Raw genomic sequence first — 57,536 nt, forward strand, 5'->3', positions numbered from 1 at the left:
GATTCTGCCTGATCTGCAAGCTTTTGTACTTCTGCAATATGCGGGCGTCCTAATGCATCAATATAACCATTCTCAACATCAACATCTTCAACATCATTTAAGGCAAAAGATGTAATCTCGAAACCCATACCTTTAAGGTCTGCTTCCGCAATTTTCTTCACCTGTGTATTTACTTCTTTAAAATCGTTGTAAATTTTTTCAATCGAAAGTGAAGCAATAATTGCACGCAAATGCCCATTTAATACATCTCTTAATTCAGATTCACGTTCATCTTGCTTTTTACCAAGGAATTTTTCCGCAAAATTGGCCATAATTGCTAACTCACTTCCAATACTGATGACAGCAGTGCTGACCACTCTTACTGGAATACCTTCCTTAGTGTATGCTTTTTCGGAGTCAACCTTCAGCTGAAAGGATGTTAAATCAATTGGCGTAGCAGTTTGGAACATACGCAGACGATAGCCACCGCCACGTATAATCTTTACCGAACGTCCATTTTCATCCTGGAATACATTTGTATCCTGCTCAGGGTCTCCTAGCTTAGGACCTGTGACTATTAGTGCTTCATTAGAACTAGCTGTTTTATAGCGCAGTCTAAAAATGAAAAATGCTATTGCTCCTGCAATAATTGCTACAACACCAATAATTGCTAAAATCATTAAAAATAATGCATCTTGAAACATGTAAAAAATCCGCTCCCTTATAAAAATTTATGTTTCAACCACTGTTAAAAGTGGATATATTACAATACGATTACATCTGTATAAAGTTTCAATATTTGAATAATTTGTTCTTAAAGTATAAATTATTGTCCTTTTAGTAAGAATGCAGCTTGAATTTGCATTACACATTGGCTCCACAACGCGTAATTCTATTTATTTCTGATTCTTCCATCAGCGATGTAAAGAGTGTTATTGATTCTTGGCATATCCTTGACTAAATATGGTTTAACCTTTAACATAGCGGTCCGTAATAATTATTTAACAAAATTTGTGAGCAAAATTTATGACAATATAAGAATAAAATTATATAATGCTTTTATAATATAATACTCTTGGGAATAACTTTTAACAGCAAAGTCGTCATTACAGAGTTCGAGAATTTCGCGAGTTATGAGTACACGATCTCTATTCAAAATTCGTGAAATGGTCACTCTTTGTTGCCAACGAATCGTTGTTAGCAAGACCTTACCATATATGATGGTTAGGTCTATTTTTAGCAGTTAAGAAGTTCTCTTAAAAACCAAAATGTTAGGAGAGATGTTTGGTTATGAATAATTTCATGATGAATAATATGCCTGCCTTTATTGAAAAGGAAATACAGACAATTACCGATATAGTTAAGCCACAGTTGAAAAAAAGTTCAAGATACCTTTTAATTGCGATACCGTCACTGGCAATTTCATTTACAAATCTGATATTGTTATTAATCGTAGGCGGATGGAATATGGACAATATGCTTTATCTAGGGTTATACGCTTTAATGGGGGCAGTTGGTATTGCATTATATAAAGAATCGAAACATGTTAAAAAAGAAATGCAGCAGATAAGCATGGAACATATCATTGAGAGAATCAATAAAAGTGAGCATATGAATGATTATGCTAAGAATGAATACGTTAAGAACATTAAGGCTAAACCCAAATTCGGGTTCCACACCTTTTTAACCTTCTTAACTGAAGAAGATCAGCGTAAACAACGAATAATGGAAAATTAATTTTTCGAGGACCTTTAATTGCTAAAGGTTCTTTTTTTTCGGCAGTTAAGAAACTACCATGGCTGCTGAATGCGCAGCCACTATTTAATTTTTCATATAGCAAATTTGAGGTTAGCGGACACCAAGGACCTTAATTCACACAAATACAGTCAAATAACCATGATATTTGTAAAATAAGGGCTTCTGTGTCCGGCTAACTTAGAGAAAGTTACTTTTATATAGAAATAGCGTCTCCTGTGTCCGCTAAAATCATGTTATAGAGGTATTTTCATACAAAGTATAAATAAGTTTCTACTGCATAAGTGCAACAAAGCTTATCTATATTAAAGATGGAGATAAGCCAAGTTTTCTGATAAAATTATTGCATGTTATACCATGCCAAAGCACTTCTTTCTGTTTCCATGACAAACGCTGCTTTTCCATTTATGTAGGACTCCATATCATAGGGATGCTGTTCCATAAGTTTACGCTTTAAGGTCCCATACTCTTTCGCCACGTCTTGATGAGCACGTAGATAATCCCTAAATGCCAGATGTCGGTCAATGTGTGGACTCCCTGATTCAAAGACATGAATATGGTGTGTCCGATTATCTCCACCCTTCTGAAAATAACGTCGACCTGCTATTCCATACTCTCCCTTTGCCTCATATCCGATGCTTTCCATTGATCCGTTGCAGGAATCAATATCACTGATGTTTTTAACAACTGGCATGATATCAATTACTGGTTTTGCTTCAAGTCCCTGTATTGACGTGCTGCCAATATGATGAATTTCTAAAACCTCTTTGCCAAAAATTACCCTTAATTTTTCCGCTTCTTCATTAAACATTAATGGCCACTTATCATTATGTGGCGTGACTTCTACCTTTCTCATTAAGATACACGTGTTCCATTCTCGACAGGCTCGTCTGGTCTTAAAAGCACTACATCATCTTTACCCGGAACACCGCCTATCACCAGGACCTCAGACTTAAAGCCCGCCACGCGCATAGGAGGAAAGTTCACTACTCCTGCTACTTGACGTCCAACTAGCTGTTCAGGTTCATAGCGATGCGTGATTTGAGCAGAAGATTGCTTTATGCCTATTTCGCCAAAATCAACCTCCAACTTAATTGCCGGTTTTCGTGCTTCTGGGAAGGGCGATGCTTTCACTACAGTTCCAATGCGAATATCCAGTTCCATAAAATCTTCAATTGTTGCCAAAGTCATTACCTCCAATTATTTTTTATTTGCTTTAAGATTTATTTTATCCATAATTCAGCCAATAGAAGCAGATTAATTATCTTTGTCCTCGGAACCTCGATCATAATCTGATTTCCCCAGAAAATATTAGTAAACTTGGCTTATCGCCAAGCCTTAATGGCGAAAGCCTTAGTTGCACTTATGCAGTAAGAAAGGATTTATACTTTCTTAACTGCTAGAAAACCTGCTGATGATAGAATAGCTAAAACTGCTATTATAAAGCCCATTATCAGATCCTCCTAAAAAAATATATCTTCAAGCTGTTTTTTATTTGTAACAACGATTGTCTTATTACAATACATTCCATACTTTTCAAAGAAGTTGAGCTTTCCTTCTTCTTCAAATCGTCTGTTCCATTTAAACATTTTGAAAAATATTTTAAGCGTGGGCGTATAATTTGATTTTTCTAAGCCAATTTTCTGTAAGATAAACCGCTTCAAAATTCTATAGTTCCTGATCGCATATTTTGTATCTAAAAAAATAATTGTATCTGCTTTTTGAAAACTTTTCGATACCCACTCTTCGTTATGAACACCTTCAATTATCCAAGCATCAGAATCGATTAAAGTATTTAAATATTCTTCTCTTTCTTTTTCAGATCGTCTTATGTCTCCAGCTTTGTGTCTTTTCCATACAACATTATCCAATTCGTAAAAAGGAACTTCTAATTTAGCTGCTAATTTTTTTGCTAATGTCGTCTTTCCACTTCCAACTGAGCCTATAATGTGTATTTTATTAGAGAGGTTTTTGGTTACCATATTTTTTTGCACCTGCTTATTGTTTTAGGTACAATACCCGATACTCTTCATCATAATAATTATCATTGATAATGAGTGCGTGTTTTTCCGTGCCGAAGACTTTGAAGCCTAATTTACTATATAGCCTCTTTGCACTTTCGTTCTTTGTTACGACCGTTAAATTAAGATTTTCTATTGTTTTTATTGATTTTGCGTGGTTGATTGCTTCTAATAAAATTTCATTACCAACACCTAACCCACGCATTCTGGGGCTCACATACATTGCTAATATGTTTGCTTTATGTTTTAGTTTTAACGGCGCTTCCTGCATTAATGTAACAACACCAATTAGTTCATTATTATGGAATGCTCCAAATGTGAAGCTTCCCTCTTTTGATAGGTTTTTTGCTACACCTTCGACTGGATTTTCTCTGCTCATAGCCTCTTCATAGCTTGTAGCAAACGCCTCTGGATTTTGTTCTAATGCTTCTAATCTTAAATCCCAATACTTTTTTGCATCTGATGCATCTAATAATCTAATATCCATAAGTTCTCCTTAGACGATTTTTAGTTACATAGCCCCTCCACCACCGAATGGGCGTCTCCCTCTTTCTTTTTCAACTGCAATTTCCGTTTCTTTTTCCTGTTCTGTCTTTTCACGATGTGGATTATTACTACGTCTTTTCTTTTTACGTTTGTCGAGAAAAATCATGAAAGAAATAAATATAACCAAGAATATTCCCCATAAAACATTTGAAAGCACTCTATCCCCCCCATAACTTTCACTAAAATTATCCCTCCACCATGGCTTGGTATACTAATTCTTCATCACTAATTTCTACTATTACTAATGAAGGGGGATATTCACCATAATCCTTACCATTGGACATAAAAATTTTAGTGCCTTTTGGAAGTTTGGTTGCAAAAAGGTTCCTAAACCACCAAGTAGCTGTAGTCTGCTTTTTGATTTCACCAATCTTTTCTCCTTTGGTATAACGATTATCATCAAGCCATTCCTTATCTGAAACATTTGAATAGATTAACCCATCTAACTTAAGGATATCCGCATCAGGGTTCCCTTTTAAAATATCCTTTGCGGTGGGGTTGCCTATACCACCAGAATTGAATGGAAATGTATTAGTTAAGGCTAAGGTTGCCATAATGCCTAACAAGAGGCACAATGCTATGTAGATGATTACTTTCAAGGCTCCCCCTCCTATCCTAAAGACTATCAACCTCTGAACTTTTTTTTCGTGAGAAAATCCATTTAAATGCCCTGCCTATCGAGTTAGACTACAATCTAACTGAATTTTATCACAATTCATTTGCCCTTGGAATGACTTAAGCGAAAAATCCTCTTTAACGACCATCCGGGGTGCCAATCATAGTGCGTCTTTTACTTTTTCACAGCCATATATATTCTGTATCCATCAGAAGGAAAACCCTTGTATGGCCCCCACCATTTAGGATATTTTATTGGTATAATCGTGAGAAGAAAATTTAACATGTTAAACAGTGAAATACCGGCAGCAAACTTCCCAATCTCTGGCTGCGTTATGTAAATGGAGAAAATATAAAACAGGATTGATAAAAAGAGTGACATTATTGGACCACCTGCCGCAATAATCCCTCTTTGGAAGTTCGTTTGCTTTACATCTCCTTTTGAAAAATTACAATAACCGAAAAAAGCTAAAGTAATATGGAAATGCATTCTACCAATCTTAAAGACTTCTTTATTACTCGTGTTAGCAGGTCCTAGGAAAACTCTTGCATTTTCGCATGTGAAAGCAATAATTCCAACTGCATGACCAACTTCATGAAGTAAGATAGATAATGGGATGGCCACTATATAAAAGATAATAAATAGCATCATTTCCATATCTTCACCTCATGCCATGTTCGATATTCTGATCCGTGTCGTGCAGGAACATTTCTAATATTTTCGTATATAATTCTGGCTGTTCGGAATGAACTAGGTGCGATGCAAACGGAATTATAGATACATGAACATCTTCTTTCATTATTTGGTATAATATAGCACTGTTTGTTTCACCCTTATTTCCTTCACCAACCATATACAGAACGGGTGATTCAATACCATTCAAATCTTTTGTCTGCTGAAATGGATACCAATCTTCATCCTTAGCCATATACAAAAACTGCTTCCAATCAGAACTATGTAGATTGTCAAAGTAATTTACCGTATCGTCATCTAATAATAATTGAGCCTGATGTTCTGCATCTTGTTTATGCATTTCGAGCCAGTTATCTGGTTTTTCCGCCAGAACACCAGAAATCGTCAAACTCCTCACCTTATTCGGATATTTTTTTGCAAAGAATAAACCAACTAAACCACCTAATGAGCAACCCACAATATGTGCAGATTTCACACCCAGATCGTTGAGTGTCTCAGCAACATCTGAAGCTGAATCACAGAAAAAATTGGAAAAGTCGTTTTCAATTGATTTGCCGTGACCCCTCAAATCAGGAAGAATGATTTTATATTTATCCTTAAAATATTCTTTCTGGTACTCAAAATCTATTAAACCTGTCTGCAAACCCGTATGAAGAAATACAATAGGTTCTCCATCACCAAAAACGTCAGTATGTAATATCATATCCATTCCCACTTTTCTATTTAATTATATAAAGTTCATTCTCCTAAGGAATATAGAGAAGTTAATCAACTATTGATAATTTACTAGGATTTCTATAAAAATCAAAAAGCATTTTTATCTGGTTTTCTGTATTTCTCCCAGTTGAAAGTTTAGGGAGATTGTTTTCAGAAAAAAATTGTACATCTTTCGTTTCTATTCCCGTTTCTGCTTGCCCTCCGATTAGTTCGCATTGAATAAATATTTTGTAATAATGATAAGGTTGAGGTGGATGAGAATGTTTATTCATATCTAACAGTGCAACTAATTTTTTGGCGATGACATTATAACCTGACTCCTCTTCCACCTCTTTAATAATATTTTCAGAAGGTGATAACCCAATATCACAAAACCCCCCCGGTAATGACCATTTATCATCAATCTTTTCCCGTACCATTAAAATTTTATCGTCATTAAAAACAGCCCCACGCACATCTGCTTTAGGGGTTTGATAACCTGTTTCATTTGTGAACAACCCAGCTATTTTTTCCATTTCCAAATTAGTATATTGCTCCATTATCTCAGCACTAATCTTTCTCAGTTCTTCATATCTTTCAATATCGTACATATCGTTTGAAAACGATAGCCCTGATTGGGAGATTGATTGAATTTTCTTTGCCCATTCTAGCCATTTATAACTCATTATGAACACCTTTCCTAAAAATTTTTTGATCATTAGCTTAATAGACTTAATTTCTTTATGATTTGGTTAACTTGGAACTGGGATAAGCAATAACATTATGGTTTATTTCAACACTTTACTGGCTAAATCGGATAAACTATTGTTATTTAATTCACGTATAATTAAAGGTATTTCCTCCAAATCATCAACCTTATAGTCCGCTTCAATATCAGACCCTCGATTATCTATTTTCCAAATACCTTTGATGCCTGCATTGCGGGCAGCTATTACATCTTTCTCTGGATGGTCACCAATAAATATAGCTTCAGTGGATGAAACATTAAGCTTATCCAGGGCTTTATTGAAAATTTTGGGATCAGGCTTTTTCGTGCCTTCCCATTCGGAAATAAGAATAGTTTCAAAGTAGTTTTCAATACCCAATGCCCTCATATTATCCATTTGAAATTGCCCTTTGCCATTTGTAATCATGCCGAGAGTAAGATAGCTGTTTCTCAATTTTTCTAACATATTAATGAGATTAGGGAAAGGGATACAGCTGTTTTTGAACTCGCTGATATAATCCTGGAGTAAGTCTTCCCACGTTATTCCTGTAATATTAAATTCATCAACTAACTGTTGATATACGGTATCTTTCCAAACGTATCCTTGATTATCAAGCTCTATAAATCTTGCTATGTATTTGTCTTTTGGTACATGGCTTAACCATTTATGTAACCGTTCGTATTGCTTATCAACAAACATTTTTACTGATTCATCTCGATTTAGCAGAGTCCCGTCTAAATCAAATAAGACAGCCTTAATCATTTTTCCCCACTCTCCAATAAGCGTCTTTGTTTGCAAAATTATTTAACCCTCTAGTATCTCGTTTTGAGGATAACGTAAAAATTCTCTTATCTCATTTAAACATTTTTCATCTGCCCAATGTAAGTAATGATGGCTGTCTATTTTGAATAGCTTTAGATTACTAGTTTGGTTAATTTTGTTAACTTCATTATCTGTCATACGTGCTCTTTCTTCATCAATATCTTTAAAGGATGCATATATTAAAAGACACGGTTGGCTAATTTTCTGGAGTATTTTGGGCAAATTTAGACGATAATAACCGAACATAAGACGTAGACCTTCACCATTAAAAGGTACTTGTTCCATCAAGGCTTTATTTATGTAGTCCGATTCTTCGAGTTTAAATCTTTCACAAAATTCCTTTAGTTGTTTTTCATTTGTTTTTGCTGATGAATTATTATCATCATCCGAAACAAAAAACTTCTTAATCCGTTTAATTAGTTTGTCTCCAAGTATTCTTTCCATTAGACTGATAACTGGAATTAAATAGCCGGAAAGGCCTAATTCACTTGTCGGAAATCTGGGTAATTTTAGGTGTCCTTGATCTAACAATACTATTCTGTTTACATACTCTGGATAAACAGCAGCAAAACACATTGCAATGCCGCCTCCCATTGAATGTCCGATAAGAGTAACATCCTCTAACTTGTTTTGGTCAGCGTACTGTTTTACCCAGGAAGCGATTTTTGGCATTGATATGTTGCCTTTTAACCCATCACTTTTACCTAATCCTGGTAGATCCAACAAATGGCATTCATAACTTTTAGCCAATGATTCCGCTATATTCAAACCCTCATTTCCCGAAAATCCTAATGCAGGAAGAAAAATTAAAGGTTTCCCATGGCCAATTATCACAGAATGAAATTTTCCCATTATAAAAACCACCTTCTTATTACTATCACAAATTCTAGGTATAGTTTAACACAAATATTCAGAATACCTTGTAAACTTAATATCTATTATTTAGGGAACATATCCGGTTGATTGGTTTTAATTATGGCTGTATTTTAAAAGATTGTGCTTTTTCCAAGCTCAGTTGATATAAAAGCGACGTAGTGAAGATTTTCTTTTGCACCACTCCGGTACCAATGCAACATCTGCTCAGAGCTAGAACTTTCGCAGTCTTACTAGACATGGGCTCACTCATCAAGGTTATGAGAGCGGTGAAAGCTGATTAAATTGTTTAAAACTTGTCTTCATCTGGGTTATGAGAACTCAAACGCTGTTCATATTGCGTGAAACGGTCACTCATCGGGGTTATGAGACCCGGTTGAGTATTTTTCGACAATACTTCGCAGTTCAATTGCGAAGATTAAAAGCAGTATAACTACGAAAAGAGACTAAATTATAAATAAACAAAAGTCCTGTCACTACCAACATAATAAATGCCCCAGCAATCACAACAACCTGAATCGAGATCAATTGCGCTGCAACACCCATTACTGAAGTCATCACGATAATTAATATTGCTTCGGCAAGCCCGTAAACACTGCCAATTCTACCCATGACTTCGACTGGAATATTGTCTTGATAAAATGTGTAGAAGCCTGTATTGGCAAATGCCAGTGAAAAGGAAAGGATAAAGAATCCTACAGCTGCTACGAGAAAACCACCGGAGAACGCATAGATAATATAACCAATGGAAACAAACAATGATCCTGCTCCAATTAACAACGCAACTGAAATTTTCTTTACAGAAATGGCGTTTATTATTGCTCCCACAACAATTCCTGCTCCCGCAATACTCACAAGAAATCCGTATTTTCCATCCGTTAAGCCCAGAACCTCTTTCGCAAATGCTGCCTCGAGTGAATCTATCGCCGTAGCCATCACCATCATGCTGCTAAACAGAAAGTAAATAATCATCACCGAGACATTCCGACGACTGAAGTGCAACACAGCACGCCAGTCTTTTTTTAGTACTTTCATAGAAAACTTCTCCTGATGAATCATTCTATTCTTTTCAAGGTCAGGCATGAGCAATGTGATAAGACCTGACAAGAATAACGCAATTGCATTGATAGAAATGGCGAAGTAGGGAGTTCCAATGATAAACAACAGACCGGCTATCGCTGGACCAATGAGGAAACCTCCTGAATCAATCAGGCTGCGCAGCGAATTGAACCGTTTCCGCTGTTCAATTGGAATCAATTTTGTTATATATGTCATTGATGTTGGCTCAAATATGGAACTAGCCATATTGATAAAAAACACACAAAAATAAATGAGCCAAATCGTTGAAAATGCAGGTAGTACGGCGATAACCACGGCCCGAAAGATATCCAAAAATATCATCAGGTTTCTTTTGTTAAGACGGTCTATTAAACTGCCAGACCAGCTATTTGTGCAGATTGTTGCCACTGGTTTTAGAATATATAGTGCAGCCACAGCTAACGGGGATCCTGTCATATCGAGTACTATTAAATTTAATGCGATTAAGAAAATCCATTCTCCTATATTGGATACACCTATACCGAATAATAGGATCGCGGTATATTTCCATTTCTCCAATTTCATCAGTCCTCACTCCTTTGCTTAGAAACTTGGCTTATCGCCAATCCTTAATATAGATAAGCCTTAGTTGCACATATGCAGTAAGAAAGGAATACTTTCTTAACTGCCAAATAAAAAACTCGCCCTCAAGAAATTAATCTTGAGGACGAGTTAACGCGCATCGCGGTGCCACCCCAGTTTATCAATATGTCACCATATCAAACTTATCAGGTACGGTATGAACATACGTATACCCTAGCCCTATAACAGGAGCACCTGTCACACTATCCCCTTTTGGTTCCAATGTAATACTCAGAGCCTTGCTTCAACATGGTCATTCCTGCTCCTTTTCAGCGACTGGAGCTCTCTTTAAAAAATGAAACATATCTACTCTTCTCATCAACGCGTTTTTCCGATTTAGTTAAAAAATAGATTATCAAAGTTGGGGTATATTGTAAAGTTATTTTTTTAATGATTGGGTTAACTTCATAATTGCTTCAGCATATGAATCCGCTGATTATCTCGTCTAAACGGAGTATATCCATTCGTTTTATATAAATTAATAGCGCTTGGCCATTCCTTGTTGGTTTCCATAACTATTTTTGAATAGCCCATTTTCTCAGCCTGTCTTTCCAGATGGAACAGCATTTTTCGGGCGATTCCTTGTCGTCGGTATTCCTTTTTTACGGACATTCGTTCAATTCTTGCTATCGACTTACTTTCTTTTGTTATTGCCCCAGTGCAAATAATCCAGTCCTCGATTTTTCCTACATAAAAGGCATTGCCGTTTTTGTTATAGTGTCTATAGATGCTGTTCAGATCAGGATTCATTGTGTGATCTATAAAACCAAAATGTTCCTTGAATCCTTCTAGAATTATGTCTTTGGCTGCAGTCTGTTGTTGTTCGGTAATTTTTGTGAAATTTACTCCGGCAATTGTTTTCATAATGCATCACCCTTAATGATAGTTGCTTAGCAATAATCTTGATCTCAATTAAGCCTCCCTCACCATCGTTATAAAGCTTGTCGTGTCAGTGTCAAATTCTGTTCGTTTTACAAATCCCAGCTTTTCATAAAGATGAATAGCTCGTTCGTTAAATGTTGCTACTGTTAACCGATAATGTGAATCGTTATAGTTATCCTGAATGTATGAAAAAATAAATGAGCAAAACTCAAAGCCGTTCCCTTGCCCAGTATGACTGGGCTTCATCCCAAACCCTACATCCAGCATATCTTCATCATATGCACCAAATTTCCTGCCTGGCGGTACTTGAGCTGATTCACCTATACAAAAATAACCAAATAATTCGTTACTCTGATCAACTATTGCGTGATATGATCCTCCCAAAAATTCCTGCAAAGTGTCATTAGTCAACTCATTGTTATAAAGATCATACGGTTCAGCATATCTCCAATTAAGTGCTGCGATTGCCCGTTCTTCGTTCATATTTTTTATAAATAATTGCATGTTGTGACCTCTTTCCTTTTGCTCTAATCAAAAAATTCCATGTGCGATTTTTCCTGTCTATAATAATCGATTCTGTCCTTCAAAGTTCCTGTATGAAACTCGAACTTGTGCCCATCTGGGTCGGTAAAATAAATAGACTTCTTGTCCCGCTCGTCTCTTGGACGGCCCGATAAAATATTTACGTTAAGCCGCTCCAGCTTTGCATACATTTTATCAAACTCATTTTCCTCAATCGAGAACGCTATATGTGTATAGGATTCATGTATTTCGTTACGCGGAATGTCTGCTTCAACATTCAATGCCAGCCATAATCCATCCAGATCAAAGTAGGCTGTATTTTCCCCTTTTACTAAGAGTTTTGCGTTGAAAACCTGTTCGTAAAATTTTATCGACCGATTCAAATCTGAAACAGAAAACAGTAGATGATTTATCTTCAATAGTGTCCAACTCCAATAACAAGACATAACATATATTCCATGTTATGTTATTGGCAGAATAATTGAAAGGAGAGTTATATGAAAAAATTAATTATTTCGCTAATCATGGTAACAACCTTAATACTTAGCGGATGTTCTTTTCTCCAGGAAGCAAATGATTCGTTGAACTATGCAACGGAAACAACCGAGTATATAAATGAGCTAAGCACTTTTGCAGAAGAAGCACCTAATCTTGAAGGGCAAGAACTTAAGTCCAGATTGGAATCATTAAAGGGGACGGTTAAGGACTTTATGGAAATAGAACCTCCATCAATGGCCGAAGATATTCATAAAGAATTAGAAAACAAGAGCCAAGTGCTGCTTGATGCTACGAACAAGATTTTACAGGACGGCGAGGTAACAATCGAACAGCTGAAGCAATCCGAAATTTATAAGACCATCGATAATATCACAAAGCTTAAGAAACAAATTGAGGATTTGGGATTATAACGGCTTCAGCATTCTGAAACAGCAGGAAGCGCTGATGATTGATTACACGGTTCCAGCAATTTCCCAAAATATATGAGTTCCTTTATAGTACTATCGAATACCAGCCATAAAGAGTGGCATTAATTTTTAAAATTGATGCCACTTTTTTGCTTTTGGAAACGATTATCATAGTAGAATATTGTTTGTTTTTTTAGCAAAATGTAATAAGACGTGTTCCTCTGCTGTTGATAAAGTACTAGTAGAGGTGAAAAACATGTATACAGAACTGCTGCAAAACAAAAATATTCGGTACTATCTAATTGGTGGCGGGGTATCTCGTTTGGGTGATGTGTTATCCGGTATGGCGTTTCTTTTTATCGCGTATGAGATTACTGAGTCAACGATTTTTACTACGGCAATGGCAATCGCAGAAACAGCACCATATCTTTTATTTGGCTTAATTGGAGGAGTGATTGCTGATTGGCTGCCGAAGAAAAAACTATTAATTACGCTTGACCTATTACGTATCCCACTTATCTTTTCGGTATTTCTATTACATCAATTCAATCTATTGGATTATTATTACTTACTCATTGTTAGCTTTGCCATTCAAACAATCGGCTGCTTTTTCAATCCGACACACCGGGCTATTTTGCCAATTATCACTGAGCCTGAGGAACGCTCGCTAACGAACAGTTTAAACGATACCCTGAGCCGTGGTGTTACGGTTCTAAGTCCAGTCATTTCAGTTTGGCTGTTAACATATGGTACTATTTATTTTTTCATTATCGATGCGCTAACCTATTTTATCAGTGTCATTTGCCTGCTCCACGTACATTTCACGGAAGTTAAAAAAGAAGTGAACAAGTCTGTCAAAGGTATTTTCCTTGCTATAGCGGAATTCTTCACTTGGGCTAAACGAAGCATCACAATTAGACAACTATTTACTATTACGTTTCTAATCGTATTCTTTAACACGTGGGTATGGGAAGTTGGGCTCTTGCTTGCACTATCAGAAATGAGTGGTAAAAGTGAGGAATTGTACGCTATTCTCCAAGGAGTATTTGGCGGAACTGTTATTTTAACAAACATTACAATTCCATACTTCATTAAAAAAATGACGATGAAAATCTATTTGACAGGAGCAGTTGTCTGGGGAGCTGGCATCACATATTACGGTGTATTTTATCAGATTGAACATTTCTTTATCGGTGCAATCCTCGTGGGCATTGGGTTGCCGATTTCCAGTCTTGCCAGAGTATACCTGATTCAGTCACTTGTTCCTGAAAATAAACTTGGGCGTGCATTCAGTTCTAATGCATTCCTGCTTTACCTGGCAAATACCATCTCACTCCTGTTTTATGGGGTACTTGTATCCTTTGTTTCGATTCAATGGCTAATGATTGGAAATGGCATGATAATCTTAATAGTAAGCATTGCAGTACTACATACTATTACGATAAAACATACGAAACTCAGTTGGCGTTCTCCCATAAACTTTCTTAAATAAATTATTATAGGAAGAGATATTTTTGAATCCGACTTTGAAAGCAATTGTCAGAATCGATTCTCCCGTTTGAATAAGAAGTTGCTGACTCTTAATCAGACGGTACAATTGGAGCCACGAATATGGCGATAAGCCTGTTTGGTTTTTAAACATATGTGCGAACTGATATTTATTTATCCCAGACAGCTTTGCCATTTCAGCAAGTGTCCAGTTCTCATCATAGCTTTCCTTTAAAGCATTGGTTACATTCTCTAGTTTACCAGACACTACCGGTAAATCATTAGAGTGTGAACCAGGACTATTTTGCATCATAAGTATGGCAAGTTGGGTAAGACTGTTTTCAATAAATAATTCATTGGATGAAACAGTTATGTATTCACGAATAAAGGATATCCAGTTTTCGATTTGCGGGTTTATAGAAGGTATTAATGCGAATTCTGGATCAGTTAGTTTAAAACCTAACTGTTCCGCGACTTCTTGTAACAAGGATTGCTCAACCTCTACCAGAAACTTCTCTTTGGTGACATGAAGCTGTTTATGCTGCTGGCCTGGGTTTAAAATTAAAGAATTACCAGCATCAATTGATATATCACGCTGACTTGTTTGGTACAGTCCTTTTCCATATGGTGAAAAAATCAGCTTATAGCATTCATCACTTCTCCAATTACGCTCCCCCAAACTATCATGACGCATGAGAAGCAAGCCTTTATCGTGTTCTAATATCATCTCTTAAACCCCTTACGTACAATAAATATGATTATTGGAACCATATTTAATCTATATTCTCTAAATTACAGAATAACATAGAGATTAACTTTCATTAAAAAAGCCGCCTCAATGGAAGGCAGCCCTTTGGATTTCAACGACTATAACTCTTATTTTTCCGCTTGTTCATAAATTTTTTAACCATTGGATAAATAATTGGCCCATATTTTATCAATCTTCTTATAAGTTTTCCCATTTTCAATTCCTCCATTAAGTTATCATTCACAGGTAGTATTCCTTTTAATAGAGGAAATCAAACAAACAAGTTTATCGAGTTAACTTAATATACTAAACGGAAAAAATAGCCAAGCATCGTCAACATAGACTACCATTATCACGCCGGTTACGAATCCAATGACAAGAAATGCAACATAGTGAAGACCACTTTTTACCAAGTTAAATGAATACGCCATAGCCAAAACGATAAATACGAATGTCAATCCGACTGTTAGCTGACCGATTGAAAAACCACCCAAAAAACTGAAAATATAAGTGCATAAGGCAGCAACCCAATACATTTTAGGCTCGCCTTTAATAGCCAAAACTATTGCTATCAATGTAATCAGGACAAACCCGTAGAAGATTAATGTAAACATTGTACTCGCTCCTTATTTATTTTTGCCGAACAAAAGGAAGACATTTCCATACTATTTCACATATTGTTCTAATGGTTCCGATATGACATCAATGATTTCCGTATCTTTATATACAAATCGATAACTATATGTATTCTGCTCATCAAGCATTTTCGGTAAAAAATATTTTATGTTTTCGATCACACCAAGATTTTCATCATGCAGTACCCATGAAAGTTTTTTCCAATCCAATGTTCCTTCGTCAGTGCTCTTCGGTGTGGTATAATTATATGATTCTGGAAGCTCTGCAATGAAGACATACATACCACCAAGATCCTTGCCATCTTTTTCCCAACAAACATTACCTTTGTACATAATATTTTTTGGTTCATTTATACCTGTTTCTTCGTTTATCTCGCGCAGGATGCCATCAAGGGCAGTTTCATTATCTTCTACCTTTCCACCTACTCCATTCCACATCCCCATCCACGCAGGAGACTCTCTGTTTAGTAATAGAATCTCGTCTCCTCTTTTTATGAAACAAATCGTATAGTCAAGCATTCCTTTGTCTCCTTCTCATATTTATTCTTCTTCATACTCATTAATGCCACTGCATTCCCAAAGCAAGCTATTATTTGTATGATTGTCATCATTTGTTCGAATACCTGTTGCAAACCTTACTCTATTTCATCCTCTTAGTAATCCATAGTTAAAATGTCCATATAAGGTGTAATGAAACTGCGGTATATATCAAGTAAATCATTTGGAAGATGGTGTAGTTGAAAAAACTGAACATCTACAGATTCTGTTCTATCTATTTTAATATCACCTTGAACCTCATCCGTTGTATAGACTGCAGTTACCGAGTAAAATTCATCGCCATTAGCAACTTTTAAATAGTATTCTTCACCAGAAAAAATACCTAATAGCTTTAGACTGCCAATAGTCAAATTGGTCTCTTCTTTAACCTCTCTTCGCGCAGTTTCTTCCATGCTTTCTCCCAATTCCATAAGGCCGCCTGGCAATCCCCAGCCACCATCTGATCTATGCTGCAATAATAATTCATTTTTCTCATTTAAAACTAATACAACTGCCCCTGGCAATATTAGTGGTCTATGCCCAACTAATTCTCTTAACTCTTTAACATAATCCATTATTTACGTTTTCACCCTTTTAATTTTCACAAACTCAATAAACCAGTACAATGCAATCCACGGTAAAATATACCTGGTAACCCATTCAAAAATCGGAAGTATACCTGTTAGATTGAAGCTCTCAGTAAAAATAAACATAAAGAACAAAATTCCCAAGACAATTGCGCCTCGAACATAAAACGGCATTGTAAAATCCTCCTATTTCTTCAAGCTAATCTCTAATCGGATCATATCCGTGCATCTAATCCCATTCTCGATAATTTCTTCATCATAATTTTTTGTAAAAAAATCCTTTTCAATTCCAGTAATCCTGAAACCGCATTTCTGATAAAGGGCCAACTGATTTATACTCGAGTTACCGGTCCCAACCTCAATATGGGTAAATCCTTGAAACCGTGCGTTTTCTATAGCGTGTGTTACTAATTGTTTGCCGACACCTTTCCCTTGTTCACTCTCTTCAACCGCAATATTTTTAATTTCAACTCTGTTCGAATTGATTGGCAGAAGTATATATACTCCTATCAATCTATTATCAATTTTTGCTACATAACACTGTCCCTGATCTAGATACACCTGGATAAGATCTTCAGATGGATCCGCTAAAAGAAGTAAATTCATAGGTGCCGTTTCACTAGATTTTAATTTTTGAATTTCCATGATGATCCGCTCCATCACGCATAGTTTAAATACCGTTCGTATTCATTAAAACAATTCGCCAACCGTCCGGGTCTTCAATCGTTACTCCTTTTTCCTTCCAATAATCATTTTCTGGAGGGACATCAGGATAACCCATACTATGTAATCGGTTCGCTACATGATCAATCTTACTTTTCTCCGGAATATAGAAGACTAACAAATTATCTTCTGTTGGTGCAGGACAAGGGCTTCCATCAGCATGTTTAGTGAATTCAAGATGATAACCTGCATTTGGCAATCCTAATATGACACCTGTATATCCGTCTGGATTCGCAAAGTCGGTTAATCGTTCTAAGCCAAGACCTTTCTCATAAAAATCAATTACTTCATCAAATTTGTCTGTTGGCCGTGCAATTCTAACTTGCGCTGCTGAAAAATCATTGAACTCCATCCTATCGCTCCTTTATTTGTCCCAATTCTATTCTGTTTCCATCCGGGTCCAGGAATACTGCAATAACTCCCCAATCAAATTCAAGACGCTTATTTAAGAAAACAACTCCATGCATTTCCAATGTCGAAACTGCTTCGTCCAAGTCGTTCACATCAAACCTTAGTACAACCGGATTTTGCTTTCTGCTTTTTTCATTTTCAGAACTGAATCCGCCTCTTTCGACCATGAGGTAACCATCAGAAACATTAAATGATACTAAGTTCTCTTTTTCGAAAATTACCTTTAGTTGAAGAACATTTTTATAAAAGTTGATACACGATTCGTATTGTTCGACAAATAATATCGTACCAAATTCCTTGAAATTCATTTTATCCCTCTTCACAAGTCGTCTGAGATCAGCCCACCCGTATGCTGTTTCTTTAAGTTTTTCTCCATCAATTTCTAATTCTGCATGTCCCAGTTTTTTGCCACCCAAGGCTTCATAAAAATATTTTGCACCATTGTCTTCTAAAACCCATACTAGCATGGTGCTCATACCCGCTTGCAGCAGTTCTTCTGCAACTGGCTGCACAAGCAATTTTCCAATACCTTTACCCTGGTATTCCTCAAAGATATAGATAGCATAGAGTTCCCCGTCATAGCCTTCGTATTTCCCTTCTCTCTCCTTACCACCAGTCGAAAACCCAACAATTTCGCCAACATTGTTTTCCGCTACGAACACACTGTTATAAGTCATGTTTCGTTCCCATAACTTAGTGCGATGATCATAATCCAATTTTTCCAAATAAGTATCAGGGACGATATTTCTGTATGTAGAACGCCAGCTATCAACATGTACCTTGGCTATATGTGGTGCGTCCTGTTGGGTTGCTTTTCTTATTTTCATAGAATTATAGCCTCCTGTTCGCGGTTTCTGATTAGTGCATTTTCTCCAAGATCTTATAGTCCTTTGTTTTGATAACTTTAACATCATTGTCTTTAGCATAACGAATTAGATCCTGATAAATGGTCTCAGGTTGAAAGCTAATTACTCTAATATTCAAACCTTTTATCACTTTTATAACTGCGCATTTCTTTGCCCAGCTAATGCGCTTTAGTTTGAGCTCAGTAATCCGTACTGGAGCTACCTCTTTTTTATAAATAGGTACAGCGAAGATATATGTTTTATATGTTATTTTTTCGTCATCAATAGTTAATTCAAAGCTCATAAAGATCAATAAAAATATCAAAATTAAGAAGAACAAATAATAAATATTGAATGCGGTAAAAGTAAGGGCCATCAAAAACAGAATAGTTCCTGATATATATTGTGTTTTAGCTTTATAAGTCATGCTACTCCTTATCCAGATCATTCTTCGGATAAAATTTCTCTTCCTGTATCCCGTGTTTTTCTTGTAGAGCTTTACCAACTTCTGAACTATCGATACCGTGCCTGACCGCTACGGTAATGACAAGGTATGCTATGTAAAGTGTTAGCGCATAAAGTATTATTGACATAATTATTCCCATCATCAGTCCTCCTTGTAAATTTTATCATAACACAAAATTTTCACAATTCACGTGATTGAAAAATAAACCACCTCCCCCCTCAGTTAGTTGCCCCTTTCCTAATTCTTTCCTCCTTTAGAATAATAGAAAAAACCACCAAACTACATATAAGTTGATGGTTTTCTTCATTACATTTTAATGTTTTAGATTATGCTTCTTTTTTCTCAGATTTCATAAAAATTCCAATAAATCCAAATAAAACAGCAAAGACACCAATCCACATATTACTCATAAATGCTGCGGCGGAAAAAGTTAAAAACATAAGAGCAAACATGGCATGCATATATCTTAATGCCGATTTTTTGTTTGCATTAATAGCATTAAACGACTCAACCAATATCATTAAAATATTCAACATTCCAATCCAGTGCACAAATTTACCTCCTAATAAAGACTGCCGGATTTCTTATTTTTAAACAGCGATTTGGTATTTGTTTCCTGAACCATTTCAATTTCAATTCCCTTATTAAATTTCCGGGCACTTGCAATTGTAAACATATAAGCAACGCCGATTGAAATAGCTAGTATCATTACAACACCAACTATCCCTACTAATAATGGACTTGAATCTTTCCAGGTTAATAATGTCAAAACAAGATTAGCTATTACACCAATAAATCCGTCTGTGTTCTGAATTACATCCTGTAAAAATCCAATTGCATCTACTGGGACAATCAATAAAACGTATGGTATTAATGCCAAGAACAGATAGACATACGAAGCGATAAACAAAATAAATGCTGTACCGAATTTAAGTCTGTTCTGTGGATTAGCTGGATTGTATTTTGCTCCAATTGTTCCAAGCCATAATCCAATTGCGCTGATACCAACAGTTATGGTGGCTTTTATTATAATTCCACTTACAAACTGCATCACGGTCCATCCGAGAAAAACTCCGACTGCAACTTCAATTATTGTTAGTAATACGAAAGGTATCAGCCAGCTGATCCAAAGTTTTCCAATTGCTATATTTTTCCCTGATAAAGGCAACACACGCAATATCCATAGTGATGAAGCCTCCCGTGCAATAGATGAAGCAGCAAGTTGGCCATTAAAAATTGCGAAAATAAAGAGGAAGGCAGCCTGAGCGATTGGCCATGAAATTTTGTTTGGTCCTCGTAAATCACTTAAACTTGCACCACCTGTCATAAATCCAGCAATTCCAAATATGAAAAAGAATATAAGCGGTAAAAATACTAGCCATTCACGCATATCACGTTTAATTGCGAACCACTCTTTTTTTCCAACGGCAATCACTGGATGATGCAATTTGGGCCCTGATTTTTTAATCGCTGACTTCTTCTTCTTTTTACCGCCACCTTCACTTAATCGAATCCAGCCCGTTCGGAATCCTTTTTCAACTAGAGACGAAGTTAGAACAACGCTAAAAACGGCAAGCAGCAGTAACATCGCAAATGGTAATAAGAAATCCATTGAACCATTTGCAACATTTATGACAGCAGCACTGGCCCAGCTGACCGGTACCCAATCTGGGAATAATGGTAATCCGGATAACAGCACCTCTGTTAACGGCCGATCATTTGCCAAATTGGGGATCATGAACATTAGGTACACAAAAATTCCTGACAACACACTCATTATTGTCATGAATTCATTAGCCTTGCTTGCTGGAACAACCTGAATTAGAACTAAATTAAATAAGTAGGCAAGTGAGAGCCCGATAATGTTTAACGAAATTATCACCAAAATCATAACTGGATAATACAGCAGACTTGCCCCGGTTAGAATACCGTAAATAAACATTGGCACAACAAAAAAGACGAAAGTCAATAGTGGAATTCCAATAAAACTTTGCAGATATTTCACCCAAAAAATATGTCTTGTTGGGATGGGTAATGTAAAAAGAAATCCCAAATCCGTTGCCGAATACAGGTGTTTAAAAACTTGTGGCAAGCCGAGCAGGATTATAATTCCAATAATCATTAAGAACCCATATGATAAAATTCCATTTAATACTGGCTCCGAGATGGACTCTCCTACAGCCCAAACCCCTTTGGATAAAAAATATAATAGTACTGTAAGAACAGCAAGTGTGAAAAAATAATTTATGTAATTTTTCTTAGGCTGTGTGCGGAACGTGTTGACGAGAATTTTCCGTTGATTATTTAAAAGGACTTTAATCATTTTGGATCACCTTGATCGGTAATTTCACTGATCAATGCTTGCTGATCCTCGCTGCCAGTTAATTCAAGAAAGATGTCCTCGAGGCTTTGATCTGAATTACCGCCACTGCTTCTTAGTTCATCCATCGTGCCGAGTGCAATAATTTTCCCATCCAAAATAATTCCCACACGATCACACATTTGCTCAGCAATTTCAAGGATATGAGTCGAGACAAAAGCCGTCATACCATTATCACACAGTTCACGAAGCAGGTTTTTCAGGCTGCGCGCACTCTTAGGATCCAGGCCCACTGTTGGCTCATCAAGAAACAGTACTTCTGGCTCATGAACTAGTGCCCCGCAAATCGCAATCTTTTGTTTCATCCCATGCGAGTAGCTTTCGATTAGATCATTCGCTTGCTCCGTTAAACTGAAAATTTGCAGCAGTTCTTTTGCTTTTGATTGAAACTTTTCCTGTGGAACCTGGAAGACAGACGCAATAAACTCAAGATAATCCCAGCCGGTCAATTTCGGATACAAGTTCGGCTGGTCCGGTACATAGGCAATTTTCTTCTTTGCCTCAATTGGATTTCTCCAAATATCAACGTCATTTATATGGGCGGAACCACTTGTTGGCTCCAAAAGTCCAGTAAGCATCTTTATTGTTGTCGTTTTCCCGGCACCGTTTGGACCTAGAAATCCGAACAACTCGCCTTGTTTTACGTCCACATTCAAATTATGCACAGCTTCCTGTCTTCTGTATGATTTAGCCAGATTAGTTAGTTTGATTGATGCATCTTCCATTATTCTCCTCCTCGTTAAATCCTTGATAAAACAAACGAAATCGCAAGTATAGAAATTACAACAGAAATAACCATTGCAGCCACGAATCCAATTAAGTTGAATTTCCATGTGTAGCCCTTAAAATCAGATGTGTTATTCGAATTATCAACTTTTGATGTATGTATAAGCATTGTAGTATTAATAGTAAGCAATAAAAAAATGATAAGAAAAACAAAGAACCCTTTGCTTATGGGATGCTGACTATTAATGTCGTGCATGAAATAGGCCTGAATCATGATCATGCAGCCCACAACAAGGTTGATTACGTGTGCAGTTTTATTCTGCTTTTTCCACTCCTTGCCCATAATCTCTTTTTCATACCTATTAACCTGCTCAATAATCGGCACCCAAGACTTCGTTAAATCCTTTTTTAAGATATTAGAAACAAGCTGAACGATTAAGAAAGCCCCGAGCGTAAACAGTATGTAGGACATATTCAATCCAGTGTAATTTATAATAACTACATAAACAGTCATACTGATTAATAACGTTACATTTAAAAAGAAAAATTGCTTCTTCCTCATACCTTTTATAGCCTCAGCTGTCATGAAACCCCTCCCCTTATGGTAGATTTTAACATAAGTTGATAGAATAAGGGCCCTTATTTTAGCTGCCGATCCGAAATGACGGTCTTTATCGATTAGTTGTCGATGTTTATCTATTTGATGTCGATGTTTATCTATTTTGACTTAAAATCTTAATATATACCTTCTACCGCTAGTATTTCCAATCTGTTTAAATTGTTCTTTCACCAGTAGTCTATGAGCGATTTGAATACCATTGACTTGCAAAAAATCTCGTGCCTGTCGATTATTTATTGTGTTACCTATTAGCAAACTGTAGTGCCGCATCGCTTCCAGGTGAGCATTCTTGGACGCAGCTCCACAATGATGGCAAATCCATTTAGCTTTTTTGCGAGTCATTGGCAGGGAACCACAGCCAGAACAAAAAACACCACGCAGAATATCCGCGTTCTCAACTTGATATTTTTTTAAGATATCTACCTTATTTGTTGTGTGTGCGTTATTCAAGAATGAGGAAAGAAAATGAAGTTGCTGCTCGCCCAAACGTACATTATTATGTGTGGAAGTATAACCGTCTATTTTTGTCAGCAGGCTTTCTTTATGAATGACTGTTTCAGAAACGGCTGTATTGTAGTGATATTTTTGATAATTGTATTGGGATTGCTGTATGCGATTAGCTTCTCAATTGGAGTAACTGGGAAACCATGTTCTCTCATCCAGCGTAAAAGCCTGAAATGCTGAAGGTTTATTTGCTCAATGTGATTACCGAGGTTCTCCTCTTCACCTTTTTTTGTAATCCGAATAGCTTGCCCAAATTCGTCATACATGACTGTTCCGGCAATATTTTTAACCTCTACAATTAGGAGGAATTGCGGCGAAAGGATCAAGGTATCAATTTGGAAAAATCCATTTTCATCATGAATACGTAGATTGTGAAGAATTATATATGGATATTCTGGAAGAAAACCTAACGTGAACTCAAGTGATTTTTCGCCATTATAGCCTGCACGAAGATTTTTTGCATGTTTGTTTACTTCCTTACTCTTTAAGTGGTGTTCTGCCAAACGCCAGCTGAGTGCTTCGGTTTGCAGCATTAATACGGGGATGTCAAGGGACTTACCAATCAATGGAGCACTTCCTTTATTATTTAGTTTTTATATTTATTCGCTATTTTGCCGAGGGATTCCTGCTTGATATGGGTCGATAGATGTGACGAAACTGTGAACTTTATCGATTTGCTGTCGATGTTTATCGATTTCACCTCCTACTTTATCGGTTGCATGTCGATGTTTATCGATATGATGTCGAACTTTATCGATTCCGCAAAAAATGCCATAAAAATAGCCCGCCGCTACTGGGCAGCAGTTCCATTACTAGTAATGAAATTGAGCCTCAACTGTCGCGCTAATAACTATCTGCCCCGGTTCGATTGGTGTGGCAGCTTCCATTGTGGCATAAGCTTTATAGGTAATTGGTGCTTCGCTTATTTTTTCAATAATTTTAATTGGATAAGGTGCTATACCAATTTGCATTGTGTTAGCTAATGTTTGTGCTTTTGCGTATGCATCCTTTAAAGCGGAACTAAGCGCTTGCTTGTAATATACATCCTTATTTTCAACTGTAAACTGTATATTTGATACTCTGTTAATACCATTTTGCACAGCAACATCAATGACATTTCCAGCCTGGTCAATGTCCTTGATTTTTACTGTTATTGCATTCGTCACTTCGTACCCTCTAAAGACTTGAGTGCCATCAACATAATCATATTTCGGATTAATAGTGTAAGCAGTTGTCTGGATATTTTCCCTCGCTATCCCTAACTGTAATAATGCCTGAATAACTTGATTCATGGTATCAGCGTTCTCCTGCTGCACCTGACTTAACGACATACCCTCAGTGACCACTTCCAACTGAACCTCAACGACATTTGGCTCGACAGACAAATTTGATATTCCAGTAACAGTCATCACTCGATGATACATATACATTCCGCCCTTCAGAAGTAATCTCTTTAGATAATATGCTGATTATTCGATTTACATGTACCAAAGGTTAGAAAAATAAAGCTTATGCAGCAATAATAATGTATAAAAAATAACACCTTAAACCAGCTGATTTAAGGTGTTATTGACTTAAGAATTCTACATGTCATGATGAGGATTATGCTTTTGCCGTGAATGATTTTTTTGTTTTACTTTATGCGATCCTTCTAACGGTTCTCCATATGGCTGCTTTGGACTCTTGGGTAAATTTGGCTGCTCCTGCTGCTTTGGACCTTTTGGTTTTCCACCCATTTTCAATTCCTCCTTTACATGTACAAGGATAGTTTTTGAAGAGGAATTGCAATTTATACAATTTAGGAAGCAATATCCTTCCCATGCCTCCGTCTGTGAAATTTCAGTCCCTTCACGTATGGCAAGAAGAAACTGATGAGTACGCCTGATATCAGTGCGTTAACCAGTGTTCCAATTCCAATCGCACCATTAAAAAAGAATGCTAATATAACAAGACCACCGCTTATTAATGCCCGTGAATACGTAACTTTCCAGCCCGTCAGATCTGAGACAATCAACATAGATCGGTCCATTGGGTTCGGTGCAATGTCTGATTGCAGATAAAACGCCACACCCAGCCCAATTAAAATAATTCCAAGCCCTAAAGTAATTGACTGACCAAGCCATGTCCCTGGAACAATCCAATTCCCTAGTATAAATAACCAAGTGTCAATGCCAATACCAGTGACAAGTGATGTTAATATGGCAAAATACTCTGGTCTTTTTTTCTCAGCAACTGCGTTACAAAGTACCATTGATAATCCGACTACAATTTCCCAGCTTCCAATTGTTAATCCGAATGTCCTGTGCAATCCGACAAGAAGTGCATCAAACGGTGATGCTCCTAGTGCTGATTGGATCGTAAGTGCTATTCCAAGTGTTAATATAAAAATACCAATAAGATAAAAATGAATTCCAGCACGGATTAGCCGCATGATAATCACTCCTTTTAAATCGAAATAATTTGGGAAGTACATCCTCGAGTGCATCTTCCACTACCTCGGAATCAAAGTGTAACATATTCTTTCGCCTTTTTTTACTAAATCATTTGGCTTGCCTATACCTGCTCTCTCTTCCGTAAGTAGACTGTAGTAAGGAATGAAGGGAGGTCTTATATGAACAGGTCGCAAATCTTTTTTATAGTTGGGGTAATTATCCTAATCGTTTCCCCATTAATTTTAGCTCTTTTCCTGAGCAGACCATCCGGCTAAACTGATTCATCATCAGATTGAACGTAAAATGTCCAGGCAATATATTGGGATGTCGACTCGGTTAGTTACACCAATTCTATATGGATAGAACTATACAATCGAAGCGGAACGATGTAAATCAGGATATGATACTGGATTGCTTGTGGTGAGACATTAGAAAACTTGGTTTATCGCCAAGCCTTATTCTTTCTTTTAAAAAAGGAAGCCTACTTTAAAATAGGCTTCCTTTACTTAATGCTCAAATTTTATTCTTTAACCCACTCATTAACAAGATCCTGGTTTTCTTCTACCCATTTTCTTGCTCCGTCAATTGGTTCTTCTGCTTCGTTTACATAAGTCATTAGCTGGCCAACTGAATCATCATCCATTTGCCAGTTTTTCATCCATTTGCTTACTTTTGGATAGTCTTCAGCAAATCCTTGGCGTGTAGCATGGTGGATTTTTTCTACGCCTCCGAATGACTTTTTCGGATCTTCAAGAAATTTCAAATCATGTGTTGCAAATACTCTGTGTGGTTTCCAAAGTGGAACGACAATTGGTTCCTCTTCTTTGATTGCCTCGTCCATTGCTGAAAGCATTGCTGGCTCTGAACTTGGAAGCAGTTCATATTCAAGCCCATATTGTTTAATCATCTCTTCAGTTACTTCCATTGTACCTGCGCCTGGATCAAATCCAGTAATTTCGCCTTCAAATTTTTCTTTTTGTTCATTCAAATCAGCAATACTATTAACATCTTCCATATAGGATGGTACTACCAAACCAACTTTTGCATCATCATACCAAGTTGCCTCAGAGAAGAAGACTTGATCCTTATATTCCTTCAGATAGTTCTTATCCTGTACAGGCAGCCATACTTCAAGGTTGATATCCAATTCGTCTTCTGCTAATGCTTTCATAATTGTTCCCATATCAAGCAAGTTTAAGTTAACCTTATACCCTTTTTCTTCTAAAATAACTTTCCACATATTCGATACTGCAATATTTTCAGCCCAGTTTATCTGCGCCATTTCAATCGGTCTGTCTTTTGGTGATTTATCCACTGAAGAATTTTCGGAGTTATTTGAATCCTCACCACAAGCTGCCAATGCAACTAGTAAAATTAAACTTAGAATTAGTACTGTAATTTTTTTGAAGTTCATAGTTGACCCTCTCTTGTAATATATTTTCTATTTAACTCATGGATTTTTCGGTAAATAATCAAAGATTTCTTCGGAACGGATGCTGGCAACTAATCGCTCCAGCCACCAATAGTAAACCTTAGATTTTTCAAGCAATTCGTAATTGGATCTTGCTTCTTCATGTAATTCAGGTGAAACTTGATCATCTTCAATAATTTCATCCAACTCGAATTCTGCCTGCTTGATCGCGTCCATGTTCATCTTTACTTCGCGATCCCACATCTGACAATAAAACGCCATGAAAGAATGAAAAAAATCCTTTTCTGCCACATACGTATGCTTTCTGGTTCCACGCTGAAACTTCTTTTTAACCATTTCATTTTCCTGCAGTTTCCGGACACTTGTACTCATGCTTGGCTTACTCATACCAAGTTCCTCACGCATTTCGTCCAGATTCATTTGTTCTTTGAAATACATCGTTGCATACAAATTACCGGCAGATGGTGTAACACCATACAGATCCATTGTTTCCGCAATTGCGCCAATCACTTGATCCTTTGCATGTTCTATCTTTTCCCTGGCGATTTCATCTTTGGAGTTCGTCATTGCTTCACCTCACTTTAAATTTATTAAATACGTTAAATAATTATTTTACAAACTTAATGTTAACGTTTTAAAAATATATGTCAAATGAAAAATAAGATAGCATTTACGTCATAGTCTGTGCCGATAGTTCTGAATAAAATCTATAATTTTTTCTTTTTGACAAAAAAATATGGTCATGTTACATTTATTTTGTTCGAAACGTTAAATTTTTTCTTAACAAACTTAACGAAGTATAAAAGGAGGGACTACGTTGACCATTAAACAACAATTTATTGATGGAAAATGGGTACATTCCAACTCAAATAAAGTCAGAAAAATTATTAATCCATTCAATCAAGAGGTTATTGCACAAGTAACAGAAAGTGATGAAACGGATGCAAAGGCTGCTATCACTGCTGCAAGAAAAGCTTTTGATAAAGGTGTTTGGTCATCTACACCGGCAACAGATCGTGGACAAATCGTTTACAAGATTGCTGATTTCATTGCACGAGACAGAGAGGAATTAGCAGAACTAGAGTCACTTGACACTGGTAAAACAATGGAGGAAAGCCGCGGTGATATGGATGATATTGCTGGCGTATTCCGTTATTATGCCGAGGCCGCTGATAAAGATGGCGGAGAAATTATTGACTCCCCTATCCCAAATTCAGTGAGTAAAGTAGTCCGGGAACCTGTTGGTGTATGCGGACAAATTACACCGTGGAATTATCCACTATTACAGGCATCATGGAAACTAGCCCCAGCATTGGCAGCAGGCAATACACTGATCATGAAGCCAAGTGAGATTACACCACTTACTTCCATTAAAGTGTTTGAATTAATAGAAGAAGCTGGCGTCCCTAGCGGCGTAGCAAACCTTGTACTTGGAGCTGGCAACACTGTAGGCGCAGAGATGTCTGTCAACACAGACGTTGATTTGATTTCGTTTACAGGTGGAATTGAAACCGGAAAAAAAATCATGCAAGCGGCAAGCGTTAACGTAAAGAAAATTGCGCTTGAGCTTGGCGGTAAAAACCCTAATGTTATTTTTGCTGACGCTGATTTTGAAACAGCTGTCGACCAGGCAATGAATGCCGTATTTTTCCATGCAGGTCAAATTTGCTCAGCAGGTACACGATTGATCATCGAAGAAAGCATTCACGATGATTTTGTCAGTGCCCTGGTTGATCGCGTGAAGAACATTACATTAGGCAATGGTTTTGACGAAGCAACACAAATGGGACCACTTATTTCAGAAGAACATTTAAATAAAGTAATTAATTATGTAGAAAAAGGCAAAAGAGAAGGCGCAACAGTTGCTATTGGCGGCAAACGCCCTGAAGATCCAAAGCTGCAGGATGGTTTCTTCTATCTGCCAACGGTTATAACTGACTGTACAACAGATATGAGTGTTGTGCAGGATGAAGGATTCGGTCCTGTCATTACAGTAGAAAAATTCACGACAGAAGAAGAAGCTATTAACCTAGCAAATGATTCTATTTACGGGCTTGCCGGCGGTGTTTGGACGAAAGACATTGCTAAAGCTGAGCGCGCTGTTGCTAAAATGCGCATGGGAACCGTTTGGATTAACGAATTTAATTTATACTTCCCACATGCACCATGGGGCGGATTTAAACAATCCGGAATCGGCCGTGAGCTAGGTAAACCAGGCCTTGATGAATATCAAGAAACAAAACACATTTTCCACAATTTAAAACCGGAGTCTATGAACTGGTTCTAAAAATTATACTACTAGGAGGAACATAATTATGAGTTTAAATATGAAAGTAGAACACATGCACAACTTCCACACATTCGAGATTCCAACAACTATCAAGCATGGTATTGGATCGATCAAGCACATTGGCGAAGAAGTTAAAAATCTTGGCGCATCAAAAGTGCTTCTTGTAACAGACCCAGGAATCTATAACGCTGGCGTTACCGCTCCAGTTGAAAAACACTTGAAGGAAGCTGGAGTTGAAGTAGTTGTTTTCAACAAAGTAGAACCAAACCCACCAGTACGTTTAATTGGTGAAGGTGCAAAAATTTTCAAAGAAGAAAATTGTGATGGCCTGGTAGCAGTTGGTGGCGGAAGCTCAATGGATACTGCTAAAGGAATTGGCGTTGAAGCTACTCACGAAGGCAGCGTATTGGATTATGAAGCTGCAGAGGGTAAAAAGCCATTGGAAAATCGTATCCCACCATTAACAACCGTTCCAACAACAGCTGGAACTGGCTCTGAAGTAACACAATGGGCAGTTATTACTGACGAAGAACGCGAATTCAAATTTAACACAGGCGGACCATTAATCGCAGCATATCTTACAATTCTTGATCCGGAATTGCACGTATCCATGCCTCCGCATGTAACTGCAATGACTGGTATCGATGCACTTGCACACGCAATCGAATGCTATACAATGCATTTCGCACAGCCTGTAACAGACGCAGTAGCACTAATGGCGATCGAATATGTTGGAAAATACATCCGCCGCGCATATGCGGACGGTGGAGATATCGAAGCTCGCTATGGCATGTCACAAGCAGCAATGCTGGCAGGTCTTTCATATGGAAGTGAATCTGCTGGTGCAGCACACGCGATGTCCCAAACACTTGGCGGAATCATCCCAGTAGCACATGGACAATGTGTTGCAACTATGATGGGACCAGTTATGGAATACAACTGGAAAGGTCATCCGGATAAATTCGCACGCATCGCACAAGCACTAGGCGTAGACACATTCCACATGACAACAGAAGAAGCTGCAAAAGCATCTGTTAAAGAAATGTACCGTTTAGCAGAAGATCTGGATATTCCTAACTTGGAAGAGCAAGGCGTATCACCGGACATGACAGAACGTTTATCTAAAGAAGCAATGAAAGATCCACAAACAGTCGGCAACCCACGCGACCTAACAGAAAAAGACTACCAATGGATCTACAAGCGCTGCTTCGGACAAGTAGCAAAAACAGTGTAATATTGATATTGATGAGGAAGCAACTTGGCGTAAATGCTAAGTTGCTTTTTTTGGATTGCGCTGCGGGCTGTTGAGCGGTTTAGCGAGCGCGAAGTGTGAACTACGGCAATTTATTTGTGAACTTCGAGCAACCTATTTGTGAACTTCGGCGAATTAGTTATGAACATCGGTGCTTTTCTTGTGAACTTCGGGATTTAGTAGTTTTTCAACGTCTAACCTGTACTTTCTCCCACTTTTTTCACCAATTTGATCAAAATGCTCCTGTTGTAATAATCGTTTAACTGAGTACTCAGACCAAACTTGTAAAAACTCTCGTGCCTGACGATTATTTATATAATCACCCACCAACAATGCAAAATCTGCCAACACTGATCGATGGGCATTTCGTGACGTGCAGCCACAATCAGTGCATCGCCATTTCCCGCCCCTCCAGAGCATAGGAACTTTACCACATTCCGGACAAAAAACACCTTTCACAAATTCTTTAGGCGTTACATCGAATTTTTTCATACCATTATATTCCTCAGGTTCATGTTCCTCTAATAACTTAAACGTAATTCCCATCAACTGATCTTCGGAAAAGCTAGTAGTTTGGTACATTTCGGAAAACTCCTCAATCCTAGGTAGTACTTTTTCTTTATGCATCACAATTTCATTTATGGTTTTATTATTGGTAATATTTTTTAGGAAGGTATCATCGCGGCTGTAGACTACAATTTTTTCAATGGGTATTGAAGGTAAGTCATATTTGCGGAGGTAGTCAAGAAATCTTCTATGCTGTAGATTGACCTGATCAACAGGATTAGTAAAAACTTCTATCTCATCGTTATTATTGCGATATGCTTGACCCATACCATCAAAGTGCATATTATCATATATATTTTTCACTTCAATAATGAGAAAAAACTTAAGGGATAGAAGAAGGATATCTATTTGGAAGTGACCTTGCTTGTCGGGGATTCTAAGGTAATGAAAGATGATAAACTCGTGTTCTGGTAAAAAGCTTAGAAAAAATTCCATTGATTTTTCGCCATTATATCCTGTGCGGAGATTCCTGGCCTTTTTGTTTATTGTTTCTTTTTGGATATGATTTACTGGTGTCCTTGTATCTAATGCTTCTGCTTGGAGAATGTGTTTGGGGACTTCAAAGGGTTTTACAAACAATGAGACACTACCTTTCTTATTTAGTTTTTAATTGATTGTTCTATATTCGACTTCATTCGTGAAAAGTCCTGCTTTTATTAAAAGTTTATATGAACTTCAGCGTATTAATTGTGAACTTCGAACAACCTACTTGTGAACTTCGGCACTTTTCCTGTAAACTTCGGCGGAATCTATGTGAACTTCGGGATTTAGCACTTTTACCACTAATTTCACTCTGTCACTCCCAATAATCCGAGTCCGTCATCCGCAGTTCTTCCACTATATCCTCGAGGTCGCTTGGGGTGATTACAAAAATCGGGTATTCTTCTTCGGTCCAACTAGCCTCTTCATGAAAAAAACGATTGCTGCCCGGATATTCATCATCTAACAGAATGAGGCATGCATCACTTTTGTCCACCAGCCATTTATTCTTTGCTTTAAATTGATATGCGCCTTTATAGTCCCCTTTATAGAGTGGCTGATAGAAGTCGGCATTCATTGTTAGCTCCTGATAGACTTGTTGGATTGCCTCAGGCCAGCGACTTTCCTGATTTTCGAAGGGGGGAATGATTGCGAGTTTAATATCATACCGTTCTTTCAAATCGAGTAGGACTTCACCAGCCCATAATTCCACTCCCATTTGGCCAGATAAGAGCACCCACTCCAGCCCTTCTTCAATAAAGCCAATTAACCGCTTTTCGATTGCTGCTTTAACAAAAGAAACACGCTGATCATCCGGCTTAAAAATATTCAACTCCATCGGTTTATATCCTGTAACTGCTAGTACCTTCATTGGTGTCTGTCACTCCCGGCTAATAAATTTACCTATTTAATAATAACATTTTCACGAGAAAATTTTCACAGCCTATAAAACCGACATGTATTATCATAAATACGGCTATACACATCCTCGACCGATCCATTCTTCAGTTCAGAAATCTTTTTGATACTCTGATGGATCATTCCAGGGTGTGTCATATTCCCTTTAAAAATCCCTTCAAATGGCCATGGACCATCTGTTTCCACCATCACATGGGATAACGGATAGGCTCTGACTATATCTTGAATTTCCATTTCATATACTACATCAGGTGTCACCGATATAGAGTATCCATTTTTCGCCATACGCTCTATCGTCTGTAAATCCCCCTTAAACCAATGAAAATGCGCGTCAGGAATAGAATATTTTTCGAGTAAATCACACACAATTGGTGCATCTTCATATATTGCGTGGAGAATTATCGGTTTGTCCAGTGCTCCAGCCTTTTGGATTAACTTTTCCAGTAATTCAACATAGGCGTCCCGTGATACTTCTTTATTATCCTGCCGCAAGTAGTAAGGCAACCCAACCTCTCCAATAGCAATCATTTCTTCCTGATTTCGTTCAATAAACGATAATAGCTCAGTAGCCTCGCAATCAGTAGGCAGTGCTTGTTCCGGATGAAAGCCAAATGCTGGCTTAATACGGCTGTCGTCATGAGCCAATCGCAGGGTTTCCTTGGACGACTTCAAATGGTTCGACACGCAAATTAGTGCCTCCACCTTAGCCAACTCCAGCTCACTTAAAACCCGCACTCGCTCCTTTTGACTATACATATCCAAGTGAATATGCGAATCGATTATTCTATCAGACATCTTCACTCAGCTCCCGATAGATTGCTTTTTTCCAATCCAAAAATTCTTCTGTCAACAGAATACTTTCATGGCGTGGTCTCTCAAATGGGATTGTAAACTCTCTTTTCACAGTTGCTGGTTTTTGAGACAGGACGATAACCCGGTCGGAAAGAAAAATTGCTTCATCAATATTATGAGTGACGAATAGGATTGACCGCTTATTTTCCTGCCAGATGGACATTAGCCATTTCTGCATTTCCAAGCGGGTAAATTCATCCAGTGCGGAAAAGGGCTCATCCAGACAAATAAGTGGCTGCGGACTCAATAAACTTCGAACGAACGCAACACGTTGTTTCATTCCACCTGATAATTCATGTGGATACGCATTTTCATACCCTTGCAAACCAGCGCGCTCGATTAATGCAAGCGCCCTTTTTTCATCATGTTTACCGACAATTTCACCGCCAAGCAAGACATTTTTCAGTACTGTTCGCCAAGGCATTAGTGACGGAGATTGAGGGGTATAGCTGATTGACCCCTTCTGACCATTTATCTGTTTATCCTCCAGAAAAATTTCTCCTGAATCAGGCAAACGTATCCCGCCAATCAAATGAAATAATGTACTTTTCCCGCTCCCTGATGGTCCTAAAATGGAAACGAACTCCCCATCATTAACGGTGAAATTCACACCATGTAAAATATTATGGTCTCCATATGATTTTGTTATATCTTTCACAGCTAGATTGCCCATATCAATTTCCTTCTCCTTTAGGCTTCCATTTGATCAGGCTTTTTTCAAGCAAAATAATGATTGCAAAAAATAATAAACTAAGAACCATTACAAGAAAAATAGATACGAAAACACGATCAGTCCGGAATGAGGACGATGCTAATGTCATATAAACGCCGATCCCTTTGTTCGCGCCTAGCCATTCAGATATAACGGCTCCCATGACACTATATGTTGCGGATATTTTCAGCCCGGCAAATACGTATGGCAATGCATTCGGCCATTCGAGTTTCCAAAATATCTGCTTCTTATTTGCTCCTGCCATTTGCATATAATGCTTCAGGTCGTGGTCTGTTTGCCTGAATCCGTCCAAGGCCGAAACTGCAATTGGAAAAAAACAGACCAGTGTAATCACAATAATCTTAGGCAGCATCCCAAAACCAAACCATATAACGAGCAGTGGTGCCAGAACAATTATTGGTATATTTTGCGATATAATAATTAATGGATATAATGCTTCTCGAAGCTGTGGTACAAGATGCAGACTAATCGCAATTAGGATTCCCACACTGCAGCCAATTATAAATCCAATGATCGTTAATTGAACGGTTGAGAAGATGTGATGCTGATAGGATGCCCAACCTTCAACACCTGTTTGTAAAATTTGCGAAGGCGCTGGCAGCAGCCATCCAGGTATCTCGAATAATTTGCTTGTGACCTCCCAAATAATGAATAAAAGGAGGATAACCGCAACAGGTTTCCATCCTTTTTTCATAAACTTTTTCATCAACGATACTTCTCCGTCAATTGATCCATCGATGCACCACTCGGATTATAGAGGATTTTCACTTGAGATATAATGCTGGAACTTCCAAGCTCAACCATTCTTTCGTTCATTTTTTCAATCACGGCGAATAAATCAGTTAGCTTCCCTTCCATTGTTGTTTCCAAAGGGTGAACCTCATATTTCACTCCAGCTTTTTCGATCACCTCTATTGCAGCGTCCACATATGGAATAACATCTTCTCCATTTTTTGTCTTTGGGATAATTTGGATACTTACTAATGAATTATTCATATTCCCACTCCTATTCTGGCAAAAATTCGTTGGTAAATGCATCTTCAGCTTTCAATTCTTCTTCAAGAAGTCCATTATCATACATCCAGCTGGAATAATTCTCCCAAACCTCTTGCTTTTGAACTCCCCACTTTTCTGCATCATCCTGATATTTTGGTGATAACCATTCCTGACTTTTCTTTACAAGTTCCGGATCAAGATCTGGAACAGCTGCGCTCAGTATTTCAGCTGCTTCACTTGGATTATCTATTGCAAAATTATACCCTTTTGAAACGGCCGCTAAAAATTTCTCAGCCTTTTCCGGATTCTCAGCAATCATTTTTTCGTTCGTTGTAAGTACAGGCGTATAGTAATCAAGTTTTTTGGAGTAATCGGTTAAATAAATCATATTTAGTTCCTGACCACGCATTTCTGCTTCGACTCCAGTCCACCCATAGTAAATCCAAGCAAAATCAATATCCCGCTTCACCGCTGTGAAGAAATCTGTATCGCCCATATTAACAATATCCACTTTCTCAACACCGGCATTTTCCTGCTTCATGAGCGATGAGAGAACTGCTTTTTCAACCGGTGCTCCCCACCCGCCATATGTTTTCCCTTCAAAATCTTTTGGTGAAGTAATTTCTTTGTCTTTTGGTGATGCGAACCCGGATGTATTATGCTGGATAACCGCTGCAATCGATACGATTGGAATATCCTTAATACGTGCCTCTGTAACAGCTTCCTGCGCACTGACACCGAAGTCAGCCTTACCTGATGCTACAAGCTGGTCAGACCCCGCCTCACCTGGCATCATAATTTCTACTTCTAACCCTTCATCGGCAAAATATCCTTTTTCCTGGGCAACATATAGCCCTGTGTGATTCGTATTAGGGGTCCAATCCAGTACTACCTTAACTTGTTCTATCTCCTGACTTTTATCGTCAGAACCTCCTGTATCGTTATTACATGCTGTTAATAAAACGGCTATAAAGATTACAAACAACCATTTTTTCATTTCCCATCTCCCTTTCTCTTTTTTGTTCATTTCTGGAAGTATGATTGGTATTGGAAAAAAGTCCAAAAAAATAACGCCAGGTTAGTCCCTGAGCGCATTCCGAACAATATTACTATTGTTTTACTTTGTTCCCTACGCTGGTCTCAACCAAATCAGGTTCCAAGGGTCAGCACCTTATCGGATGCAATCTCAACCAGCATAACTGGTCCCCCTACAACTTATTATTCAATTAATCTATCAAATTCACTATGCCACAGCTCATTGTATTTTTCAAGTTTTATCCTTCTTTGACTGTGATGAAATATTAATACTAATTTTCTTTTTCTGTTTAGGTGTTAGCTTATCCTCTTTTTTCAAAAGGTCACGTATTTCTTTGAGCAATTCAGCTTTTTCATCAGGCTTCGATTCTTTTTCCGAATCTTTTTCGCCTCTAAACTTGGCTAAGATGCGAATAAAAATAAAAATGGATACCGCAATAACGATGAAGTCAAAAACCGACTGGATAAACTCGCCATACAATACATCTGCTTTTCTGACCGTATACTTTAAATTTGTGAAGTCAACACCACTAACTAAGATCCCTGCTAGTGGCATCATAATATTTTCAACAAGTGAGGATACTATTTTTCCAAAAGCTGTTCCGATAATAACAGCAACAGCCAAGTCCAGGACGTTTCCTTTTAATGCGAATGCTTTAAAATCTGACCACAAAAGTACTCACCCTTTTTGTTAGGCTTGTTCTAATTTTTATGTATGATAATGGATGTTTAGCACTTTTATCAGTTATAACTTAATGTATTGGTCAGGACTTTTTATTCACACCAAATTTTTTAATAATTCCCAAGATTACATATTGAGAAAATTCTATAAATATGGTATGTTAACTATAATATAATAAAGGAATTACTTCTTATTTATTAAGAGAAAAAGTAAATCCTTCACTTTAACAGATGACAAACGACACGGAGAATTTACATGGATAGTCTGTATAAGAAAATCAAGGAACATCAATCTACTTTTTCAAAGAGCTTTAAAAAAATAGCAGCACAGATTTATAGCGATCCATCTATTTTCGCAATGAATTCAGCTAAAGAAGCAGGCGAAAAAATTGGTGTGAGCGAAACTACTATTATTCGTTTTGCGCGTAAACTTGGATATGATGGATATAAGTCATTACAGCAAGTATGTCGACAAGGAATTTTTCAAAAAAGCAGTCTGTCAGATTTCCGAGACAAAAAGGTATCCAATCATTCAAAAGATAATACGGTTAAAAACTTAATGTTCAATGATATACGTACAATTCAGACAGTAATCGAGCAAATCTCAGAAATGGAATTAGACCAAACCGTTACAAAGCTGTTAACTGCTGAGAATATCTATATTGCAGGTGTGCACTCATCCTACGCTTTAGCAAGCTGGTTTACATATGCCCTAAATATTGTGATCGGCAATGTACGGCAGCATACACCTGATGATGATATTTTAGTACAGCTAAGTGAATTGCATAAAAATAGTGTATTTGTTGCTTTTTCATTTCATAGGTATGGGATTAACACGATTAGACTGGCTGAATTGGCCAAAAAACAAGGAGCATCAATTATTGCTTTTACTGATCATCCTTACTCACCCATCACCGAGTATTCAGACATAACATTGGCTATTCAATTAGAGGAGCTTTCAACACTTGATTTAGTACCTGCCGTGTTTTCATTGATGAATAGTATTATTGCAGCAATAACATTACGAGCACCAAAGTTATTTCAAGAGCGTGTAAACCGTTTCGATGGAATAGAAGCAAACAGTTTTTTTGCAAAATAGTTCAGAGGAGCATGTCCATGAGACCAACTATTGAAAAAATAACCCCACAGCTTAAAACTATCTTCTCCCATTTACATGAACACCCAGAAACAAGTTGGAATGAGCATGACACTACATCATACATCAGACAGCTTTTTAAAAACTACGACTGTAAAATAACGACACTAGATGATTCGCCCGGACTAGTTATCGAAATTGGTCAAGGATCACCAGTCGTTGCTATGCGAGCTGATATTGATGCATTATGGCAAGAGGTGAACGGTGAATTCCAGGCAAATCATTCGTGCGGACACGATGCACATATGACAATTGCCATCGGTTCACTGTTAACGCTTCTTGAGGATGGCTACCCTGAAAAAGGAACATTCCGATTTATTTTTCAGCCTGCAGAAGAAAAAGGGACAGGCGCATTATCCTTAGTTGATAAAGGGATTGTTGACGATGTTGACTATTTATATGGAATGCATTTACGACCAATGGAAGAATTAGGGGATAATCAGTTTGCCCCAGCTATCCGCCACGGAGCAGCTTGTTTTATTGATGGAGTCATTCAAGGTGATGATGCCCACGGTGCCAGGCCACATTTAAATACAAATGCTATTCATGTTGGTGGCGAGCTTATCCAGCATCTGAAAAATATAGATATAAATCCGATGATTCCCCATTCTATTAAGATGACAGCTTTTCAGTCTGGTGGTGAAAGTAAAAATATTATACCCGGTAATGCAACATTTTCAGTGGATTTACGTGCGCAAACCAATGCGGTTATGGACGAACTGATGATAAACGTTAAGCGAATTACAGCCATGCTTGCCGATTACCATAACATTTCCATCGAGCTGAAAATAGATGCAAATATTGCTGCATCAGTAATTAATCAGGAAGCTACTTCGATCATGGAGGATGCTATAAAAGATAGCGTTGGTGTCGATAAACTGCAACCGATGATAACAACAACTGGCGGGGATGATTTTCATTTTTATACAATAAAAAAACCGCACTTAAAAGCTACCATGCTTGCAATAGGATGTGATTTACAACCAGGTCTCCACCATCCAAATATGACATTCAACCATGCAATAATTCCCGAAGCAGTTGAGATTTTAACCAATGCTTTAATCAAAACTGCTGAAAGGGGCAACCAAGATGACCAATAATGTTGAAATTCGCAAGCTGACAAGTATGAATGACTTAAGAAAGATGCAGGAAGTGGAAGAAGCAGTTTGGCAAATGACTCCAAATCCGGTGCATCAAACTTATACAGCTTTAAATCATGGTGGTGTTATTCTAGGTGCATTTGATGGACAAGAAATGGTTGGCTTTTTATACAGCTTTGCAGGGTTTGATGGCAAACAAGTCTACCTATGTTCCCACATGCTCGGGATAAAGCCTTGTTATCGTAAGGATGGTCTTGGTGAACGAATGAAATTAAAGCAGGCTGAGGTTGCACAGGAATTGGGCTATACCATAATTACATGGACGTTTGATCCACTGGAGAGTTTGAATGCATATTTAAATTTGCATAAACTTCGAGCTACTGGTGCTTTTTACAAAAAAGATCACTATGGTTCCATGAATGATGAACTGAATGAAGGTTTACCTACAGACCGAATTCAAATCGAATGGGACATAAATATGGCTTCACCTGCCAAAAAAATTACATTCGATGAAAATAAATTAATGATTGATGTAACCGAGAATGGGGTACCGAAATCCAAATTAGAAATTTTTAACCCAATTGATGATGGCTGGTTTGTTGCCGTACCTGATAATTTTCAGTTCGTTAAAAAAAGAGATATTAATCTTGCAAAGGAATGGCGGCAAAAAACGAGGGAAGCATTCCAGTTATTATTTAATAACGGTTTTATAGCGAATGATTTTATACGCAATCATTCCAAAGAGCACAGTTACTATTACTTTACCAAAAAATAGCTATTAACAAACACTGGAGGCCACGAACATGACAATCCCTATCAAACAGTTTAAACTTCGAAGACTTAGAATGATGTTAAATAATCCTTTTACAACAAGTTTTGGAACGATACAGGAAAAAGAATTCTTTGTCACTGAAGCTATTGATGAAGACGGAAATCGTGGTTTTGGTGAATCTGTTGCTTTTACAAGCCCGTGGTATAACGAAGAAACAGTTCAAACAACCCAGCATATAATTAAGGATTTTTTAATAAAGCTAATACAAGAAAACAAAATCAGTCATCCTGATGATCTGTTGGAAGTTTTTAAACCGATTAGAGGAAATAATATGGCAAAGTCAGCACTAGAAGGGGCAATTTGGGACCTCTATGCAAAACGCCTAAATATTCCTCTATTTAAAGCGCTTGGTGGCACAAAGAAAGAAATTGAGGTTGGAATCAGTATCGGTATCCAGCCAAGTGTAGAAAAACTTTTACAAACGATTGATCATTATGTGAAAGAAGGATATAAACGCATCAAAATCAAAATTAAGCCAGGTTGGGATTATGAAGTTCTTCGTGAAGTTAAGTCACATTTTCCAACTATACCAATCATGGCGGACGCTAATTCTGCTTATACACTGAATGATATAAATCATCTGCAAAAGTTAGACGAACTGGATTTACTAATGATTGAACAACCATTAGCACATGATGACATTGTTGACCATTCCAAGCTGCAGGCAGCTATGCATACACCAATTTGCCTGGACGAAAGTATTCATTCACTCGAAGATACACAAAAGGCAATTCAGCTACAAAGCTGTAAAATTATTAACATTAAAATCGGCAGAGTCGGTGGGCTTTCGGAAGCGAAACGTATTCATGACTTATGCAAACAGAACGGTATTGATGTCTGGTGTGGCGGGATGCTGGAGGCTGGAATTGGCCGAGCACATAATATTGCACTAACTACTCTGCCACAATTCGTTTTGCCAGGTGATACAGCCGCTTCAGCTCTGTATTGGAAAAAAGACATTATTAAGCCTGAGGTTACAGTAGAAAATGGTGTCATTACAGTCCCAGACCGGCCTGGTATCGGCTATGAAATTGATGAGAAAGCATTAGAGAATTTTACTGTTGAAGAAGAAGTATTCCAATTGTGATTTCCTGTTTGATAAATATAAAGGTGGAGGGGTTTTTAGATGAAGAATCTGTTTGAGGGAGCATTTGGAAGGTATTTGCTGCCAGCAATCATTATTCAATCTGTTTTGATTGGCGGTGGGTTTGCAACAGGAAGAGAGATTGTTCAGTACGGTGCTAAATTTGGAGCGCTAGGATGGCTTGGCGGTATCGGTATCTTATTTGGTTTTATAGTTATGGCTGTCCTGATGTTCGAATTCGCACGTAAATACAAGGCATTCGAATATCGCAAATTATTAAAAGAACTTATCGGTCCATTCTGGTTTTTATTCGATATTGTATACTTGTTGCTTGCAATCTTAATCATTGCCATCATGGCTTCAGCAACCGGAGAAATTCTAAACAACACACTTGGACTAAATTACTGGGTTGGTGTCAGTCTGATAACAGTTATTGTTGGTGTGTTGAACTTCTACGGAAAAGGACTTATTGAACGCTTTAAAACATTTGGTACATTAGCATTAATGATTGGTTACCTGGTTTTTGCTGCTCTTGTTATTGGAACTACATGGGATGATGCTATGGCAGTATTGTCTTCTGGAGATACGAGTTATATGCCTGGAGAAGTGTCAATATTTGCCGTGTTATGGACCGGTATATTGTATGTTGGCTATAACTTGGCTGTATTTCCGGCAGCGTTATTTACCATTGAACGCCAGAAATCACGAAAGGAATCTGTAATATCTGGTATTATTGCCGGCGTGCTTATGACTTTCCCATGGTTCTTAACGTACTTCAGTCTTATGGGATTCTATCCTTCAGAAGAGGTGTTCGGAGCTTCCGTACCATGGCTTGTCATGCTGCAGGATTTCCCTACGATTGTTATCGTGATATTCGGTATTGTTGTCGGCTGGACACTAGTCGAAACATCTTCTGGAATGATCCATGCGTTTGTTGACCGTATGGAGGCACAAATGGAAGAGCATGCTAACAAATCGCTTACTTCTTCACAAAGAGGTATGATCGCAGTTGGTACACTAATCTTAGCTATGATTCTCTCGCAAGTAGGAATCATCGACTTAATTTCAACAGGCTATACAGCAATGGCATATGCGATGATTGCAGTATTCGCCATCCCACTATTAACAATAGGGGTATACAAGATATTCTTTAAAAAAGATGAAGAAGTTGCTATTGATGAAGCAGACAGCAGTAATGGATAGAGATTGAGGAGAGCCCCGCATGTTTTTGCCATGCGGGGTTTTTCTGATTAGGTCAGGGGGGCCGATATCATCTGAAAAGGCTTGCATATCAACTGGAATATGGTTTTATCACCCCGTTAGCCTAGATATCAACCGGAATGTGTCTTTATCAACTTGTTAGCATGGATATCAACCGGAATGTGTCTTTATCAACTTGTTAGCATGGATATCAACCGGAATGTGTCTTTATCAACTTGTTAGCATGGATATCAACCGGAATGTGTCTTTATCAACTTGTTAGCATGGATATCATCCGGAATGTGTCTTTATCAACCGGCAACCGGTTGGGACAGTTATCAACCGAAAAAAAAGGACCTCTCAGTCGAAACTGGAGGCCCTCCTTCATCTAGTTATTTTGTAAATTCTTCAGTCAGATTTGTCACGATTTGCTTTTTACGTGATACAACACCTTTAAGCAATGCGCGGTTATTGTCATCCAACGTCACATTAAACGCTTTAGTAACGTTATCTTTCGCTTCACCTAATGCAAGCACTTCTGAGTCGTTGTTTAAAATATCTGTAACAACGAATAAGAATAAATCAAGGTTTTTATCCTTTATAATCTGGGCAATCTCTGTTTCCAGATCTGTTTGAAATTGATAGATCTTCTTCGTATCGACTGCGTTTACTTGAGCTATTTCAACTTTTGCATCACCCATGGAAAATTCCTTGGCATCCATCGTGATAAAATCAAGTACTGACTTGTCGCTCAAATCAGCACCGGCTTGAAGCATTTCAAAACCGTATGTTTCCAGATTTACACCTGCAATTTCGGCTAATTCATAAGCTGCTTCAACATCTACTTTTGTACATGTTGGTGATTTTAATAATAACGAATCAGAAATGATTGCTGAAAGTAATAGTCCAGCGATATCTTTCGTTACAGCTACACCATTTTCTTTGTACATTTTGTTCAAAATCGTTGCTGTACAGCCAACTGGCTCAGCACGGAAATATAACGGTTCTTTCGTTTCAAAGTTCGAAATACGATGATGATCAATTACTTCGGAAATGTGTACATCTTTAATGTTTTCCACACTTTGCTGAAATTCATTATGATCAACTAAAATAACATTTTTTACATCCTCGTCAACTTTTTCAATAAACTGAGGTGCGTCAACTGAAAAATAATCGAGAGCGAATTGCGTTTCTTTGCTGACAGAACCAAGTCTTGCGGGTTCTGCATCAAACCCAAGCTTATTTTTCAAATCTGCATATGCTAATGCAGAGCAAATAGTATCAGTATCCGGATTTTTATGACCAAAAATTAATGTCTTGTCCATGTTCATTTCTCCTTTAAAACTTTGTAATCTTTATTTCCCCAACTATTAGATTACCATAATTAATTAGTTTATGGACACTAATTTGCAGTTTTCAATGTTTCGGTAACTTTCCAAATAGTATCATACCCATTATAGTTGTTCAACGCAATATCCAAGTCATGGAACATACGATGCAGGTTTCTCACATGTTCTGTTTCCTGTTCATTAATTGCATTTTTGGCCAATTCCTGTATTCGCTCTATATCAGCCCTCAGCGCATCATCCTTCACATTTAAAAGTTTCTCATCCAAGGTACTTAGTATATTATTAGCCTGATCCTTTTGCTCTACCCAATCAAGTGAAGCTATACTTCCATACCCTGTTGTCTCATTATAAAAATCATGCATTTTTGCAATAAACTGTCCAATATCCGAGTGGTCTTTTCCAACCGTGTCTTGAACTTCCTCAACCTTTTCCATTGTTTCCTCAGAAACAGGCTCTTCATTTCCGTTTGCATTGTTTTCGCTGCTGAATATTGACTTAATATCTAAGTTAAATATATTAAAAAAGAATAAAAAAGACCCAATAATTGTAACTAAAATAACGCTTAATATTGTCCAGCCGAACCAACCCATCTTTGAACCATGGTTTCTTTTAGCCAAAAAGACACTCCTCACTATTTTTCATGCTATACTCTAGTTTATCAAAACGCCTATACATTTTCTTGTATATACTGTTTAATTCAACTTATTATACCACGCTATAATGGCATATTTTATTTCAGAATCGTGAACTTCTTCTATCCCAAACCTATCGACATCTACTACTTTCACATAATACCCAGAATCGCCTTTGAATTTGACAAGACAAAAACCTTCTTTTGGTGATGGAACAATTTCAGAAATATCCTCATCTATATACTTTTCTTTTATTTTTTCCTTATCTAATTCTTCTAAAGTCCAGGAAACTGATGAATCACCTTCTAACGGTTTCATGTTATGGAATGCTTCCTTCGTTAAAGAAGGTGTTTTTTCATTAATCATATGGAGTAATTTTATTATTTCTGAAAAACCTAGGAACAGCATACCACTTACAAAACCGCCAATTGCCCAGGTAAAGAAAATTGACCAATTCATAACACCATAATAATCAGCATTTCCCAAAATCAGACCCACTATTATACCAATTGACATTTGCGCGATTCCAATAATAAATAATATTTTTGCTACAACGTTCTCATTCATATGTATTCTAACTCCTTTCTTCCTATTAATTCTTTTATGAACAATCATTTTCCTTTATTTTTTCATTAATTATTCCTATAGTATATGAAGGTAATATGAAAGGATTTTTTCATGAAACAATTTATTGTAATAGGCGCGGGAATACTTGGTGCATCTACAGCATACCAGCTTTCTAAGTCTGGTGCTAAAGTTGTGATTATTGATCGCCAGGACACAGGTCAAGCTACCGATGCTGCTGCAGGCATTGTAGCCCCCTGGCTTTCAAAACGCCGAAATCAGGCTTGGTACAAGCTTGCAAAAGGCGGAGCACGTATTTACCAGGACCTGATTCAGGAATTAGCTGAAGATGGAGAAACAAATACAGGCTATTCACGCGTGGGCGCAATCAATCTTCATACAGATGAGGAGAAATTAATTGCTATGAAGGAACATGCCTATAAGCGACGAGAAAATGCCCCGGAAATTGGAGAAATTACACTACTCAACACGAAACAGACAAAGGAGATTTTTCCACTTGTTTCAGATGAATTTGCAGCTCTTCATGTCAGTGGAGCAGCACGGGTAGATGGACGTGCATTACGAAACGCACTCATAAGGGGAGCTAAAAAACATGGCGCAAAGGTTATCACCGGTGATGCCCGTTTACTAATAGAAGGAACACAAATTACAGGTGTCTCTGTTAACCGTGAGAATTTTGAGGCTGATCAAGTAATAGCAGCAACTGGTGCATGGACGAGCCAACTGCTTCAACCTCTAGGTATGCACTTTGATATTAGACCCCAGAAAGCGCAAATCGTGCATTTAAGGCTTCCTGGAATTTCACCAGCTAATTGGCCTGTTGTAAAACCTCCGTTTAACCAATATATGCTTACATTTGGTGACAGGGTAGTTGTTGGTTCGACCCATGAGAACAACGTCGGATATGATAACCGTGTGACTGCTGGGGGAATTCAACATATACTTTCTAACGCAATCAAAATAGCACCAGAGCTTGAAAATGCAAGTATACTTGAAACGCGTGTCGGTTTTCGACCGATGACACCGGAATCTGTTCCAGTGATTGGCAGTCTGCCTGGATATAATGGTTTATTGCTGGCAAATGGGCTTGGATCTTCGGGTCTTACGATAGGGCCATATGTAGGAAAGCAACTAGCAGACATTGCATTAGAAAAAGAGTTGGAAATCGATTTAGCCAACTATGATATGAAGCGACTAATTCGGTTAAATTAATAAAGGCTGTCCCCGAAGTTCAGGGACAGCCTCTTATAATTTCTATTTAACTATTAGTACTGGACAATCTGCGCGTTTAGCAACTTTGTGACTGACACTTCCTAGAATCAGAGTTTGCAAGTTATTAAGACCTCTGCTTCCGATAACGACACAGTCAAATTTGTTTTCATTTGCATGCTCTACAATTGTCGGTCCTGCTTCACCATGTAAAATATTTGTCTCAAAATCCACACCTGAAACTTCCAGTAAGTTCTTTACTGCCTTAATCTTCTCTTTACGCTTTTTTTCAACTTCAAATTTATTAGCATGGTGCAAAACATCAGATTTTGATGTTTGCCCATCAACAGCATAAACAATTTCAATTTTTCCATCGAATTTTTCGGCAAGCTCAATAGCATACTTTGCAGATCGTGCTGAGTGTTCTGAACCATCAGTCGCCAACATTATTTTTTTAAACACAAGCCTCACCTCTTTAATCTCATCTTAACATTTTAAAACCTTAATGTCCTGATGCTTTTGAAAGTCCACCCATGCGATTTTTTAAATGCTGACTATCCTCATTCAATCCACTATAGTAGACTTCTATATCATTCTGCTCAAATTTCATTTCTATTTTATCTAAAGCACCTATAGCTGAATCATCCCATAGGTGTGCATGCGTTAAGTCAATTTCTACTTCTTGAACAGTATCTGTAAAATTAAACTTCTTTGGAAAGTCAGTTACCGATGCAAAAAATAATTGCCCATGGACGCGGTAAATTTTCTTCTCGCCATTTAATGAAAGTTCTTTTGTTACTTTTGTTTTAGATATTTTTGCTGCAAAGAATATTGCACTCAGTAATACACCTGCAAGAACACCCTTTGAAAGATCATGTGTGACAACAACAATCACAACGGTGGTTACCATAACGGCAGCATCTGATTTGGGAAGCTTATGCAGAGTCCGTATCGATGACCAGTCAAATGTTCCTATTGCCACCATAAACATAACGCCAACTAAGGCTGCCATTGGAATTTGCACAACTACTCCACCTAACACAATAATTAAAAACATAAGAAATACACCTGCAACCAGAGAAGACAGACGACCATTTCCACCTGACTTCACATTAATGACAGACTGCCCGATCATCGCACAGCCAGCCATACCACCAAAGAAGCCAGTCACAACATTAGCAATACCTTGCCCGCGTGTTTCTTTATTTTTATTGCTTTCTGTGTCAGTCATATCATCAACTATATTAGCTGTTAGCAACGATTCCAATAGCCCAACAATTGCTAACGCAGCTGAGTAAGGAAGAATAATCATAAGTGTTTCCCATGTCAACGGAATTGATGGGATTAAAAACACTGGCAGCTGCTGTGTTAATGCACCCATGTCTCCAACTGTACGCACACCGATATCACCAAAAATTACAATTGCTGTAATTGCGATAATTGCCACTAGTGTTGATGGCACTGCTTTTGTAAGTCGCGGTAAAAGATAAATAATTACAAGCGTTAGCCCTACAAGAGCATACATGATCCAAGACTCATCTACAAAATGCTGTAGTTGAGCTGTAAAAATTAATATTGCCAGTGCATTAACAAATCCGACCATCACCGAACGTGGCACAAATTTCATAACACTGGATAATTTGAATATACCTACTAAAACCTGAATAACTCCTGTTAGAATTGTAGCAGCTAGTAAGTATTGTAACCCATAGTCAGCAACTAAGTTAACCATCAGAAGCGCCATTGCACCTGTTGCTGCTGAGATCATTCCAGGCCGTCCGCCAACAAATGCAATAACTACAGCAATACAAAACGATGCATAAAGACCAACCATTGGATCTACCCCTGCAATAATTGAAAAGGCTATTGCCTCTGGAATCAGTGCCATTGCGACAACCATTCCAGCCAAAACATCACCTTTAATATTGCCAAACCATTTTTGCTTTATCTGTTCTACTCTCAATTTTTTACCTCTTTCTATAGTATAGTGTTGCTAAGCTTTCTATAAAGCTTAAACCGATTTCAACCTACGAATCATACCATAGAATCTGTAATTGACAAAATGCCAAGAAAGCGTAAACATTGAAATGTTGCTCCAATTTCCGCTTATTTTCACTATTTTCCTAGGGGATATATCTTTTACTATATTAATAAGAGCCAATTTTTGACTAAAGCATGACTTTTGTCTTACAACTATTTACAGCAGGATGCGGTTTTGCTAATCTAACATTAAGTATAATTAGGAGGTAAACTGCTGTGAGTAGTAAGATTGTAGTCTTAATAATTGTTGCTTTAACGCTAATCATATTAATTTTTGGCTGGTTCTTTTTGAAAAATGTTATGGTTAAATTTGATGTAGATCAAGACACATCTCAACAGGAAATTCATTTAGATACATTTTAAACCCAAAAAATATTAAAGCCCAAAAGTGAATTAGAGTCACTTCCGGGCTTTTTTAGCAGTTAAGGCTTTCGCCCATTATGACTTGGCGACAAGCCAAGATTTCTATTTTACCCACTAATCATAAGTAGTCAGGAAATCATTATTAGGGAGCTTGAGAATTCACATTTACTTAACCACTTGCTCTTGAAGAAGTAAGATGCTTTTCGTGGTACTTTGCTTGTATTTGATTGATAAGTTTATCAAAGCGCAGAAATGTAAACTGAAAAATTGGGCTTTGTATAAATGTGAATATAAATGTGAAAATAAATACCGGTCCTCCCAAAATCAATCCTAATACCAGCACTGAGCTCTCCGTTATAATACGAACCCTACCAATAGGTGCACCTAATTTATCTGAAATGGATAGCATAAATCCATCACGTGGCCCTGATCCAACCCTCGCAGCATTATATAAACCACCTCCGAATCCCATTACTACAATCCCTATCCCCATCAAAATAGCATCTGTCCAGGAATGGCTCGCTTCAGGCAGAAAATCAAGCCATAAAAAGAGATCCACAAACATGCCAACGAGAAACGCATTTAAAAATGTACCTAATTTTATATAACTTTTATCCAAAATCCAGGACACTATTATTAACGTGAAGCCACATGCAACATTCCATGTACCAATCGTTAAACCAAATATTTCAAAGAGGCCTACATTTAATACATCCCATGGGTGAATACCTAAGTGTTGAACATTGATCGTTACAGAAATCCCGAAACTAAAAAAAATAAGCCCCACGACGAAAAAGGACCATCGTATAACAGCCAGTATAATCACCCTTCTTTCTTAGATGTTTAATCCATACTTTCTTATATATTTAAGAATTATACAAGATTGTCACCAAAAAAACTACCTTGATCGAATTAGAGGATTATCTTAGCTACTGGTCCTTTTCACCATTATCTTCAATTATTCCTAATACCACATCAGCTACTTCTGGTAAACGTAACAGTTTATCACTAAGGCGAAATTTTATGTCGTCGGCTTCAGCTAGTGAAAATCCTTTTTTGAGTTCAACAGTGCCTTCGACATGATATGTGCGCCCTTCCTGTATAGTTCTTATCTTATAGATATCCACTACAGCTTCGTCGTCTAGTAATGCATCAGTAAGTTTATTTTCTACATCGGCAGGAGCTGATACGCCAATTAAGCCAACCATATTGTCATAACCCACACGAAACGCAACAAACAGCATTAATATCCCAATAAGCATTGTAAAGATTCCATCAGCTGTAAGTAATCCAAACACCTGTGACAGTAAAACACCAATCATAGCAAGCACTGCACCAGAAGTAGCAACTAGGTCCTCATAGAACACTAACCGTGTAGCAGGAGATGCCTTTCCAGCACTTTTAAATGCAGAAGTGATTAACCAGCCGGATTTTTCACCTTTAGATTCCTTAATAATTTCTTTCATAGCTTTAATTAAAATAGCACCATCAATTACAAGTGATGCTATTAGAACTCCTATATTTAACCACAAGTTTCCAGACCCTTCCGGATGTTGGAAAAGATGCCAGCCTTCTTTTAGTGTTTCATACGCTAAAACCGAAACTACAATGACGGCAACCATACAAAATATATTGATTACCCTTCCAAACCCAGTCGGAAATCGGTTGGACGGAGGTGATTCCGCAAGAACACTACCAAAAAAGACAAATCCCTGGTTAACAGAATCTGCTAGTGAATGCATAGTTGTAGCAAACATAGCGCCATTTCCACTAAAAAAAGCAGCCACACCTTTTATTAGAGCTAAAAAAGCATTACCTAAAGCTGCCAAACCTGAGGACGTATTCCCTTTTTTTACACGCTCCATAAATCCCATATTCGTTCCTCCTGAAATTTTATCATTATCTATGTTGCTTAATATATCGTTATTCTATACATTATATTCACCATCTGAAATGTTGGAAACCAGCCATTAGAAAACTTGGCCTATCGTCAAGCCTTAATATAGATAAGCCTTAGTTGTGCTTATATAATAAGAAAGGATATATTCTTTCTTAACTGCCAACTAAAGAAGCCTAACCAGTGTATTGGTTAAGCTTCCTTATTACTTCACAAATAAATTCTGCATGAAATCGTATAAACTATAGTCATTTCTTCCTGCTTTTTTTGCTTTATAAAGCTCCTTATCCGCATACTTTAGCATCTCGTTGGCATTTTCAGGGGACTTCGGTGATGAAACAACAATACCTAGGCTTGTTGTTATCCTAAAATTATAATTTTCAACACACCAAGGCTCGTTCATTATGTTGATAATTCGATTAGCTATTTCAAGAACATCTTCAGCGGAAGTTATATTAGGTACTAATAAAGTGAATTCGTCTCCACCTATGCGTGCAAGTAAATCCTCTTCACGTATTACCTTACTAATTCTTAATCCAAATTCCTGAATTACCTGATCTCCAATACTGTGCCCCATTTTATCATTAATTAATTTAAACTGATCCAGATCCATCATAATCATTGCCAGTCGCTGATCAGTATCTTTTATACTCTCTATATGCTCTGTTAATTGTTTGATGAAATAACGGCGATTCGGCAAGCCTGTTAACGGATCATGATATGCCATATGCTGTAATTGCTGTTCATAATCTTTTCGAAGTGTAATATTTCTTGATACCACTACCATATGTGTAAACTGATTCTCATCATCATAAACAGGAGAGCCAAGTAACTCCGACCAGATGTAATCACCATCTCCATGTTTCTGTCTAAATTGTTCCTTCCACGTTGTTTTATTCCGAATTGATTCTATAAAAGATTCCTGCAATCGTTCCCGATCATCTGTGTGTACATTATGCAAAAAGGGTTTGTTAATATATTCATTTTCTTCATAGTCCAAGACTTCTTTGTAGGATGGTGATACGTATACAATTTTACCTTGATTATCAATCATTGTTATTAAATCATTCGAATTCTCTGTAATTATTCGAAATTGATCTTCGCTTTCTTTATACTTTTTGCCCAGTTGTATTTGTTCATTAATATCTTTAAAGATGCTATATATGCCAACTATATCATCATTTATAATGATAGGAGTAAGCTTAACAATAACCTCTACCATCTCATTTGATTTATTAAGTATAGTTAACTGATGCTCTTGTGGAATTCCTTTTATTACATCACGAAAATTTTTGCTAGCTAAATCCTTATCTTTTGAAGCAAATAATTCAGTGAAAGGAGAGTTCTTCATTTCTTTGGCATTGGAACCAAAAACTGATTCTACTGCACTGTTACCATTTTGGATATTGCCTGTAAGACTGAGTGAAAATATAGCATCCAAGTTATAATCATAAAGGGATCGATATTTCTGCTTATTGCGGTACAAATCATTTTTCGACTTTTGAATTTCAAGCTCAGTCATCCTTCTTCGGGTAATATCTTTTACCAGAGCAACAATATGTGTGCAAATACCATCTTTATCAAATAAAGGAGACAATGTCGTTTCTGAATATTTAATACCTGATGGTGCTTCATAAAAATCTTCGTATGATAATCCATCTTTTAATTCGATAGCTTTCGTATACTTATCTATCAAAAATTCCGCCGTCTTTTGTGGATAAACATCCTGAATTGTTTGCCCAATAACCTTGTCCGTAAGAATTGTATGTTTAATTGCAGCTTGATTAAGAAATTCATAACAAAAATCTTGATTATTATCTATCGCAATAATAAAAACCATCTCTTTAATCCCGTTCATCAAAATATTATTGAAAAATAAGGAATTATCATTGCTCATTTTATTCTCCTCCTTTCCTCAGTAATATTACTATTATGTAAAATTAAATTATTTAAGTTATTTATGTTATTTTCATTATATACTCTATATGATATTTTTCTAGTCCTTTTTTACTATATTTTAACATTTTTTTAATTATTTTCACCTATAAATTTTGAAATTAGTTGATTGGATTCTATATATTAAATGAACCAAAAAAGAACTGAGCCTCTAATTCTAGTGGCTCAGTTCTTTTTCGATTTCTTAAACACAAAATATTTAATCATAAAAAAGCTTGCAATAAATGAAAGGAGCATAGCCAGACCCTTGGCAATATTGTATCGCAGCCAATTAGGGACACCGAAACTTTCCATAAGGGTATTGGATGCAATAAACACAAGATTATTAACACCCAAGCTCACTATGCCTTGAACAATGAAAAGAAATCGCTGTCGATTACTGCCTTTAGCTGAGTGTTGAAATGTAAAGCTTGCATTCCAAAAGTAACTATTTGCTACAGCTAATGTATAAGCAATGGTATTATATAGCAGAAGCAAGCCTCTTTCATCTGTGTGAAATAATAATAGCAATAAGTTTAGTGTCCCAATATCAATTCCTGCATTTGAAACCCCAATTACACTAAACTGCAGAAATTGAAATGGGCCTTTTTTTCTTTTGTTCTGTTTCATGGGACTCCCTTATTTAAGCGGTTTAAGAATTGAAGTTTGGAAATGTCAGTTTGCTGTATTACTTTGCTCTTCTCCTACGCTTACTATTTCCTTATAATAATCAAGCACTTGCTTCGATTGAGCCTCCCAACCCATTTCTGAAATTTCTTTATGGGCGGACTTTGCCAACCGCTTTCTTAATGTTTCATCTTCAAACTTAATCAAAGTTGCTGTGAAATCATCTTGCTTATCAGGGTTGTACAGCAACCCGGTATGATTATTTTCTATTTGTTCACAAGTTGGTCCACTTTCAGCTGCTACAAGTGGCAGTCCAGATGCCATTGCTTCCGTAATTACCAGACCAAGCGTTTCAGTTGTCGATGGAAATACAAAGACATCTGATGAGGCATAGGCCTTAGCAAGTTCATCACCATGTAATAAACCAGTAAATACTGTACTAGTACCAGCAAAGTGTTTTTCCAACTCGCGCCTATGCGGACCATCACCTACAATAGCAAGGACGAATTCATCCGATGCTTTCAGTACTGATTTTATTTTCTCAATTTCCTTCTCTGGAGCAAGTCTGCCAACATACAATAGCAGCTTCTTCTCAGATTGACCATTTGATAGTTTGTCCCGCATTTCATTATCATACTTATTAGGATGAAACAACTCTGTATCAACACCACGTTTCCAGACATGTACATTTTCAATTCCGTGTCCTTCTAACTCTTCCTTAACTGTATTTGAAGTACAGAGGTTTAACTCCGCCTTGTTATGCAGTTTTCGAAAATACCACCATACTAGTCCCTTAAAAAGAGAGACTTTATAGTAATCCAAATATTGCGCTACATTTGTGTGATAAGAGGCAATCATTGGATAACCAAGCTTTTTAGCGTAGTATACACCAGATAAACCAAGAATAGCCGGGTTTACCACATGAACAATATCAGGATCGTACTCTTTCAACAGACCACTAACTTTTCGATTAGGAAGGGCAAATTTTTTGGAGCGATAAAAAGGAAGGGTCCGTGCTGGCACCCCTTCTACTTTTGCTCCTTCAAATTCATAAACACCAAGGTCTGGTGCTATTACACGAACATCATGTCCTTCTTTTAAGAAATAGCGAATACAGGCTTTTAATCTGGTAACAACCCCATCAGTTGATGGCAGAAAAGTTTCAGTTACGATAGCAATTTTCATAGGTGACACTTCCTTGTTTATTTCCAGGATACTTGTGGCAGTACGTTTTCTTTAATTATTCGTTCTTTATGATTTACAACTGTTTTAAGAATTCCGCGAATTACATCATCAGTCAGTAAATTAGGTTCTAAACCGAGGTCTCGAAGTTTTGTATTTTCTGCATGGAAAAAATGCTCTTCCAATTCAACTCTTGGATTCTCAAGATGCGCAATTGTTGTCTCAAGACCTTCTTCTTGTGCAACCTTCTCAACTTTTTTAGCCAGGTCCAATACAGAAAACTCCTCAGTAAATTGGTTGAACACACGGAACTCTCCTCGGTCAGCCGGATTATTCGCCGCAATCTCAATACAACGCACGGTATCCCTTATGTTTAAAAATCCACGTGTTTGTCCGCCTTTTCCGTATACTGTAATATCGTGCCCAATAGTTGACTGGATAATGAAACGATTCAATGCAGTACCAAATACCCCATCATAGTCCAGGCGGTTTGACAATACCGGATCCATTTGCGTTTCATCTGTATCTAATCCATAAACAACTCCCTGGTTTAAATCAGTTGCTCTTATTCCCCAGATTTTACATGCGAATGTTATATTATGGCTGTCATGAACCTTCGACAGGTGATAAAAAGATCCTGGCTGTTTCGGGAATGGAAGAACATCTTTTCTTCCCTTATGTTCTATCTCGATATACCCTTCTTCTATTTCAATATTAGGGGTACCATATTCACCCATTGTACCCAATTTAATTAAATGGCAATCAGGAACAATTTCTTTTATCCCATACAATACGTTTAATGTTCCTGTTACGTTATTGTTTTGCGTGAACACAGCATGTTCCCTATCGATCATAGAATATGGTGCAGACCGCTGTTCAGCAAAATGAGCAAACGCATCAGGCTGTTCTTTTTTCAATACTTCACGTAAAAAATCATAATGAGTCAAGTCCCCATCATATGTCCGAATTTCATTACCGGTAAGTTCTTTCCATTTTGCTACCCGTTCTTCAAGTGTTGCAATTGGTGTAATAGAGTTCGAATGTAGTTCATTATCCCACTTTCTCCTGATCATATTATCAATAATGGCTACATCATGTCCCTGTTTTGATAAATACAAGGCGGTCGGCCAGCCACAAAAGCCATCTCCTCCAGCTACTATAATTTTCATGACATTTTCTCCTCTATTTAAATATATTCGTATGTAGTATGCTGCACTGTTCTAAATTTTCATACCAAAACAGTTTTCGCAAGCATATCTATCCTTTTAAAAATTATCATGTTATGAATGTTTTTACAAATGATGTGATAAACCATCTTGAATTATTATTCCATTATAGTATTCCTTCTTTGTGAAGAGGTATGATAAAAAAATTATATCTCTTATCGATGCAGCAGTTTCTTCGTTCATAGTAAATAACACTAAATTGCGACCTGCAGCAAATTACAAATGTTGTTCTTGTGGTTGTCATAACTAAATATGGTTTATATACTCACGAGTATTTTAAAAACAGCGATTGTGAGTTTTTTTGAAATTAGTGTAAAACTGAAACCAGTAATGCCACTTTTATTTTGAAGAAAATTGTACATGCTACAAAAGACATACTTGTAGCCAACAACACTTCCCTTCCCTTTAATTTAATTTATCAACCAAATTTCTCAAAATTAGTTGATTTTTAAATTTAATTAATTTAATATGTTTAATGTAAACAATATAAATTAAACAAATGAGGTTGATACTATTGTCCAATGAACATGAAACAATTGAGCAATCCAGAGACATTATGATCAGCGCGATTGCACAATCAATGGTTATCTATGGGGTTACTCCATCTGTTGGTCGTATTTACGGTGTACTTTATTTTTCCTCTGAACCGTTGACGCTTGATGAAATAAAGGATCAGGTAGCAATGAGTAAAGCTAGTGTAAGTAATGGAATGCGGGAACTATTAGAAACGGATATGGTCACAAAAGTTTGGATGAAAGGTGATCGAAAAGATCATTATGTTGCAGAGAAAGATTATTTAAGAAATTTTATAACGTTCTTTATTAAAAAGATACGACAAGAACGTAATCTAATAATGAAGGCCACAGAACAGGTCGAGCCTGCTTTAGAAGCTATAGTAAAAGATACATCCGATGATCAAGTAAAAGAAGAGGCAACCAAAGATCTTGCCCTCATTAGAAACTCTTACGACTATTTTAATTGGACGATGCGATTTGCAAATGCAATGGAATCGGGGGATATATTTAATTATTTACCAAAACAACAGAAAAATAAAGGAGACATAACATGAACAAACAGAACACTGCTTTGGTGCTAATTGACCTTCAGAAGGAAAGTAATTTTGGACTCGGGCAAATGGACCAAGTAGTAACGAATGCCAAAAGGCTAATTGACGGGTTTAGAGAAAAGAACATCCCTATTATTTACACACGTCAAATCAATCGGGCAGATGGGGTTGGTCTTTCCCAAGGAGAACCCTTAAACAGCGATGGTACACCCTATTATTACAACACAGCTAACGAAAGTATAGAGATTTTAGATGAAATCAAACCACAAGATGGTGACATAATTATTGATAAATATCGATGGAGTGCTTTTCACGAAACTAGCCTGGATCTTACTCTAAGGAGTTTAAACGTAGAAAATGTTGTGATTGGCGGAGTCGTGACAGATGGGTGTCTGTTAACTTCTGTATTTGATGCCTATTTTAACGATTATAAGATCCACCTTGTCAAAGACATCTGTACAGCATCCAATGAGGGTTCTCATATGGCATCACTAATGATGATTGCGAATTGGGTGTACACTATCAAAATGTATGATACTACGAATATCCTCCAGCGTATTAATGGTGAAAAATACGATGCTTGGGAATCAGACACAGTCGATTCATTACAGTATACTCCTGAAAATATGAGAGAGATATTTAATAAATTAAATTAAAAAAGGAGACATACATCATGAAGAAATTATTACTATTATTTATTACATTATCTTTATTGACACTTGCTGCTTGTGGCAATGAAGAAGAGAATAATAATGACGATGCCGCTGAGACTTCTGAAGAAAAAGGAACAATTGTTTTTGGACAAACACCTTGGACAAGTACTGCACCACCAACACAAATTGCAAAGAAAATTTTAGAGGAACAAGGATATACAGTTGAAGTAAAACATGTTTCACAACCAATTATCTGGGATGGTATGAGTAATAAAGAGATTGATTTCTTTATGGATGCATGGTTACCATATACAGAAGCACCTAGATGGGAAGAGTATAAGGATG

70 protein-coding genes, 1 riboswitch and 1 other annotated feature (2 of these 72 cut by a window edge) are annotated in these 57,536 nt (G+C 37.2%); of the genes, 15 read left to right on the top strand and 55 right to left on the bottom strand.

The features are described from left to right. Positions 1-683 carry the beginning of a flotillin family protein gene (locus J2Z82_RS12735; protein ID WP_209481169.1) on the bottom strand. The gene continues 799 nt to the left of window position 1, outside the view, so only the first 683 of its 1,482 coding nucleotides appear in the window; the start codon lies at positions 681-683; its stop codon lies beyond the left edge, outside the window. 586 nt (positions 684-1,269) lie between these two features. Between J2Z82_RS12735 and J2Z82_RS12740 the strand changes: the two genes are divergently transcribed. Continuing rightward, positions 1,270-1,716, top strand: coding sequence for a DUF5392 family protein (locus tag J2Z82_RS12740; RefSeq protein WP_209481170.1), 447 nt, complete (start codon positions 1,270-1,272; stop codon positions 1,714-1,716). 358 nt (positions 1,717-2,074) lie between these two features. On the opposite strand, the gene J2Z82_RS12745 is transcribed toward J2Z82_RS12740, so the two are convergent. The 15 genes from J2Z82_RS12745 to fosM form a co-directional block, all read right to left on the bottom strand. Beyond that, complete coding sequence (locus J2Z82_RS12745) at positions 2,075-2,590, bottom strand: GrpB family protein (RefSeq protein ID WP_209481171.1); 516 nt, start codon at positions 2,588-2,590, stop codon at positions 2,075-2,077. Further along, positions 2,590-2,919, bottom strand: a complete 330-nt coding sequence (gene csaA, locus J2Z82_RS12750) for a chaperone CsaA (protein WP_209481236.1) — start codon at positions 2,917-2,919, stop codon at positions 2,590-2,592. Before csaA ends, J2Z82_RS12745 begins: the two co-directional genes overlap by 1 nt. 278 nt (positions 2,920-3,197) lie before the next feature. Beyond that, positions 3,198-3,716 carry a shikimate kinase gene (locus J2Z82_RS12755; protein ID WP_209481172.1) on the bottom strand — a complete coding sequence of 173 codons (519 nt, stop codon included), beginning with the start codon at positions 3,714-3,716 and terminating at the stop codon, positions 3,198-3,200. 16 nt (positions 3,717-3,732) lie between these two features. Then, entirely contained in the window at positions 3,733-4,242 is a 510-nt protein-coding gene (locus J2Z82_RS12760; RefSeq protein ID WP_209481173.1) for a GNAT family N-acetyltransferase, read from the bottom strand. A 24-nt stretch (positions 4,243-4,266) separates the two neighbouring features. Next, on the bottom strand, positions 4,267-4,458 hold the full coding sequence (locus J2Z82_RS12765) for a hypothetical protein (protein ID WP_209481174.1): 192 nt from the start codon (positions 4,456-4,458) through the stop codon (positions 4,267-4,269). A gap of 28 nt (positions 4,459-4,486) precedes the next feature. Beyond that, complete coding sequence (locus J2Z82_RS12770) at positions 4,487-4,900, bottom strand: hypothetical protein (RefSeq protein WP_209481175.1); 414 nt, start codon at positions 4,898-4,900, stop codon at positions 4,487-4,489. Positions 4,901-5,091: 191 nt separating this feature from the next. Next, positions 5,092-5,574, bottom strand: a complete 483-nt coding sequence (locus J2Z82_RS12775) for a site-2 protease family protein (RefSeq protein WP_209481176.1) — start codon at positions 5,572-5,574, stop codon at positions 5,092-5,094. A gap of 4 nt (positions 5,575-5,578) precedes the next feature. After that, on the bottom strand, positions 5,579-6,313 hold the full coding sequence (locus tag J2Z82_RS12780) for an alpha/beta fold hydrolase (protein ID WP_209481177.1): 735 nt from the start codon (positions 6,311-6,313) through the stop codon (positions 5,579-5,581). Positions 6,314-6,374: 61 nt separating this feature from the next. Then, a complete protein-coding gene (locus tag J2Z82_RS12785) occupies positions 6,375-6,992 on the bottom strand; it encodes an NUDIX hydrolase (RefSeq protein WP_209481178.1) in 618 nt (205 codons plus the stop codon). A gap of 102 nt (positions 6,993-7,094) precedes the next feature. After that, positions 7,095-7,796 (bottom strand): HAD family hydrolase, encoded by a 702-nt coding sequence (locus tag J2Z82_RS12790; protein WP_209481237.1) that lies wholly within the window; start codon positions 7,794-7,796, stop codon positions 7,095-7,097. 42 nt (positions 7,797-7,838) lie between these two features. Then, positions 7,839-8,708, bottom strand: a complete 870-nt coding sequence (locus tag J2Z82_RS12795; RefSeq protein WP_209481179.1) for an alpha/beta hydrolase — start codon at positions 8,706-8,708, stop codon at positions 7,839-7,841. A 426-nt stretch (positions 8,709-9,134) separates the two neighbouring features. Next, entirely contained in the window at positions 9,135-10,352 is a 1,218-nt protein-coding gene (locus J2Z82_RS12800; protein ID WP_209481180.1) for an MFS transporter, read from the bottom strand. A gap of 135 nt (positions 10,353-10,487) precedes the next feature. Further along, positions 10,488-10,740 (bottom strand) — a binding site (T-box leader). 74 nt (positions 10,741-10,814) lie between these two features. Further along, positions 10,815-11,273: a GNAT family N-acetyltransferase gene (locus tag J2Z82_RS12805; RefSeq protein WP_209481181.1), complete on the bottom strand. Its 459-nt coding sequence runs from the start codon at positions 11,271-11,273 to the stop codon at positions 10,815-10,817. Between the two features lie 48 nt (positions 11,274-11,321). Continuing rightward, positions 11,322-11,795: a GNAT family N-acetyltransferase gene (locus J2Z82_RS12810; protein ID WP_209481182.1), complete on the bottom strand. Its 474-nt coding sequence runs from the start codon at positions 11,793-11,795 to the stop codon at positions 11,322-11,324. 23 nt (positions 11,796-11,818) lie between these two features. Next, positions 11,819-12,259: a FosM family fosfomycin resistance protein gene (fosM, locus tag J2Z82_RS12815; RefSeq protein ID WP_209481183.1), complete on the bottom strand. Its 441-nt coding sequence runs from the start codon at positions 12,257-12,259 to the stop codon at positions 11,819-11,821. A 51-nt stretch (positions 12,260-12,310) separates the two neighbouring features. On the opposite strand from fosM, the gene J2Z82_RS12820 reads away from it, so the two are divergent. Together J2Z82_RS12820 and J2Z82_RS12825 are read left to right on the top strand one after the other, a co-directional pair. After that, positions 12,311-12,721, top strand: coding sequence for a DUF6376 family protein (locus J2Z82_RS12820; RefSeq protein ID WP_209481184.1), 411 nt, complete (start codon positions 12,311-12,313; stop codon positions 12,719-12,721). A gap of 253 nt (positions 12,722-12,974) precedes the next feature. Continuing rightward, entirely contained in the window at positions 12,975-14,210 is a 1,236-nt protein-coding gene (locus J2Z82_RS12825; protein ID WP_209481185.1) for an MFS transporter, read from the top strand. Here the strand turns inward: J2Z82_RS12825 and J2Z82_RS12830 are convergent. From J2Z82_RS12830 to cudC, 20 genes are all read right to left on the bottom strand, one after another. Continuing rightward, entirely contained in the window at positions 14,145-14,933 is a 789-nt protein-coding gene (locus J2Z82_RS12830) for an AraC family transcriptional regulator (protein WP_209481186.1), read from the bottom strand. The genes J2Z82_RS12825 and J2Z82_RS12830 overlap by 66 nt on opposite strands. A gap of 314 nt (positions 14,934-15,247) precedes the next feature. Further along, on the bottom strand, positions 15,248-15,568 hold the full coding sequence (locus tag J2Z82_RS12835) for a hypothetical protein (protein ID WP_209481187.1): 321 nt from the start codon (positions 15,566-15,568) through the stop codon (positions 15,248-15,250). Between the two features lie 51 nt (positions 15,569-15,619). Further along, positions 15,620-16,108, bottom strand: a complete 489-nt coding sequence (locus J2Z82_RS12840; RefSeq protein WP_209481188.1) for an NUDIX hydrolase — start codon at positions 16,106-16,108, stop codon at positions 15,620-15,622. 134 nt (positions 16,109-16,242) lie between these two features. Next, positions 16,243-16,701: an NUDIX hydrolase gene (locus J2Z82_RS12845; protein ID WP_209481189.1), complete on the bottom strand. Its 459-nt coding sequence runs from the start codon at positions 16,699-16,701 to the stop codon at positions 16,243-16,245. A 3-nt stretch (positions 16,702-16,704) separates the two neighbouring features. Continuing rightward, positions 16,705-16,887, bottom strand: coding sequence for a hypothetical protein (locus tag J2Z82_RS12850; RefSeq protein ID WP_209481190.1), 183 nt, complete (start codon positions 16,885-16,887; stop codon positions 16,705-16,707). Between the two features lie 12 nt (positions 16,888-16,899). Beyond that, the gene (locus J2Z82_RS12855) at positions 16,900-17,358 is read right to left on the bottom strand and encodes a GNAT family N-acetyltransferase (RefSeq protein WP_209481191.1); all 459 of its coding nucleotides are present in this window, start codon (positions 17,356-17,358) and stop codon (positions 16,900-16,902) included. A gap of 25 nt (positions 17,359-17,383) precedes the next feature. Continuing rightward, positions 17,384-17,788: a VOC family protein gene (locus J2Z82_RS12860; protein ID WP_209481192.1), complete on the bottom strand. Its 405-nt coding sequence runs from the start codon at positions 17,786-17,788 to the stop codon at positions 17,384-17,386. Between the two features lies 1 nt (position 17,789). Next, positions 17,790-18,674, bottom strand: a complete 885-nt coding sequence (locus tag J2Z82_RS19705) for a GNAT family N-acetyltransferase (RefSeq protein ID WP_342453636.1) — start codon at positions 18,672-18,674, stop codon at positions 17,790-17,792. A gap of 31 nt (positions 18,675-18,705) precedes the next feature. Beyond that, positions 18,706-19,119, bottom strand: a complete 414-nt coding sequence (locus tag J2Z82_RS12875) for a diguanylate cyclase (RefSeq protein WP_209481193.1) — start codon at positions 19,117-19,119, stop codon at positions 18,706-18,708. Position 19,120: 1 nt separating this feature from the next. Continuing rightward, the gene (locus J2Z82_RS12880; RefSeq protein WP_209481194.1) at positions 19,121-19,297 is read right to left on the bottom strand and encodes a hypothetical protein; all 177 of its coding nucleotides are present in this window, start codon (positions 19,295-19,297) and stop codon (positions 19,121-19,123) included. 187 nt (positions 19,298-19,484) lie between these two features. Continuing rightward, complete coding sequence (locus J2Z82_RS12885; RefSeq protein WP_209481195.1) at positions 19,485-19,709, bottom strand: hypothetical protein; 225 nt, start codon at positions 19,707-19,709, stop codon at positions 19,485-19,487. A gap of 11 nt (positions 19,710-19,720) precedes the next feature. After that, the gene (locus J2Z82_RS12890; RefSeq protein ID WP_209481196.1) at positions 19,721-21,481 is read right to left on the bottom strand and encodes a putative ABC transporter permease subunit; all 1,761 of its coding nucleotides are present in this window, start codon (positions 21,479-21,481) and stop codon (positions 19,721-19,723) included. Beyond that, positions 21,478-22,263: an ABC transporter ATP-binding protein gene (locus tag J2Z82_RS12895; protein WP_209481197.1), complete on the bottom strand. Its 786-nt coding sequence runs from the start codon at positions 22,261-22,263 to the stop codon at positions 21,478-21,480. Before J2Z82_RS12895 ends, J2Z82_RS12890 begins: the two co-directional genes overlap by 4 nt. A gap of 14 nt (positions 22,264-22,277) precedes the next feature. Next, positions 22,278-22,850 carry a hypothetical protein gene (locus J2Z82_RS12900; RefSeq protein ID WP_209481198.1) on the bottom strand — a complete coding sequence of 191 codons (573 nt, stop codon included), beginning with the start codon at positions 22,848-22,850 and terminating at the stop codon, positions 22,278-22,280. Positions 22,851-23,410: 560 nt separating this feature from the next. Next, on the bottom strand, positions 23,411-23,953 hold the full coding sequence (locus J2Z82_RS12905) for a nuclease-related domain-containing protein (RefSeq protein WP_209481199.1): 543 nt from the start codon (positions 23,951-23,953) through the stop codon (positions 23,411-23,413). A gap of 246 nt (positions 23,954-24,199) precedes the next feature. Beyond that, a complete protein-coding gene (locus J2Z82_RS12910) occupies positions 24,200-24,811 on the bottom strand; it encodes an SIMPL domain-containing protein (RefSeq protein WP_245251660.1) in 612 nt (203 codons plus the stop codon). Between the two features lie 159 nt (positions 24,812-24,970). Then, a complete protein-coding gene (locus J2Z82_RS12915; protein ID WP_092493287.1) occupies positions 24,971-25,123 on the bottom strand; it encodes a small acid-soluble spore protein P in 153 nt (50 codons plus the stop codon). Positions 25,124-25,185: 62 nt separating this feature from the next. After that, positions 25,186-25,818 carry a YczE/YyaS/YitT family protein gene (locus tag J2Z82_RS12920; RefSeq protein WP_245251662.1) on the bottom strand — a complete coding sequence of 211 codons (633 nt, stop codon included), beginning with the start codon at positions 25,816-25,818 and terminating at the stop codon, positions 25,186-25,188. Positions 25,819-26,339: 521 nt separating this feature from the next. Then, on the bottom strand, positions 26,340-27,233 hold the full coding sequence (locus J2Z82_RS12925) for a glycine betaine ABC transporter substrate-binding protein (RefSeq protein ID WP_209481201.1): 894 nt from the start codon (positions 27,231-27,233) through the stop codon (positions 26,340-26,342). Between the two features lie 36 nt (positions 27,234-27,269). Further along, positions 27,270-27,818, bottom strand: coding sequence for a choline uptake/conversion transcriptional regulator CudC (cudC, locus tag J2Z82_RS12930; RefSeq protein ID WP_209481202.1), 549 nt, complete (start codon positions 27,816-27,818; stop codon positions 27,270-27,272). Positions 27,819-28,068: 250 nt separating this feature from the next. Between cudC and betB the strand changes: the two genes are divergently transcribed. Then, positions 28,069-29,538 carry a betaine-aldehyde dehydrogenase gene (gene betB / locus J2Z82_RS12935; RefSeq protein ID WP_209481203.1) on the top strand — a complete coding sequence of 490 codons (1,470 nt, stop codon included), beginning with the start codon at positions 28,069-28,071 and terminating at the stop codon, positions 29,536-29,538. A 28-nt stretch (positions 29,539-29,566) separates the two neighbouring features. Next, positions 29,567-30,775: a choline dehydrogenase gene (gene gbsB, locus J2Z82_RS12940; protein WP_092493282.1), complete on the top strand. Its 1,209-nt coding sequence runs from the start codon at positions 29,567-29,569 to the stop codon at positions 30,773-30,775. 153 nt (positions 30,776-30,928) lie between these two features. Here the strand turns inward: gbsB and J2Z82_RS12945 are convergent, their stop codons facing one another. From J2Z82_RS12945 to mscL, 8 genes are all read right to left on the bottom strand, one after another. Beyond that, positions 30,929-31,939: a nuclease-related domain-containing protein gene (locus J2Z82_RS12945; protein ID WP_209481204.1), complete on the bottom strand. Its 1,011-nt coding sequence runs from the start codon at positions 31,937-31,939 to the stop codon at positions 30,929-30,931. A gap of 217 nt (positions 31,940-32,156) precedes the next feature. Beyond that, positions 32,157-32,711 (bottom strand): SLOG family protein, encoded by a 555-nt coding sequence (locus J2Z82_RS12950; protein ID WP_209481205.1) that lies wholly within the window; start codon positions 32,709-32,711, stop codon positions 32,157-32,159. Positions 32,712-32,776: 65 nt separating this feature from the next. Further along, the gene (locus J2Z82_RS12955) at positions 32,777-33,553 is read right to left on the bottom strand and encodes a TatD family hydrolase (RefSeq protein WP_209481206.1); all 777 of its coding nucleotides are present in this window, start codon (positions 33,551-33,553) and stop codon (positions 32,777-32,779) included. Then, entirely contained in the window at positions 33,546-34,283 is a 738-nt protein-coding gene (locus J2Z82_RS12960; protein ID WP_209481207.1) for an ABC transporter ATP-binding protein, read from the bottom strand. Before J2Z82_RS12960 ends, J2Z82_RS12955 begins: the two co-directional genes overlap by 8 nt. Position 34,284: 1 nt before the next feature. Beyond that, positions 34,285-35,049 (bottom strand): ABC transporter permease, encoded by a 765-nt coding sequence (locus tag J2Z82_RS12965; protein ID WP_209481208.1) that lies wholly within the window; start codon positions 35,047-35,049, stop codon positions 34,285-34,287. After that, positions 35,049-35,339: a thiamine-binding protein gene (locus J2Z82_RS12970; RefSeq protein WP_209481209.1), complete on the bottom strand. Its 291-nt coding sequence runs from the start codon at positions 35,337-35,339 to the stop codon at positions 35,049-35,051. The genes J2Z82_RS12965 and J2Z82_RS12970 overlap by 1 nt, the downstream gene beginning before the upstream one ends. A gap of 10 nt (positions 35,340-35,349) precedes the next feature. Beyond that, positions 35,350-36,336 (bottom strand): ABC transporter substrate-binding protein, encoded by a 987-nt coding sequence (locus tag J2Z82_RS12975; RefSeq protein WP_209481210.1) that lies wholly within the window; start codon positions 36,334-36,336, stop codon positions 35,350-35,352. Positions 36,337-36,448: 112 nt separating this feature from the next. Continuing rightward, a riboswitch (TPP riboswitch) is annotated at positions 36,449-36,559 on the bottom strand. A 47-nt stretch (positions 36,560-36,606) separates the two neighbouring features. Then, entirely contained in the window at positions 36,607-37,047 is a 441-nt protein-coding gene (gene mscL, locus J2Z82_RS12980) for a large-conductance mechanosensitive channel protein MscL (protein WP_209481211.1), read from the bottom strand. A 264-nt stretch (positions 37,048-37,311) separates the two neighbouring features. On the opposite strand from mscL, the gene J2Z82_RS12985 reads away from it, so the two are divergent. The 5 genes from J2Z82_RS12985 to J2Z82_RS13005 are packed head-to-tail and all read left to right on the top strand — an operon-like array spanning position 37,312 to position 42,430. Continuing rightward, a complete protein-coding gene (locus tag J2Z82_RS12985; protein WP_209481212.1) occupies positions 37,312-38,154 on the top strand; it encodes a MurR/RpiR family transcriptional regulator in 843 nt (280 codons plus the stop codon). A gap of 17 nt (positions 38,155-38,171) precedes the next feature. Then, entirely contained in the window at positions 38,172-39,311 is a 1,140-nt protein-coding gene (locus J2Z82_RS12990; RefSeq protein ID WP_245251665.1) for a M20 peptidase aminoacylase family protein, read from the top strand. Continuing rightward, positions 39,301-40,086 (top strand): GNAT family N-acetyltransferase, encoded by a 786-nt coding sequence (locus tag J2Z82_RS12995; protein WP_209481214.1) that lies wholly within the window; start codon positions 39,301-39,303, stop codon positions 40,084-40,086. The genes J2Z82_RS12990 and J2Z82_RS12995 overlap by 11 nt, the downstream gene beginning before the upstream one ends. A 28-nt stretch (positions 40,087-40,114) precedes the next feature. Further along, a complete protein-coding gene (gene menC, locus J2Z82_RS13000) occupies positions 40,115-41,230 on the top strand; it encodes an o-succinylbenzoate synthase (protein WP_209481215.1) in 1,116 nt (371 codons plus the stop codon). A 39-nt stretch (positions 41,231-41,269) separates the two neighbouring features. After that, positions 41,270-42,430 carry a YkvI family membrane protein gene (locus tag J2Z82_RS13005; protein WP_209481216.1) on the top strand — a complete coding sequence of 387 codons (1,161 nt, stop codon included), beginning with the start codon at positions 41,270-41,272 and terminating at the stop codon, positions 42,428-42,430. 389 nt (positions 42,431-42,819) lie between these two features. Here J2Z82_RS13005 and J2Z82_RS13010 read toward each other — a convergent pair whose 3' ends face one another. The 3 genes from J2Z82_RS13010 to J2Z82_RS13020 all read right to left on the bottom strand — a co-directional run bounded on the left by J2Z82_RS13010 (position 42,820) and on the right by J2Z82_RS13020 (position 44,975). After that, positions 42,820-43,752, bottom strand: coding sequence for a manganese-dependent inorganic pyrophosphatase (locus tag J2Z82_RS13010; protein WP_209481217.1), 933 nt, complete (start codon positions 43,750-43,752; stop codon positions 42,820-42,822). 77 nt (positions 43,753-43,829) lie between these two features. After that, the gene (locus J2Z82_RS13015; protein WP_245251666.1) at positions 43,830-44,393 is read right to left on the bottom strand and encodes a hypothetical protein; all 564 of its coding nucleotides are present in this window, start codon (positions 44,391-44,393) and stop codon (positions 43,830-43,832) included. Between the two features lie 75 nt (positions 44,394-44,468). Next, a complete protein-coding gene (locus J2Z82_RS13020; RefSeq protein ID WP_209481218.1) occupies positions 44,469-44,975 on the bottom strand; it encodes a hypothetical protein in 507 nt (168 codons plus the stop codon). Positions 44,976-45,086: 111 nt separating this feature from the next. Between J2Z82_RS13020 and J2Z82_RS13025 the strand changes: the two genes are divergently transcribed. Beyond that, positions 45,087-46,205: an NAD(P)/FAD-dependent oxidoreductase gene (locus tag J2Z82_RS13025; RefSeq protein ID WP_209481219.1), complete on the top strand. Its 1,119-nt coding sequence runs from the start codon at positions 45,087-45,089 to the stop codon at positions 46,203-46,205. Between the two features lie 42 nt (positions 46,206-46,247). Here the strand turns inward: J2Z82_RS13025 and J2Z82_RS13030 are convergent, their stop codons facing one another. Then, on the bottom strand, positions 46,248-46,664 hold the full coding sequence (locus J2Z82_RS13030) for a universal stress protein (protein ID WP_209481220.1): 417 nt from the start codon (positions 46,662-46,664) through the stop codon (positions 46,248-46,250). Positions 46,665-46,704: 40 nt separating this feature from the next. Next, positions 46,705-48,165 carry a SulP family inorganic anion transporter gene (locus tag J2Z82_RS13035; RefSeq protein ID WP_209481221.1) on the bottom strand — a complete coding sequence of 487 codons (1,461 nt, stop codon included), beginning with the start codon at positions 48,163-48,165 and terminating at the stop codon, positions 46,705-46,707. A gap of 293 nt (positions 48,166-48,458) precedes the next feature. On the opposite strand from J2Z82_RS13035, the gene J2Z82_RS13040 reads away from it, so the two are divergent. Next, positions 48,459-48,605: a hypothetical protein gene (locus J2Z82_RS13040; protein ID WP_209481222.1), complete on the top strand. Its 147-nt coding sequence runs from the start codon at positions 48,459-48,461 to the stop codon at positions 48,603-48,605. A gap of 169 nt (positions 48,606-48,774) precedes the next feature. Here J2Z82_RS13040 and J2Z82_RS13045 read toward each other — a convergent pair whose 3' ends face one another. The 6 genes from J2Z82_RS13045 to J2Z82_RS13070 all read right to left on the bottom strand — a co-directional run bounded on the left by J2Z82_RS13045 (position 48,775) and on the right by J2Z82_RS13070 (position 55,415). Further along, positions 48,775-49,425 (bottom strand): YczE/YyaS/YitT family protein, encoded by a 651-nt coding sequence (locus J2Z82_RS13045; protein ID WP_209481241.1) that lies wholly within the window; start codon positions 49,423-49,425, stop codon positions 48,775-48,777. A 109-nt stretch (positions 49,426-49,534) separates the two neighbouring features. After that, positions 49,535-50,479 (bottom strand): cation diffusion facilitator family transporter, encoded by a 945-nt coding sequence (locus J2Z82_RS13050; protein ID WP_209481223.1) that lies wholly within the window; start codon positions 50,477-50,479, stop codon positions 49,535-49,537. Between the two features lie 228 nt (positions 50,480-50,707). Beyond that, entirely contained in the window at positions 50,708-52,399 is a 1,692-nt protein-coding gene (locus tag J2Z82_RS13055; RefSeq protein ID WP_209481224.1) for a diguanylate cyclase domain-containing protein, read from the bottom strand. Positions 52,400-52,623: 224 nt separating this feature from the next. After that, positions 52,624-53,067, bottom strand: coding sequence for a GtrA family protein (locus J2Z82_RS13060; protein ID WP_209481225.1), 444 nt, complete (start codon positions 53,065-53,067; stop codon positions 52,624-52,626). A gap of 45 nt (positions 53,068-53,112) precedes the next feature. Further along, complete coding sequence (locus J2Z82_RS13065; protein ID WP_209481226.1) at positions 53,113-54,249, bottom strand: glycosyltransferase family 4 protein; 1,137 nt, start codon at positions 54,247-54,249, stop codon at positions 53,113-53,115. Between the two features lie 17 nt (positions 54,250-54,266). Beyond that, the gene (locus J2Z82_RS13070) at positions 54,267-55,415 is read right to left on the bottom strand and encodes an NAD-dependent epimerase/dehydratase family protein (RefSeq protein ID WP_209481227.1); all 1,149 of its coding nucleotides are present in this window, start codon (positions 55,413-55,415) and stop codon (positions 54,267-54,269) included. A 571-nt stretch (positions 55,416-55,986) separates the two neighbouring features. On the opposite strand from J2Z82_RS13070, the gene J2Z82_RS13075 reads away from it, so the two are divergent. The 3 genes in view from J2Z82_RS13075 to J2Z82_RS13085 are tightly spaced (at most 17 nt apart) and all read left to right on the top strand, a layout consistent with a single transcriptional unit that may run on beyond the window. Beyond that, complete coding sequence (locus J2Z82_RS13075) at positions 55,987-56,541, top strand: GbsR/MarR family transcriptional regulator (RefSeq protein WP_209481228.1); 555 nt, start codon at positions 55,987-55,989, stop codon at positions 56,539-56,541. Next, on the top strand, positions 56,538-57,194 hold the full coding sequence (locus tag J2Z82_RS13080) for a cysteine hydrolase family protein (RefSeq protein WP_209481229.1): 657 nt from the start codon (positions 56,538-56,540) through the stop codon (positions 57,192-57,194). Before J2Z82_RS13075 ends, J2Z82_RS13080 begins: the two co-directional genes overlap by 4 nt. A gap of 17 nt (positions 57,195-57,211) precedes the next feature. Continuing rightward, positions 57,212-57,536, top strand: partial view of a glycine betaine ABC transporter substrate-binding protein gene (locus J2Z82_RS13085; RefSeq protein WP_209481230.1) — the start only. Its footprint extends 563 nt past the window's final position; 325 of the gene's 888 nt are visible here — the first part of the coding sequence; the start codon lies at positions 57,212-57,214; its stop codon lies off the right edge, out of view.

The organism is Virgibacillus litoralis (genome assembly GCF_017873675.1).
Lineage (GTDB): Bacteria > Bacillota > Bacilli > Bacillales > Amphibacillaceae > Lentibacillus > Lentibacillus litoralis.

Bases quoted from the DNA above. Each gene is read 5' to 3' on its own strand.
- J2Z82_RS12740 (WP_209481170.1), top strand. From the start codon at position 1,270: ATGAATAATTTCATGATGAATAATATGCCTGCCTTTATTGAAAAGGAA.
- J2Z82_RS12745 (WP_209481171.1), bottom strand. From the start codon at position 2,590: ATGAGAAAGGTAGAAGTCACGCCACATAATGATAAGTGGCCATTAATG.
- J2Z82_RS12755 (WP_209481172.1), bottom strand. From the start codon at position 3,716: ATGGTAACCAAAAACCTCTCTAATAAAATACACATTATAGGCTCAGTT.
- J2Z82_RS12760 (WP_209481173.1), bottom strand. From the start codon at position 4,242: ATGGATATTAGATTATTAGATGCATCAGATGCAAAAAAGTATTGGGAT.
- J2Z82_RS12775 (WP_209481176.1), bottom strand. From the start codon at position 5,574: ATGGAAATGATGCTATTTATTATCTTTTATATAGTGGCCATCCCATTA.
- J2Z82_RS12780 (WP_209481177.1), bottom strand. From the start codon at position 6,313: ATGATATTACATACTGACGTTTTTGGTGATGGAGAACCTATTGTATTT.
- J2Z82_RS12785 (WP_209481178.1), bottom strand. From the start codon at position 6,992: ATGAGTTATAAATGGCTAGAATGGGCAAAGAAAATTCAATCAATCTCC.
- J2Z82_RS12790 (WP_209481237.1), bottom strand. From the start codon at position 7,796: ATGATTAAGGCTGTCTTATTTGATTTAGACGGGACTCTGCTAAATCGA.
- J2Z82_RS12795 (WP_209481179.1), bottom strand. From the start codon at position 8,708: ATGGGAAAATTTCATTCTGTGATAATTGGCCATGGGAAACCTTTAATT.
- J2Z82_RS12800 (WP_209481180.1), bottom strand. From the start codon at position 10,352: ATGAAATTGGAGAAATGGAAATATACCGCGATCCTATTATTCGGTATA.
- J2Z82_RS12805 (WP_209481181.1), bottom strand. From the start codon at position 11,273: ATGAAAACAATTGCCGGAGTAAATTTCACAAAAATTACCGAACAACAA.
- J2Z82_RS12810 (WP_209481182.1), bottom strand. From the start codon at position 11,795: ATGCAATTATTTATAAAAAATATGAACGAAGAACGGGCAATCGCAGCA.
- fosM (WP_209481183.1), bottom strand. From the start codon at position 12,259: ATGTCTTGTTATTGGAGTTGGACACTATTGAAGATAAATCATCTACTG.
- J2Z82_RS12820 (WP_209481184.1), top strand. From the start codon at position 12,311: ATGAAAAAATTAATTATTTCGCTAATCATGGTAACAACCTTAATACTT.
- J2Z82_RS12825 (WP_209481185.1), top strand. From the start codon at position 12,975: ATGTATACAGAACTGCTGCAAAACAAAAATATTCGGTACTATCTAATT.
- J2Z82_RS12830 (WP_209481186.1), bottom strand. From the start codon at position 14,933: ATGATATTAGAACACGATAAAGGCTTGCTTCTCATGCGTCATGATAGT.
- J2Z82_RS12835 (WP_209481187.1), bottom strand. From the start codon at position 15,568: ATGTTTACATTAATCTTCTACGGGTTTGTCCTGATTACATTGATAGCA.
- J2Z82_RS12840 (WP_209481188.1), bottom strand. From the start codon at position 16,108: ATGCTTGACTATACGATTTGTTTCATAAAAAGAGGAGACGAGATTCTA.
- J2Z82_RS12845 (WP_209481189.1), bottom strand. From the start codon at position 16,701: ATGGATTATGTTAAAGAGTTAAGAGAATTAGTTGGGCATAGACCACTA.
- J2Z82_RS12850 (WP_209481190.1), bottom strand. From the start codon at position 16,887: ATGCCGTTTTATGTTCGAGGCGCAATTGTCTTGGGAATTTTGTTCTTT.
- J2Z82_RS12855 (WP_209481191.1), bottom strand. From the start codon at position 17,358: ATGGAAATTCAAAAATTAAAATCTAGTGAAACGGCACCTATGAATTTA.
- J2Z82_RS12860 (WP_209481192.1), bottom strand. From the start codon at position 17,788: ATGGAGTTCAATGATTTTTCAGCAGCGCAAGTTAGAATTGCACGGCCA.
- J2Z82_RS19705 (WP_342453636.1), bottom strand. From the start codon at position 18,674: ATGAAAATAAGAAAAGCAACCCAACAGGACGCACCACATATAGCCAAG.
- J2Z82_RS12875 (WP_209481193.1), bottom strand. From the start codon at position 19,119: ATGACTTATAAAGCTAAAACACAATATATATCAGGAACTATTCTGTTT.
- J2Z82_RS12880 (WP_209481194.1), bottom strand. From the start codon at position 19,297: ATGGGAATAATTATGTCAATAATACTTTATGCGCTAACACTTTACATA.
- J2Z82_RS12890 (WP_209481196.1), bottom strand. From the start codon at position 21,481: ATGATTAAAGTCCTTTTAAATAATCAACGGAAAATTCTCGTCAACACG.
- J2Z82_RS12895 (WP_209481197.1), bottom strand. From the start codon at position 22,263: ATGGAAGATGCATCAATCAAACTAACTAATCTGGCTAAATCATACAGA.
- J2Z82_RS12900 (WP_209481198.1), bottom strand. From the start codon at position 22,850: ATGACAGCTGAGGCTATAAAAGGTATGAGGAAGAAGCAATTTTTCTTT.
- J2Z82_RS12910 (WP_245251660.1), bottom strand. From the start codon at position 24,811: ATGTATCATCGAGTGATGACTGTTACTGGAATATCAAATTTGTCTGTC.
- J2Z82_RS12915 (WP_092493287.1), bottom strand. From the start codon at position 25,123: ATGGGTGGAAAACCAAAAGGTCCAAAGCAGCAGGAGCAGCCAAATTTA.
- J2Z82_RS12920 (WP_245251662.1), bottom strand. From the start codon at position 25,818: ATGCGGCTAATCCGTGCTGGAATTCATTTTTATCTTATTGGTATTTTT.
- J2Z82_RS12925 (WP_209481201.1), bottom strand. From the start codon at position 27,233: ATGAACTTCAAAAAAATTACAGTACTAATTCTAAGTTTAATTTTACTA.
- cudC (WP_209481202.1), bottom strand. From the start codon at position 27,818: ATGACGAACTCCAAAGATGAAATCGCCAGGGAAAAGATAGAACATGCA.
- gbsB (WP_092493282.1), top strand. From the start codon at position 29,567: ATGAGTTTAAATATGAAAGTAGAACACATGCACAACTTCCACACATTC.
- J2Z82_RS12950 (WP_209481205.1), bottom strand. From the start codon at position 32,711: ATGAAGGTACTAGCAGTTACAGGATATAAACCGATGGAGTTGAATATT.
- J2Z82_RS12955 (WP_209481206.1), bottom strand. From the start codon at position 33,553: ATGTCTGATAGAATAATCGATTCGCATATTCACTTGGATATGTATAGT.
- J2Z82_RS12960 (WP_209481207.1), bottom strand. From the start codon at position 34,283: ATGGGCAATCTAGCTGTGAAAGATATAACAAAATCATATGGAGACCAT.
- J2Z82_RS12965 (WP_209481208.1), bottom strand. From the start codon at position 35,049: ATGAAAAAGTTTATGAAAAAAGGATGGAAACCTGTTGCGGTTATCCTC.
- J2Z82_RS12970 (WP_209481209.1), bottom strand. From the start codon at position 35,339: ATGAATAATTCATTAGTAAGTATCCAAATTATCCCAAAGACAAAAAAT.
- J2Z82_RS12975 (WP_209481210.1), bottom strand. From the start codon at position 36,336: ATGAAAAAATGGTTGTTTGTAATCTTTATAGCCGTTTTATTAACAGCA.
- J2Z82_RS12985 (WP_209481212.1), top strand. From the start codon at position 37,312: ATGGATAGTCTGTATAAGAAAATCAAGGAACATCAATCTACTTTTTCA.
- J2Z82_RS12990 (WP_245251665.1), top strand. From the start codon at position 38,172: ATGAGACCAACTATTGAAAAAATAACCCCACAGCTTAAAACTATCTTC.
- J2Z82_RS12995 (WP_209481214.1), top strand. From the start codon at position 39,301: ATGACCAATAATGTTGAAATTCGCAAGCTGACAAGTATGAATGACTTA.
- menC (WP_209481215.1), top strand. From the start codon at position 40,115: ATGACAATCCCTATCAAACAGTTTAAACTTCGAAGACTTAGAATGATG.
- J2Z82_RS13005 (WP_209481216.1), top strand. From the start codon at position 41,270: ATGAAGAATCTGTTTGAGGGAGCATTTGGAAGGTATTTGCTGCCAGCA.
- J2Z82_RS13010 (WP_209481217.1), bottom strand. From the start codon at position 43,752: ATGGACAAGACATTAATTTTTGGTCATAAAAATCCGGATACTGATACT.
- J2Z82_RS13020 (WP_209481218.1), bottom strand. From the start codon at position 44,975: ATGAATGAGAACGTTGTAGCAAAAATATTATTTATTATTGGAATCGCG.
- J2Z82_RS13025 (WP_209481219.1), top strand. From the start codon at position 45,087: ATGAAACAATTTATTGTAATAGGCGCGGGAATACTTGGTGCATCTACA.
- J2Z82_RS13050 (WP_209481223.1), bottom strand. From the start codon at position 50,479: ATGGGATTTATGGAGCGTGTAAAAAAAGGGAATACGTCCTCAGGTTTG.
- J2Z82_RS13055 (WP_209481224.1), bottom strand. From the start codon at position 52,399: ATGAGCAATGATAATTCCTTATTTTTCAATAATATTTTGATGAACGGG.
- J2Z82_RS13060 (WP_209481225.1), bottom strand. From the start codon at position 53,067: ATGAAACAGAACAAAAGAAAAAAAGGCCCATTTCAATTTCTGCAGTTT.
- J2Z82_RS13065 (WP_209481226.1), bottom strand. From the start codon at position 54,249: ATGAAAATTGCTATCGTAACTGAAACTTTTCTGCCATCAACTGATGGG.
- J2Z82_RS13070 (WP_209481227.1), bottom strand. From the start codon at position 55,415: ATGAAAATTATAGTAGCTGGAGGAGATGGCTTTTGTGGCTGGCCGACC.
- J2Z82_RS13080 (WP_209481229.1), top strand. From the start codon at position 56,538: ATGAACAAACAGAACACTGCTTTGGTGCTAATTGACCTTCAGAAGGAA.